63 protein-coding genes, 4 tRNA genes and 1 pseudogene (2 of these 68 running past the window's edge) are annotated in these 55,750 nt (G+C 47.9%); 29 read left to right on the top strand and 39 right to left on the bottom strand.

Features of this window, described 5'->3' with window-relative positions; translation table 11 throughout:
* Both ACHZA2_RS18375 and ACHZA2_RS18370 read right to left on the bottom strand, forming a co-directional pair.
* Window positions 1-674, bottom strand: partial view of a cation diffusion facilitator family transporter gene (locus ACHZA2_RS18375; RefSeq protein ID WP_319580921.1) — the 5' portion only. It extends 223 nt beyond the left edge of the window; only the first 674 of its 897 coding nucleotides appear in the window; the start codon lies at window positions 672-674; its stop codon lies off the left edge, out of view.
* A gap of 47 nt (window positions 675-721) precedes the next feature.
* On the bottom strand, window positions 722-1,429 hold the full coding sequence (locus tag ACHZA2_RS18370; RefSeq protein WP_319580920.1) for a tetrahydromethanopterin S-methyltransferase subunit A: 708 nt from the start codon (window positions 1,427-1,429) through the stop codon (window positions 722-724).
* Between the two features lie 44 nt (window positions 1,430-1,473).
* Between ACHZA2_RS18370 and ACHZA2_RS18365 the strand changes: the two genes are divergently transcribed.
* From ACHZA2_RS18365 to ACHZA2_RS18340, 6 genes are all read left to right on the top strand, one after another.
* Window positions 1,474-1,761 (top strand): winged helix-turn-helix transcriptional regulator, encoded by a 288-nt coding sequence (locus ACHZA2_RS18365; protein ID WP_394698651.1) that lies wholly within the window; start codon window positions 1,474-1,476, stop codon window positions 1,759-1,761.
* A gap of 89 nt (window positions 1,762-1,850) precedes the next feature.
* A complete protein-coding gene (locus ACHZA2_RS18360; protein WP_319580919.1) occupies window positions 1,851-2,414 on the top strand; it encodes a redoxin family protein in 564 nt (187 codons plus the stop codon).
* A 150-nt stretch (window positions 2,415-2,564) separates the two neighbouring features.
* Window positions 2,565-3,008, top strand: a complete 444-nt coding sequence (locus tag ACHZA2_RS18355) for a hypothetical protein (protein WP_319580918.1) — start codon at window positions 2,565-2,567, stop codon at window positions 3,006-3,008.
* Between the two features lie 79 nt (window positions 3,009-3,087).
* Window positions 3,088-3,594, top strand: coding sequence for a hypothetical protein (locus ACHZA2_RS18350; protein ID WP_319580917.1), 507 nt, complete (start codon window positions 3,088-3,090; stop codon window positions 3,592-3,594).
* Window positions 3,595-3,806: 212 nt separating this feature from the next.
* On the top strand, window positions 3,807-5,009 hold the full coding sequence (locus ACHZA2_RS18345; protein WP_319580916.1) for an aspartate aminotransferase family protein: 1,203 nt from the start codon (window positions 3,807-3,809) through the stop codon (window positions 5,007-5,009).
* Between the two features lie 307 nt (window positions 5,010-5,316).
* Complete coding sequence (locus ACHZA2_RS18340; RefSeq protein WP_319580915.1) at window positions 5,317-6,612, top strand: GntP family permease; 1,296 nt, start codon at window positions 5,317-5,319, stop codon at window positions 6,610-6,612.
* Between the two features lie 18 nt (window positions 6,613-6,630).
* Here ACHZA2_RS18340 and ACHZA2_RS18335 read toward each other — a convergent pair whose 3' ends face one another.
* From ACHZA2_RS18335 to ACHZA2_RS18310, 6 genes are all read right to left on the bottom strand, one after another.
* Window positions 6,631-6,864, bottom strand: coding sequence for a hypothetical protein (locus tag ACHZA2_RS18335; RefSeq protein ID WP_319580914.1), 234 nt, complete (start codon window positions 6,862-6,864; stop codon window positions 6,631-6,633).
* Between the two features lie 26 nt (window positions 6,865-6,890).
* Entirely contained in the window at window positions 6,891-7,109 is a 219-nt protein-coding gene (locus tag ACHZA2_RS18330; RefSeq protein ID WP_319580913.1) for a hypothetical protein, read from the bottom strand.
* A 48-nt stretch (window positions 7,110-7,157) separates the two neighbouring features.
* Window positions 7,158-7,418, bottom strand: a complete 261-nt coding sequence (locus tag ACHZA2_RS18325) for a hypothetical protein (RefSeq protein WP_319580912.1) — start codon at window positions 7,416-7,418, stop codon at window positions 7,158-7,160.
* Between the two features lie 9 nt (window positions 7,419-7,427).
* Window positions 7,428-7,646 carry a hypothetical protein gene (locus ACHZA2_RS18320; protein ID WP_319580911.1) on the bottom strand — a complete coding sequence of 73 codons (219 nt, stop codon included), beginning with the start codon at window positions 7,644-7,646 and terminating at the stop codon, window positions 7,428-7,430.
* 193 nt (window positions 7,647-7,839) lie between these two features.
* Window positions 7,840-7,989 (bottom strand): hypothetical protein, encoded by a 150-nt coding sequence (locus ACHZA2_RS18315; protein WP_319580910.1) that lies wholly within the window; start codon window positions 7,987-7,989, stop codon window positions 7,840-7,842.
* Window positions 7,990-8,105: 116 nt separating this feature from the next.
* On the bottom strand, window positions 8,106-12,215 hold the full coding sequence (locus tag ACHZA2_RS18310; protein ID WP_319580909.1) for a P-loop NTPase fold protein: 4,110 nt from the start codon (window positions 12,213-12,215) through the stop codon (window positions 8,106-8,108).
* Window positions 12,216-12,705: 490 nt separating this feature from the next.
* Here ACHZA2_RS18310 and ACHZA2_RS18305 point away from each other — a divergent pair, with 490 nt between their 5' ends.
* Together ACHZA2_RS18305 and ACHZA2_RS18300 are read left to right on the top strand one after the other, a co-directional pair.
* Entirely contained in the window at window positions 12,706-12,942 is a 237-nt protein-coding gene (locus ACHZA2_RS18305; protein WP_319580908.1) for a type II toxin-antitoxin system HicB family antitoxin, read from the top strand.
* A 40-nt stretch (window positions 12,943-12,982) separates the two neighbouring features.
* Window positions 12,983-13,168, top strand: a pseudogene (locus ACHZA2_RS18300) (type II toxin-antitoxin system HicA family toxin); the annotation flags it as partial.
* Between the two features lie 114 nt (window positions 13,169-13,282).
* Here ACHZA2_RS18300 and ACHZA2_RS18295 read toward each other — a convergent pair.
* The 3 genes from ACHZA2_RS18295 to ACHZA2_RS18285 form a co-directional block, all read right to left on the bottom strand.
* On the bottom strand, window positions 13,283-13,450 hold the full coding sequence (locus tag ACHZA2_RS18295) for a hypothetical protein (RefSeq protein ID WP_319580907.1): 168 nt from the start codon (window positions 13,448-13,450) through the stop codon (window positions 13,283-13,285).
* Entirely contained in the window at window positions 13,447-13,605 is a 159-nt protein-coding gene (locus tag ACHZA2_RS18290) for a hypothetical protein (protein WP_319580906.1), read from the bottom strand. The genes ACHZA2_RS18295 and ACHZA2_RS18290 overlap by 4 nt, the downstream gene beginning before the upstream one ends.
* Window positions 13,606-14,100: 495 nt before the next feature.
* Window positions 14,101-14,175 (bottom strand) — tRNA-Glu (locus ACHZA2_RS18285).
* A gap of 106 nt (window positions 14,176-14,281) precedes the next feature.
* On the opposite strand from ACHZA2_RS18285, the gene ACHZA2_RS18280 reads away from it, so the two are divergent.
* Window positions 14,282-15,394: a GTP-binding protein gene (locus tag ACHZA2_RS18280; RefSeq protein WP_319537470.1), complete on the top strand. Its 1,113-nt coding sequence runs from the start codon at window positions 14,282-14,284 to the stop codon at window positions 15,392-15,394.
* Here the strand turns inward: ACHZA2_RS18280 and ACHZA2_RS18275 are convergent.
* Window positions 15,381-16,496 carry a tRNA (guanine(10)-N(2))-dimethyltransferase gene (locus tag ACHZA2_RS18275; protein ID WP_319580905.1) on the bottom strand — a complete coding sequence of 372 codons (1,116 nt, stop codon included), beginning with the start codon at window positions 16,494-16,496 and terminating at the stop codon, window positions 15,381-15,383. The two genes, ACHZA2_RS18280 and ACHZA2_RS18275, sit on opposite strands and share 14 nt — an antisense overlap.
* Window positions 16,497-16,556: 60 nt before the next feature.
* Here ACHZA2_RS18275 and ACHZA2_RS18270 point away from each other — a divergent pair.
* Window positions 16,557-16,631: transfer RNA gene (locus ACHZA2_RS18270), tRNA-Arg, on the top strand.
* Between the two features lie 18 nt (window positions 16,632-16,649).
* Entirely contained in the window at window positions 16,650-17,495 is an 846-nt protein-coding gene (locus ACHZA2_RS18265; RefSeq protein ID WP_319580904.1) for a geranylgeranylglycerol-phosphate geranylgeranyltransferase, read from the top strand.
* A gap of 69 nt (window positions 17,496-17,564) precedes the next feature.
* On the opposite strand, the gene ACHZA2_RS18260 is transcribed toward ACHZA2_RS18265, so the two are convergent.
* From ACHZA2_RS18260 to ACHZA2_RS18245, 4 genes are read right to left on the bottom strand one after another with little or no spacing between them, the layout of a single operon-like run.
* Window positions 17,565-18,266, bottom strand: a complete 702-nt coding sequence (locus ACHZA2_RS18260) for a DUF116 domain-containing protein (protein ID WP_319580903.1) — start codon at window positions 18,264-18,266, stop codon at window positions 17,565-17,567.
* Between the two features lie 10 nt (window positions 18,267-18,276).
* Entirely contained in the window at window positions 18,277-19,332 is a 1,056-nt protein-coding gene (gene mtnA, locus ACHZA2_RS18255) for an S-methyl-5-thioribose-1-phosphate isomerase (RefSeq protein ID WP_319580902.1), read from the bottom strand.
* Complete coding sequence (locus ACHZA2_RS18250; protein WP_319580987.1) at window positions 19,319-20,611, bottom strand: CoB--CoM heterodisulfide reductase iron-sulfur subunit A family protein; 1,293 nt, start codon at window positions 20,609-20,611, stop codon at window positions 19,319-19,321. Before ACHZA2_RS18250 ends, mtnA begins: the two co-directional genes overlap by 14 nt.
* Window positions 20,604-21,095, bottom strand: a complete 492-nt coding sequence (locus ACHZA2_RS18245) for a gamma carbonic anhydrase family protein (RefSeq protein ID WP_319580901.1) — start codon at window positions 21,093-21,095, stop codon at window positions 20,604-20,606. The genes ACHZA2_RS18250 and ACHZA2_RS18245 overlap by 8 nt, the downstream gene beginning before the upstream one ends.
* A gap of 197 nt (window positions 21,096-21,292) precedes the next feature.
* On the opposite strand from ACHZA2_RS18245, the gene ACHZA2_RS18240 reads away from it, so the two are divergent.
* Window positions 21,293-21,766, top strand: coding sequence for a phosphopantetheine adenylyltransferase (locus ACHZA2_RS18240; RefSeq protein WP_319580900.1), 474 nt, complete (start codon window positions 21,293-21,295; stop codon window positions 21,764-21,766).
* On the opposite strand, the gene pyrI is transcribed toward ACHZA2_RS18240, so the two are convergent.
* From pyrI to ACHZA2_RS18210, 6 genes are all read right to left on the bottom strand, one after another.
* A complete protein-coding gene (pyrI, locus tag ACHZA2_RS18235; RefSeq protein ID WP_319537478.1) occupies window positions 21,767-22,234 on the bottom strand; it encodes an aspartate carbamoyltransferase regulatory subunit in 468 nt (155 codons plus the stop codon).
* Entirely contained in the window at window positions 22,231-23,127 is an 897-nt protein-coding gene (gene pyrB, locus ACHZA2_RS18230; protein ID WP_319537479.1) for an aspartate carbamoyltransferase, read from the bottom strand. Before pyrB ends, pyrI begins: the two co-directional genes overlap by 4 nt.
* Before the next feature lie 63 nt (window positions 23,128-23,190).
* Complete coding sequence (locus ACHZA2_RS18225) at window positions 23,191-26,331, bottom strand: HEAT repeat domain-containing protein (RefSeq protein ID WP_319580899.1); 3,141 nt, start codon at window positions 26,329-26,331, stop codon at window positions 23,191-23,193.
* Between the two features lie 85 nt (window positions 26,332-26,416).
* Window positions 26,417-26,605 carry a hypothetical protein gene (locus tag ACHZA2_RS18220; RefSeq protein ID WP_319537481.1) on the bottom strand — a complete coding sequence of 63 codons (189 nt, stop codon included), beginning with the start codon at window positions 26,603-26,605 and terminating at the stop codon, window positions 26,417-26,419.
* A 59-nt stretch (window positions 26,606-26,664) separates the two neighbouring features.
* Window positions 26,665-26,737, bottom strand: a tRNA-Lys gene (locus ACHZA2_RS18215).
* 140 nt (window positions 26,738-26,877) lie between these two features.
* Window positions 26,878-26,950, bottom strand: a tRNA-Lys gene (locus ACHZA2_RS18210).
* An 84-nt stretch (window positions 26,951-27,034) separates the two neighbouring features.
* Here ACHZA2_RS18210 and ACHZA2_RS18205 point away from each other — a divergent pair.
* The 3 genes from ACHZA2_RS18205 to ACHZA2_RS18195 are packed head-to-tail and all read left to right on the top strand — an operon-like array spanning window position 27,035 to window position 30,783.
* Window positions 27,035-28,501, top strand: a complete 1,467-nt coding sequence (locus ACHZA2_RS18205) for a DHH family phosphoesterase (protein WP_319580898.1) — start codon at window positions 27,035-27,037, stop codon at window positions 28,499-28,501.
* Window positions 28,491-29,117, top strand: coding sequence for a 6-hydroxymethylpterin diphosphokinase MptE-like protein (locus ACHZA2_RS18200; RefSeq protein WP_319580897.1), 627 nt, complete (start codon window positions 28,491-28,493; stop codon window positions 29,115-29,117). The genes ACHZA2_RS18205 and ACHZA2_RS18200 overlap by 11 nt, the downstream gene beginning before the upstream one ends.
* A complete protein-coding gene (locus tag ACHZA2_RS18195; RefSeq protein WP_319580896.1) occupies window positions 29,107-30,783 on the top strand; it encodes a radical SAM protein in 1,677 nt (558 codons plus the stop codon). The genes ACHZA2_RS18200 and ACHZA2_RS18195 overlap by 11 nt, the downstream gene beginning before the upstream one ends.
* Here the strand turns inward: ACHZA2_RS18195 and ACHZA2_RS18190 are convergent.
* The gene (locus tag ACHZA2_RS18190; protein WP_319580895.1) at window positions 30,755-31,888 is read right to left on the bottom strand and encodes a CBS domain-containing protein; all 1,134 of its coding nucleotides are present in this window, start codon (window positions 31,886-31,888) and stop codon (window positions 30,755-30,757) included. The two genes, ACHZA2_RS18195 and ACHZA2_RS18190, sit on opposite strands and share 29 nt — an antisense overlap.
* 185 nt (window positions 31,889-32,073) lie before the next feature.
* Between ACHZA2_RS18190 and ACHZA2_RS18185 the strand changes: the two genes are divergently transcribed.
* Window positions 32,074-32,334 carry a PRC-barrel domain-containing protein gene (locus tag ACHZA2_RS18185; RefSeq protein WP_319537486.1) on the top strand — a complete coding sequence of 87 codons (261 nt, stop codon included), beginning with the start codon at window positions 32,074-32,076 and terminating at the stop codon, window positions 32,332-32,334.
* Window positions 32,335-32,420: 86 nt separating this feature from the next.
* Window positions 32,421-33,149: a tRNA(His) guanylyltransferase Thg1 family protein gene (locus ACHZA2_RS18180; protein WP_319580894.1), complete on the top strand. Its 729-nt coding sequence runs from the start codon at window positions 32,421-32,423 to the stop codon at window positions 33,147-33,149.
* Window positions 33,150-33,197: 48 nt separating this feature from the next.
* On the opposite strand, the gene ACHZA2_RS18175 is transcribed toward ACHZA2_RS18180, so the two are convergent.
* Genes ACHZA2_RS18175 through ACHZA2_RS18160 form a run of 4 tightly spaced genes read right to left on the bottom strand, consistent with a single transcriptional unit; the run spans window position 33,198 to window position 36,437 of the window.
* A complete protein-coding gene (locus ACHZA2_RS18175; protein WP_319580893.1) occupies window positions 33,198-34,379 on the bottom strand; it encodes a M20/M25/M40 family metallo-hydrolase in 1,182 nt (393 codons plus the stop codon).
* The gene (locus ACHZA2_RS18170; RefSeq protein ID WP_319580892.1) at window positions 34,376-34,882 is read right to left on the bottom strand and encodes a hypothetical protein; all 507 of its coding nucleotides are present in this window, start codon (window positions 34,880-34,882) and stop codon (window positions 34,376-34,378) included. Before ACHZA2_RS18170 ends, ACHZA2_RS18175 begins: the two co-directional genes overlap by 4 nt.
* A 42-nt stretch (window positions 34,883-34,924) precedes the next feature.
* Entirely contained in the window at window positions 34,925-35,803 is an 879-nt protein-coding gene (gene moaA / locus ACHZA2_RS18165; RefSeq protein WP_319580891.1) for a GTP 3',8-cyclase MoaA, read from the bottom strand.
* Complete coding sequence (locus ACHZA2_RS18160) at window positions 35,787-36,437, bottom strand: RlmE family RNA methyltransferase (RefSeq protein WP_319537491.1); 651 nt, start codon at window positions 36,435-36,437, stop codon at window positions 35,787-35,789. The genes moaA and ACHZA2_RS18160 overlap by 17 nt, the downstream gene beginning before the upstream one ends.
* A 93-nt stretch (window positions 36,438-36,530) precedes the next feature.
* On the opposite strand from ACHZA2_RS18160, the gene ACHZA2_RS18155 reads away from it, so the two are divergent.
* From ACHZA2_RS18155 to ACHZA2_RS18105, 11 genes are all read left to right on the top strand, one after another.
* Window positions 36,531-37,274 (top strand): DNA polymerase sliding clamp, encoded by a 744-nt coding sequence (locus ACHZA2_RS18155; RefSeq protein ID WP_319537492.1) that lies wholly within the window; start codon window positions 36,531-36,533, stop codon window positions 37,272-37,274.
* Between the two features lie 3 nt (window positions 37,275-37,277).
* The gene (gene priL, locus ACHZA2_RS18150; protein ID WP_319580890.1) at window positions 37,278-38,465 is read left to right on the top strand and encodes a DNA primase regulatory subunit PriL; all 1,188 of its coding nucleotides are present in this window, start codon (window positions 37,278-37,280) and stop codon (window positions 38,463-38,465) included.
* A 154-nt stretch (window positions 38,466-38,619) separates the two neighbouring features.
* Window positions 38,620-39,198, top strand: a complete 579-nt coding sequence (locus tag ACHZA2_RS18145; RefSeq protein ID WP_319580889.1) for a thiamine-phosphate synthase family protein — start codon at window positions 38,620-38,622, stop codon at window positions 39,196-39,198.
* A gap of 3 nt (window positions 39,199-39,201) precedes the next feature.
* Window positions 39,202-39,393 (top strand): 30S ribosomal protein S17e, encoded by a 192-nt coding sequence (locus tag ACHZA2_RS18140; RefSeq protein ID WP_319537495.1) that lies wholly within the window; start codon window positions 39,202-39,204, stop codon window positions 39,391-39,393.
* Between the two features lie 9 nt (window positions 39,394-39,402).
* Entirely contained in the window at window positions 39,403-40,278 is an 876-nt protein-coding gene (dapA, locus tag ACHZA2_RS18135) for a 4-hydroxy-tetrahydrodipicolinate synthase (RefSeq protein ID WP_319537496.1), read from the top strand.
* On the top strand, window positions 40,271-41,032 hold the full coding sequence (gene dapB / locus ACHZA2_RS18130) for a 4-hydroxy-tetrahydrodipicolinate reductase (protein ID WP_319580888.1): 762 nt from the start codon (window positions 40,271-40,273) through the stop codon (window positions 41,030-41,032). Before dapA ends, dapB begins: the two co-directional genes overlap by 8 nt.
* Window positions 41,033-41,094: 62 nt before the next feature.
* The gene (locus ACHZA2_RS18125; RefSeq protein ID WP_109967321.1) at window positions 41,095-41,268 is read left to right on the top strand and encodes a 4Fe-4S binding protein; all 174 of its coding nucleotides are present in this window, start codon (window positions 41,095-41,097) and stop codon (window positions 41,266-41,268) included.
* Window positions 41,269-41,308: 40 nt separating this feature from the next.
* Complete coding sequence (gene asd, locus ACHZA2_RS18120; RefSeq protein WP_319580887.1) at window positions 41,309-42,325, top strand: aspartate-semialdehyde dehydrogenase; 1,017 nt, start codon at window positions 41,309-41,311, stop codon at window positions 42,323-42,325.
* 12 nt (window positions 42,326-42,337) lie between these two features.
* Entirely contained in the window at window positions 42,338-42,643 is a 306-nt protein-coding gene (gene albA / locus ACHZA2_RS18115) for a DNA-binding protein Alba (RefSeq protein ID WP_394698632.1), read from the top strand.
* Window positions 42,644-42,693: 50 nt separating this feature from the next.
* Window positions 42,694-43,137: a hypothetical protein gene (locus ACHZA2_RS18110; RefSeq protein ID WP_394698631.1), complete on the top strand. Its 444-nt coding sequence runs from the start codon at window positions 42,694-42,696 to the stop codon at window positions 43,135-43,137.
* A gap of 24 nt (window positions 43,138-43,161) precedes the next feature.
* Window positions 43,162-43,812, top strand: coding sequence for a MarC family protein (locus ACHZA2_RS18105; protein ID WP_319580885.1), 651 nt, complete (start codon window positions 43,162-43,164; stop codon window positions 43,810-43,812).
* Window positions 43,813-43,850: 38 nt separating this feature from the next.
* Here ACHZA2_RS18105 and ACHZA2_RS18100 read toward each other — a convergent pair whose 3' ends face one another.
* From ACHZA2_RS18100 to ACHZA2_RS18085, 4 genes are all read right to left on the bottom strand, one after another.
* The gene (locus ACHZA2_RS18100) at window positions 43,851-44,090 is read right to left on the bottom strand and encodes a HypC/HybG/HupF family hydrogenase formation chaperone (RefSeq protein WP_319580884.1); all 240 of its coding nucleotides are present in this window, start codon (window positions 44,088-44,090) and stop codon (window positions 43,851-43,853) included.
* Window positions 44,091-44,280: 190 nt separating this feature from the next.
* Complete coding sequence (locus ACHZA2_RS18095) at window positions 44,281-45,039, bottom strand: hypothetical protein (RefSeq protein WP_319580883.1); 759 nt, start codon at window positions 45,037-45,039, stop codon at window positions 44,281-44,283.
* A gap of 72 nt (window positions 45,040-45,111) precedes the next feature.
* Complete coding sequence (locus ACHZA2_RS18090; RefSeq protein WP_319580882.1) at window positions 45,112-46,152, bottom strand: sugar ABC transporter substrate-binding protein; 1,041 nt, start codon at window positions 46,150-46,152, stop codon at window positions 45,112-45,114.
* Between the two features lie 118 nt (window positions 46,153-46,270).
* The gene (locus ACHZA2_RS18085; RefSeq protein WP_319580881.1) at window positions 46,271-48,133 is read right to left on the bottom strand and encodes an SHOCT domain-containing protein; all 1,863 of its coding nucleotides are present in this window, start codon (window positions 48,131-48,133) and stop codon (window positions 46,271-46,273) included.
* Window positions 48,134-48,597: 464 nt separating this feature from the next.
* On the opposite strand from ACHZA2_RS18085, the gene ACHZA2_RS18080 reads away from it, so the two are divergent.
* Window positions 48,598-49,104 (top strand): hypothetical protein, encoded by a 507-nt coding sequence (locus ACHZA2_RS18080; protein WP_319580880.1) that lies wholly within the window; start codon window positions 48,598-48,600, stop codon window positions 49,102-49,104.
* A 7-nt stretch (window positions 49,105-49,111) separates the two neighbouring features.
* Here the strand turns inward: ACHZA2_RS18080 and ACHZA2_RS18075 are convergent, their stop codons facing one another.
* The 8 genes in view from ACHZA2_RS18075 to ACHZA2_RS18040 are tightly spaced (at most 7 nt apart) and all read right to left on the bottom strand, a layout consistent with a single transcriptional unit that may run on beyond the window.
* Entirely contained in the window at window positions 49,112-50,314 is a 1,203-nt protein-coding gene (locus tag ACHZA2_RS18075; RefSeq protein WP_319580879.1) for a SprT family zinc-dependent metalloprotease, read from the bottom strand.
* Between the two features lie 7 nt (window positions 50,315-50,321).
* Window positions 50,322-51,059 carry a methyltransferase domain-containing protein gene (locus ACHZA2_RS18070; protein ID WP_319580878.1) on the bottom strand — a complete coding sequence of 246 codons (738 nt, stop codon included), beginning with the start codon at window positions 51,057-51,059 and terminating at the stop codon, window positions 50,322-50,324.
* Window positions 51,056-52,057: an AAA family ATPase gene (locus ACHZA2_RS18065; protein WP_319580877.1), complete on the bottom strand. Its 1,002-nt coding sequence runs from the start codon at window positions 52,055-52,057 to the stop codon at window positions 51,056-51,058. Before ACHZA2_RS18065 ends, ACHZA2_RS18070 begins: the two co-directional genes overlap by 4 nt.
* Entirely contained in the window at window positions 52,041-52,772 is a 732-nt protein-coding gene (locus ACHZA2_RS18060) for a 4-phosphopantoate--beta-alanine ligase (RefSeq protein WP_319580876.1), read from the bottom strand. Before ACHZA2_RS18060 ends, ACHZA2_RS18065 begins: the two co-directional genes overlap by 17 nt.
* Complete coding sequence (locus ACHZA2_RS18055) at window positions 52,769-53,632, bottom strand: pantoate kinase (protein ID WP_319580875.1); 864 nt, start codon at window positions 53,630-53,632, stop codon at window positions 52,769-52,771. Before ACHZA2_RS18055 ends, ACHZA2_RS18060 begins: the two co-directional genes overlap by 4 nt.
* Window positions 53,633-53,635: 3 nt before the next feature.
* Window positions 53,636-54,805, bottom strand: a complete 1,170-nt coding sequence (gene coaBC, locus ACHZA2_RS18050; protein WP_319580874.1) for a bifunctional phosphopantothenoylcysteine decarboxylase/phosphopantothenate--cysteine ligase CoaBC — start codon at window positions 54,803-54,805, stop codon at window positions 53,636-53,638.
* The gene (locus ACHZA2_RS18045; protein ID WP_394698630.1) at window positions 54,802-55,668 is read right to left on the bottom strand and encodes a class I SAM-dependent methyltransferase; all 867 of its coding nucleotides are present in this window, start codon (window positions 55,666-55,668) and stop codon (window positions 54,802-54,804) included. Before ACHZA2_RS18045 ends, coaBC begins: the two co-directional genes overlap by 4 nt.
* On the bottom strand, window positions 55,668-55,750 hold the final stretch of the coding sequence (locus ACHZA2_RS18040; protein WP_319580872.1) for a 60S ribosomal export protein NMD3. Its footprint extends 955 nt past the window's final position; 83 of the gene's 1,038 nt are visible here — the last part of the coding sequence; the start codon falls outside the window, past its right edge; the stop codon is at window positions 55,668-55,670. The genes ACHZA2_RS18045 and ACHZA2_RS18040 overlap by 1 nt, the downstream gene beginning before the upstream one ends.

Here is a 55,750-nt window from a genome sequence, read left to right as displayed (position 1 = left end):
TCCACACCGGAAACTGATCTGATCTCTGCAATCACCTCATCGAAACTGACTGATCGGGGAGCGAACTGGAGAAGAATTGCGATCGTCTCTCTGAGTAATCCTACTGCAGTTCCGATGATGATCACTCCGATAATCACTGAGAGGATGGGATCGATGAGCACCTGACCGGTGAAATAAATCCAGACTGCTGCCCCGATGACCGCAACAGATGAGAGCGTATCTCCCAGTACATGAAGAAATGCACTCCGCATATTCAGATCATGACTCCCATGGAGCAGACGGATGATTGCAAGGTTTGCAATAAGACCGATGATAGCGACTCCCATCATGATTCCGCCCTGAATGGGAGTCGGGGAGAGAAACCGCTGGTATGCCTCCCAGATAATGATCCCACTGATGACCACCAGGAGAACCGCATTGATAAATCCTGCAAATATCTCTGTCCGGTGCAGTCCGTATGTCCGTTTTTTGGTGGCAATACTCGTTGCAAGGATCATGGCCACGAGTGAGAGGATCAGCGAGAGGAGATCGCTGAGCATATGACCGGCATCGCTCACCAGGGCAAGTGAGCCGGAAAGTAATCCTCCGATGACCTCGACGAGTAAAAAGAGAGCCGTGATCAGAATTGAGAGTTTGAGTCGGTTGATATTTGGCGAATGGGTATGCTCAGTCATAGAATGGTATGAAGACTACAGGACTGGTGAGGTCTACTCCGGTGTTCTTACATCCTCTCTTTTCGTGTTTCTTGTTCCCGTTTCTTCCTGGCAGACTCTTTTATCTTTTCCATCAGGTCGAGAGCCTTCTGCTTCGCCTCACGCTCCTTCTCATCCTTTGGTTCTGCCCAGGGCTGTGTCACTTTCCAGGTGATCTTCCCGTTTAATGGAGGATCAGGATAAGCTCCGGGATCATAAAGCGAGTATGACATAAACTCTGTCGGAGTTTCCTGGTAACAGGACCAGACGGCCTGCCTGATAACCGACTCATTCTGATGCTGGCAATCTACCAGAGTGATCTGATCTCTGAACCGGGCGATCATCTCTTTGGAAATATTATACAGGTTTGCCGTGAGGGCATCGGTCCCGATAATCTTGTTCTTTTCATCGACCCCGTTCTTGATCAGAGCTTTGATGGCATCCCCGGTCCGATGACCTTCGGTTTCAGGTCCTCCGAGAACAAGATACCGGATGTTCGGGTTCGCGACAATGTTGCATACAATCTTCTCAATGCCGATATTTGCCGTCTGCACCGTTCCTGATAATGCTGCACCGGACTCTATCCCGGTCCTGACCAGGCGTTCAAGTTCTGGTGGGATCTTATCTTCATCGGTGGTGAGGATGATCACAACCGCAACCGGGGAATAATCATTCCCTCGTAGATATCGTCCTTCCTCGGGAGGATAATCCGGATGAGAAGGTTGTTTATATGTCATATTATATGCCTTCAGACATACAGGAATGATTCTCTGACAATTTAATTATTGTTGAAATATTCGAGAGTTCATCCAAAACATCACGGATACTTCTCGCTATCAGTGAGACACCCGGTATCTCACGAGGAGAACTGGCAGACATTTTAGGTATTGCCGGTTCATCAGTAACCAAACAGGTCCAAAAACTTATCGCCGAAGGATTCGTGTCTGCTCAAAAGGACAAAAAGTTCACGAGATATTATCTCATGGATATTTCTTCCAAACTCCCACAGAACATCTCACCCCTCAACATGATACCATACCAGATGATCCGGAAGATTACCTCCGACTAAAGAACGGAGCGAATCACCTGGATAGTAATTCCCTTTATGCAATAGGGGTACATAACACAACGAGCACATTTCATACAAAATAGATTATTATGCATAATCCACGAGATCAAATCACCCTTATCCTCATCTGTTTTGCCTGCATCCTCGTCACCGGCTGTATTACAAATACCGGGGATGGTATATCGAAACAGAAACCTGCACCCACTGCCGTTTCCGAAATTGAGTGGATGACGATTCCGATCACCGACGCAGTGACTGGTAAACAGACTTCAATTGCAGAACTTGGATCGCAGGGAAAACCGATCATAGTGCATACCTTCGCAGTATGGTGTCCGGCATGTTCTATGCAGCTTCGTGAAACAAAAAAACTTAGTGAAAATAATCCTGATAAATTCATTATTCTCGGGGTAGATATCGATCCGAGAGAGAACACCGCTCAGGTTAAGAATCATATTGAAAAGAACAAGTTTGCCGGTATTTTTGTGACTGCTCCTAAAGAGTTTACTCAAAGTCTGATTCAGACCGTCGGTACTCAGGTTGTTCAGTCACTTCCCCAGACTATCATCATTTCAAATTCCTCTGCGACATACATCGGAGACGGAGTATTTCCTGAGAAAAAACTGGAGTCAATACTCTCACAACTCCCCTCATAAACAGGAAAAAAATACTATTTTTCCTGAACGATCATTCACACTCGTGCAAATCAGTGAATTAAAGGAAACTTATTATTTCAAGAAAAATAAAATTCAATGAATGTTGAAATAATTGGTCTGATTATTTCTCATCCATGGAGTACACAAATTATGAAAACCTCATCATCTATACGGTGGATCCTGGCATGCCTGCTTGTCATCGGATTATATCTCTCAGTGTTCCCGGTTTCGGCGACGATCTTTACCAAAGAGGTATCCAATCTCACTGAACCTGAACTCTATGAACTGACGAATGGTACTGCTCCGACAGAAGTGAAGGAACCGGTTTATTTCCTGTATGATCCTGAATGTGGTTCCTGTGCTCCGGCACATGAATACCTCCAGGCATACCTGGAGCAACACCCGGATGTTAACGTAGAAATGCTGAGCTTATCGGAAGGGACTGAAGGAAAAGACAAGTATGACGAGCTCAAGGCAGCATTCCACCGGGAAAAGGTGTACATACCGGTCATGTACATCGGACCGATAGCCTTGGAAACATCTCATGACATCGAGGCGAATTTTGAAGATGTATACCGGTGGTATACTCAGTAACTCGTTATTTTTCTTACCTGTCCGAATACGTTGCCCTCATGACCAATCCCAATTAATGAGAATCCAAACCTGAATGAGCATGATACGATCACATAATTTTCCTGTAGGAACCCTGATGGCAGTCTTCATCCTTATCGGAATGATTCTGTCAGTCTTCCCTGCCTCTGCAACAATCTTCTTTGAAGACGGTGCAAACCGCACTGTATCAGATGTCTATACCCTAATGAATACCACGAAGCCGGCTGATGATGGCAGGCCGATTGTATTCTTTTATGATCCCGATTGCGGATCCTGCATTCCGGCACACGAGTATCTCACCACGTATATAGCTGAGCATCCGGGTACCCCAGTTGAGATGGTAAACCTGTCATACAACCAGGAAGGAGAAGACCGGTTGAATGATCTCTTACACACCTATCACCGTGAATGGATGAACATCCCGGTGATGTTTATCGGCCCGGTGGCACTTGAAGGGACTGATGAGATCATCAACGGATTTGAAGATGTGTATTCATGGTATACCGGACGTACACCAGCTGCGATGAATATTTGGGATTCATTCCTGAAGATGCTTGGATTTGTGTGAATACAATCGAACGATAATCAATTAGGAGGTGAGTTTCTCATATAGTCTGGTGAGGGATGCGGTATACATCTCCCGGATGGTCTCTTCATGGGGAACCTGTCAGATCCCATAATCGAACGAAATTTTATTCTTCTCCTAATTATTTATCGGATTGTGCGTAAAATAATACAAGATTACCGCGGCAATAAGATTACTTTTAAAGAGGCAACGTAATGAATGAAACGAATAAAACGTTTCTCATAGAAGATTCGTATTATATCCCATTTGCAGATAAAACACACCTGTCTATTGAGAAAGGCGATGGTGTGTATGTCTGGGATGAAAACGGCAAACAGTATCTTGATTTTACTTCTGGATGGGGTGTTACCTGTATAGGTCATGCCAGTCCGATAATCACTGAAGCACTTTGCAATCAGAGCAAAAAGATCATACAAAACCCGAATTCGGGAGCAACATATTCACCAGCACGTTCCCGATTAATCCAACTCTTCCATGAGATTCTTCCAAAGCACCTAACCCGGATATTCTTTGCCAATAGTGGAGCAGAAGCGAATGATGCAGCAATCAAACTCGCCCGAAAGGTTACCGGAAAGAAAAATGTAATCTCCACTGAAATGAGTTTCCATGGGAGGACCATCAGCACCGTTTCTGCCACAGGACAGGATGTTCACCGGAATAAATTCAATCCGCTTATGCCGGGATATTTCTTTGTGCCGTTTGATGATATTTCAGCGGTAAAGGAGATCATCGACCAGGATGTGGCTGCGGTCATCGTGGAGCCAATTCAGGGTGAAGGTGGCGTAAATATCCCTTCTGAATCATATCTTCTGGAACTATCGGAAGTATGCCGGGAACATGGCGTTCTTTTTATCGCTGATGAGATCCAGACCGGGTTTTTCCGGACCGGTCCGCTTTTTTATTCCACTAGCAAGGGAGCTAAACCTGATATTATCACGATGGCAAAAGGAATTGCCGGAGGGTTCCCCTTCTCTGCATTTGCAGTTACTGATGAAGTTGTTAATGGTATCCAGAAAGGTGATCATGGAGGAACGTATAACGGAAACCCTCTTGGCTGTGCAGTTTCTGAAGCAGTTATCAGATATCTGATTGATTCGGATATCGAATCTCACGTCTGTGATCTGGGAACTGAGACGATCAAACGTCTGAATGAATGGAAAGAGAAGTACCCAAAGGCGATTACTGAAGTGAGAGGTCAGGGTCTGTTGATTGCTCTTGAACTGACCGACGACTCAAAATCTGCGGAAATCGTAAAACGATGCCAGGATAATGGTTTAATCTTAAATCTGAAACATGGTCATATTATCAGGATTTTTCCTGCTCTCACGATTACCAAATCGGAGATGCAATCAGGGCTTGATATTCTTGAAAAAGAAATTGTTACCTGTTACTCCTGACACCCTTTTTTCCATACTTCGAATGGTTCCCGCAGCCTAACCTGATATCTTTTTAAACCGACTTTAAAATCAGGACGTAAGTTTTGCATACATCCCGGTGAGGGATGCAAAGCACATCCGCTTACCGATCTCCTCAACGAATTATAATCTGGGACTAGTGCCTCTGGTCACTTTATTAATAAAACCTTTTCCGAGGATTCTACCAACAATTTACGATGACGGAGAGGACTATCGTGGTTATGAAAACATGCCGAAATTACCTAATGAGAGGATTAATATTTGTTTTTGCATACAATCACTATAGAACATGGATCCCCTCATCGCATTCGTCATTACTCTTGCACTTATCACTATCGTCAGTATATGGTACCGGATCTCTCCGTTCTTCACCCTGATCGGTGGAGCGGTCTTATTCGGTCTACTGGCAGGAATGTCGCCTGATGCGACCATGCAGGGGATCATTGCCGGAATCGGGAAGGTGTTTTCAGCATTTGGAATCATCATCCTCTGTGGGGCAGTCATCGCAAAACTTCTGCAGGAACAACATCATATCGAGGAGATCGTTGCAGATATTCGCAGATATGTAAAGAATCCACCAGTGATAGCAGGCTTGTCCGGATATCTCTTATCGGTCCCGATCACCTGTTGCATCACCGCATATATCATGTTGAATCCAATCCTTGACCAGCTTGAAAAAGACACCCGGAGGCGAAACGCCCTCTTGTATCTCGCTGCAATCGGGGGAATCATATCCTATGCCCTCGTGTACCCGACTCCGGTTATCATTCCGCTATACACCGCGTTCTCCGGAGGAATGAGTCCGATCCTCTTTGATGCTGTCTCCATTCCACTCTCACTTCTTATCCTGGCAGGAATCTTTCTGTATTTCAGGTTTGCATATCCGGATCTTATCCTTCAATCAGGAACCGGATCTCCTCCAGATATCTCCCATTCTGATCACTTTGATATGAAGAATGGGTTCCACTGGAGAGCCTGGGCACCGTTCATTGCGATCCTGGTTTCCATTCCTATCGCCCTCCTGCTCCTGAATCTCTCTCAGGGGAGTATGATTAACTTTATCATGCTGGTCGGAACAGTCACCGCCATTGGTCTCGCTCCTACATCGGTTCGTGCACATGGATTATCACAGGGAGCAAAGCATGCCGGTCTCATTATATTTGATATCTGTGGTGCTGGAGCCCTCGGTTTTGTAATCGTAAAAAGCGGGTTTGCACATGTTGCTCTGCAACAACTGACCCATCTGATTCCGATCATTTTCGTCCCATTTGTTCTTGCCGCATTGATCGAGACCGCTCAGGGATCACGGGTCGTTACAGCCGTAATTACTGCCGAGGTTCTGGCTGGTTCTGAAGTCATCACCTCGATCCATCCGATTCCTCTCATCCTTCTGATCAGTGCAGGGTCATGTATTGTTTCTTATGTAACAGATCCGTTCTTCTGGCTTGTTCAGCGGACGACCGGGGATGACATCAAAACCGTGGTAAAAGAATACACTCTTCCGATAGCATTCGCGGGAATCGGAATATTCATTGTTGCTGTTATGATGGAATATCTGTTCTTTGGTACCATATCAGCGTCGTGATAATAGAGGGGAGGAACATTATGATGTGTAATTGCAACGACGTCGAGAAAGAGGTATTGAATAGACAACAACCTCACTGGGAGGAGACGAATTCTCCTCCTCCATATGCAGAGCACCAAGCACCTCGCTTGCAAAGATGAGCGATTTATATGCCAGTTTCCGGTACATCATCCAGGTCATCAGGAGCCCGATTCCATTCAGAACGGCTGCTCCGGTTGAGACAAGAGCCAGAAAGAGACTACCATCCAGCATATTCACCTCCTCCCAGAGCAACCTCTTCAGAGACTTGAATCGGACCGGCGGCATAAGTCGGCTGTTTTAGAGGTGTAATTATTCCGGGTTTCGGTTGAGAGAGACACCTGGTCGGTTCCGTTGATCAATGTTCTGGACCGGGTTCCTTCCTCTCCGACCTGTTTGACCGAGATGATCAGTCCGTTCTGCATCAACCCGAATGTAACTAGTTCTTCGGATCTCCTCTCCTCATTCTTCACTCCCATAAAGGAGCAGAGGAACGGGGAGACATCCGGTATCCGGTAGTTTCCGGCTTACTCATCATACCCGATCGCCCCCGAGCCGTTCACCCGGATGGTGGATTCTACCGGTCCGGTGAACCGGAGATCCTGGGAGAGGACAGCCCGGTCATCAGTGAAGAGGTGCTGACTGTACGATTGGTTCAGCCCTATGAATGATCCGGACAGCAAAGCCGCTCCATCACAACTGATGGAGGTAGAGATCATATCAGCCTGAGAGAACTGCCATCCGATAAAGAGGCAGATCGCTCCGGCTATTATGTAAATCCAATTCATTCCCATACCTCAGAAAGGGAAAAAGGGGATATTGTGGTTTATATGCGAGTATTCCGACTGTGTCAGCCTAGGTTTAAACCCGGTCCTGATGGCATCAGCCTCATAGGACGAGAGGGTGACTGATTCACGGGTAAACCTGACCGAATACAGTTCACCATTTGAGTGATGAGCCTTGATGGTGCAGCTGAAGAAGCCCTGCGGGCGGTCATGGGATGGAGTTCCACCCATAGCGGTGTTCAGGGCGGTGGTTGCAACGATCGTACTGACATCAGTGATAGGCTGTAGGCGTTGGAGCCTTGATACTGATGGAACCGACGGTCTTTGCCTCGGTGTTTTCGTAGATGACCCGGCCGGAGTAGGACTCAGAAGATTTTGAGACCGCAGGGGGGGTTACTCCGGCTTTTTCATAGGACGTACAGCCTCATGGGTTGTTATCCAGGATATCCTGGACAAGAGCAGTGAAGGAGGTGAGACTGCCGATCGGAGCTGCAAGCTTCCGGACTGCAGTCTTCACCGTTGCAGTCTGTGTGAAATCTGCCTTATTTGATAGACCCCTGCCGTGATCTCTCACGGCTGAATAGAAATTGGGGTGAGTATATAAATGGATAATCCAAAATCTGAAACCGGAAGATGAAATGAGAGGGATGGATGATTGGAGCGACAGAAGCGACAATTTGGAGTGAATCATCATCCAAAATATCTTTTAAACCGGTTTTGTTTTTTCAAGTCATTATTAAAGAGATTCAATATTATCTCTTGATCATCTATTGTCAAAGAGTATTTCTTTAATATAGGTATAGTAATATTAGATCCATTATCTAAATCCATTATCCAGTTTCCAATTTGATCCTTTATCTCTCTATTTTTAGAATTAATCAACAATGTAAGCAAAAATTTCGAAAATTGACTTAATTCATGATCATTAGAAAATATTAAAGAGATATCTTTTTTATTAGAGATAATTTCCATTTGAGTTTTAATCAATCGATTATCACTAAATATCGATTCTATAATCGACATTACTTCAGAAATATTAAATAAATTTATCTTATTTATGATATTAGTCCAAATTCTTGCAGCGTTTCTATCACTATTGATTGAGTGATATATCATTGAGGTTAATATATTGGAGATTTGATCATGAGGAAGATTTTCAATCCATAAGTGAAATGCTAAATCAGGATATGAAGGATTACCAATTGGTTCTTTTTCAAGTATTATAGATGCATTATTAGTATTATCCTCAAGTGAATTTGTTGATGCGATATAAGAAAAAACTTTAGATATGTCATCAATATCTGAAGTTTCAATTGAGTCATAGGTATCTAATAGAGACTCAAATTGAGAAGTAGCAATTTTTATTTTATCACTGGTAATGATAGAAATTGCATCTTTCTGAAAGTATGGCCAAATATTAAGAATTGAATCAACAATAGATGATTCTGCCTCTTCAATTGAAATTAATTTATTTTTGTAAAAAAAACATTGAGTTTTTAGGACTGATATTACATTAGTATTATTTGGATTGTTTAGAATAGAAGAAGAACATAAATTAAAAATTTCATCATAATTAATACCTCCTAAGGCATTAATTGGCCAAACTCCTAAAAATTCGCTAAGAATCCAATGAAAAAGATCTCCTTTCGAACTCGACTTGATAAAAATCCGGTTTAACATTGTTCCAAATTCAACTGGTAAAATTGAGAAGGGAATAATTTTGAGGATTGGAAAGAGGTCTTTTACAATTTTTTCTGATTTTGAAATGTTATTCTCTATTTTTGTCATTAAATAGGTTAGATGGTTTTGAAATATTGATGATATAAATACTGTATTATCTAAGTTTTTATAGAATTGATTATATTTAGTGATAATGTTAGGAAGTATCGGTTCTGCCTTTAATTGCTCTTCAGTTGCATTAATAATTATTTTTTGATTGTTATCACCAATCGTTGAGAAATTTTGAGATAACCAAGTGATTAGAATATCATTATCAATTTCATATGACTTCTCCATCATTAACGTGACAATTTCATCAGCACATTCTTTATCAACTATTAGTAAAATCTCAACAATCCTACAACAATATTTAATTAAATCATCAATTTCTAAACAATTAGTACAAAATTTTTTTAACGATAAAATTGCATCTGCCGATAAGTAAAAAGAAGAATTCTTGATGATCGAATATTGGTTTTCTAGGATTTTTTCTAATTCACTACTAAGAACAATATTACCTTCAGATTCTTCATCGAATAAATCAGTCGGAAAAATATTATTTATGGATTCTATTATGAATAAATTAAGATTTGTAATATTTCCAGTTGTCTGATTTATTAAAGCAAAATTTGTACAAAATAATAAAACTTCATTTAATCGAATAGAACATAGACTTACTAATTGATTCCAAATATTGGAGTTAACTTCATCACTTTTATTTAATAGGAAATTGAAGACGTTATTGACATCATCTAATAAACCTTTTACAATTTCATTAGAAATATCTGGTTTCCTAATTTCATCAATTACTAATCGACTGTATGCTGTATTTAATTCTTTAATCAATAGCCCATCTGACTTATGGACCCATTGATATAATTGATCAAATGAGACATATCCATTATCAGTTCCATTACTGATATTTCGTTCAATTAGCCATTTAACGACAATTTTTAGATCTTTTGGATTAAGATCATATTCCTTCCAAAAATCTAAAACAATATCGGTTATTAATATAGAAGATTTCTTGACATCATCAATTATTAAGTTTTCTCCGTTTGGTGTTGTTAATAGAAAATGATCTTCTGAAAACGCATCCTCTATTAATTTAGAGACTAAATTTGATTTGTCAATTTGATGAAATAATGGAAAAATATGCACAATTTCCTGAATCCCGACTCTAGATCGAAATTCACGGGAGATAACAATATATGAGGATATCCGTTCGATGATTCTTTTATTATAATATTCAGGGATTTTGTCAATTATTTTAATAATTATTGAATATGCATTATTTTTTCTAATAGGAGTTTCACTGCTAATATCCTCTAATAACAAATATATAAATTCAGAATCATTTGAACTAATTTTCTTCCCATCATAAACTCCTAATTCACTAAGTAACTCATTATAATCATTACCCACCAAAGAATTTTTTATTTTATTTGCTTTATCACCATACTTACGAGTCAATGGATCCTGAGAAATCTGCAAAAATGGGAGTAGGTTTTCAGGCCAGTGATGACCTTCAAGACTTCCAATAAACCGTTTCAATGGATAATATTGTTGACTTACTTCGATACTACTTGAACTAACATGCTCTATATTCAAATTTAATTTGTTACAATACTTAAGTAGGATATGTTTAATCCTTTCAGGTAACTCAGAATATGAATTTGGTGTATCAATAAAAGTTTTTTTAAATGCTTCAATTAATCTTGGCTCTTTTTCCAAATCAGAAAAAAAAGTTGGATGGTCAACATGAAGAGCACACATAATAGCTAATGTCGTTGGATTGGATGTAACAATTCCTTCATTAAGGGAACCTGATTCATCTATACCAATAATATTTTTTTCGCGATTTAGAGCAAGCCACCATGTAAAAAAGAAGCAATTAATTAGTTGAATAACGTTTCGAGGACTTGAAACATCAATATGGATTAATCGATCGATAACATCGTCAATATTCCCTCCTTCATTTTCTATATGTGAATTTATTTCAGGAAAATTCTCTACTATTATCTTTTTCCCATATTTCCGCATATCTACTTTTGGTAAAAGCGGAATATCAATTCTATATTGAAAAATTCTGTCCAAATATCGTCTTGCGTCATTATTATTAGAAATTGCGCCTGGTAGTCCTGCATCTGTATCTCTTAATAATAATGCATGTGCAATTTTTTCTTCATCACATGATATTACAAAAATAATGCCAATATCGGGCAGATCCTTTTGAGGTATTTCCATGAATGTTCGGATAGCATCTAATCCTACAATCATTTCATGAGAAGATAGCCGATCTAGATCATCAACAAATATTACTAATCTTTTGACGTTTTTGTTTTTTTTGCAAAATTTTCGAATTTCAAATAATAATAATCGTTCATATTCCTCTGCAGTCCGTTTAGGATAATTCGTGAGTTTAAATTTACCAATTCCATGAATAGAAAATCCGTCTTTGCTATTTAGTATAATTGATACAATAAAAACTAAAACCGTAAAAATTGTGATTAAACAAATCTTAATAATTAAATCGGGGATTAATTTAGTGAAGTAATCCAATAGGAAGATAGTAAAAAAAAATATACTAAATATGATGAAAATTTGAACTATCCTAAAGAGAATTTCTTCAAGAGTGGAAAAAATTCTTATTTTAAATCTCTCAATGAAAGAATGAGAAATAGTCTTTTCAACTTCCTTTTGTTGAAATAGTTCACTATTTAAAATATCTTCATCTCCCCCTAATCCTAAAAAAACACTTCTTAATAATGCTCTTTTAATATCGGATTCTCCTCCAAATCTCCATGCGTTAAAAGTTAAACAAATAATTTCGTCTGATCTTTTAACATTTTTTGAATTCTTAGTTAAATCATCATCAAGTGATTTGAGGTAAAGGGATTTTATAGTACTTTTCCCAGATCCCCATGAACCTAACAATCCTATCGAAAAGGGAGGCTTATTACTTTTTGATTCTATTAATCCTTCCAATAATTTTGAAAGATCCTTATGACCAAATGAATCATCTTCAATTTTTTCGATTTCTCGATCTTGAACAAAAGGGATTATTGAATAATAATTCATTCACTCACTATTAAAAACGCAATAGTAAACTATTTAAAGTCTTTTAATTAAACGCCACCCCCTTTTTCTCCTTCCCTCCAGTAATCTTTTCACCCTCTGCACCGGAGCAACATACTGCTGACCCAATATCCTCATTCTTAATCCTCGTTCACTTTCAGATAGACTCATCACTCCTGCTTCTCCTCATGCCCTATCCCGGATAATCTCATCGCTGAGCCCAAGAATTACAGTAACTACATGGGCCTTCCAATCTGAAATGATCCAACCCATCCAAGTACATCACAACAGTATCGCCCTCCACCCGGAACCAGCCAACCTTCTCCAATAGATGAGACGACCGTTCACTGGTCACAATAAATCCGAACATCAGATTACTCCTGCTACTCTTCGGTTTCACATCACTGAAACCAGACTCTTCGCAAAATGGCAAAGATGTTTATTGCCTTGCAAGTAAGATACTACAAAATAAATCATAATCATCCTGACAACTATGAAACTAACAATCCTCTGTGAAAAAGATGAAGAAGGGCATTTCGTCATGGAATGCCCCGAACTTCCAGGCTGCCTTTCTGAAGGTGATACCCTCGAAGAAGCTCTTGAGTCAATCAACGAGGCTATTGCCGGATGTATCACCAGCCGGATAAAGACCGCCACTTGCACCCTCCTGAATAATACTCCAGATACATTCTCCTTCTCGCTTGAGATCCCTGAAACCTCTCATGCCTAAATAACCCCGGGCATCAGGAGATCTCCACGTCGCTGCATTCAAACGGGCCGGATGGATGGTAAACCATATCGAAGGTAGCCATTACATCCTGATCAAAGAAGGCAGTCCTGTTCATCTTTCGATACCCGTTCACTCAGGCAAAGAACTCGGACCTGAATTACTTCGTAAGTTAATCCGGACAGCCGGATTAACCCCTGAAGAATACCTTGAGTTCTTTACCCGTTGATCCCTCCTCTCTCTCCTCTTCTGTAATATCCTGGCCCGGTTACTCCGATAATACGCCCGGAAATTCTTCCGATGCTGGGAGATCTGGTGTTCTTTCCGAATCAACCGGAGAACCTCAATAAGATGTATGCTCCTCCTCAAGTGGACACACCCGGAGATACCCGATCCCTTTCCCGGATAATTCACAGATCCGATTCCTCTGGACTGAACACTTCACGAACTTGAGATATGGGCACCGTTTCGTGAAACAGGTTTCAATAGTCGGCCTCCGGGACAGTCTCATACAGTTCCTCCGTACACAAGCCTTCTGACAAGGAGGTACCGATCACACGACTGACAGTTCATCTGCCTCCGGTGGAGTGGGCACTGTCCTAGTGTATTTGGATAGTAAATCCCCCGGAAAATTGGTGTCCGGTTAACAGCCATCTGGGTGATCATGTCATCCCCTCTGACTCGCAGAGTTGGGACTAATTGGTCTACAACATCCCAACGTGATCACCCGGAACCTGCCAGGCGATCGCATCATCATTCAGAACAAGAAATAGAGATATATTTGATAATATCTCAACTCTAGGAAAACCCTGATGTAAGCGTTTTAAGTAAAAATGCCGGGGATTTCATAATTTTCCATAAAAATAACGACAAATCGCAGATTTCAACCCCTCATCATATCCTGTCGCTATTCCTGTTTTTCCATGTGAGACATATAACCGTTCATGTTACCTGACCTTGAAAATAGCGGCCTGATATAAATCGATTATTTTTCGGAATATTCTAAAATGAGAGCCTGTATGGTGCTATTTTTGAACCGGTTTATTTATCAAAATCAGGCTGATCAATTTACCCGTTAAACCCGAAAATAAGCGCACTGCACTGAGTTTAAATGTGAGAATAGTATCAAAGGAGAATAAGCGAACGGTTGGTAAAATAATATGCTGATATGGGGATTTGAACCCCAGTCGATGGAGTGAGAGTCCAACATGATTGACCGAACTACACTATATCAGCAGACGCTTTAGTACATCTGCATCTTGTCCTCATGAATTTATCGTCACGATCTCTCTACTTTACACCACAAGTATATGAGGAGATTCTTCATAATTAATAAGGATATATGGCAGGAATTGAGGATCAAATAAAAGAAATAGAGGACGAGATCCAGAAAACTGTCTATAATAAAGCTACTTCCAAGCACATCGGGCGCCTGAAAGCAAAGCTTGCTAAGATGAAAGAGGACGCCGTAAACCGGGCTATGAAAGCCGGTGGCGGTGGCGAGGGGTACGCTGTCAAGAAATCAGGAGACGCTACTGTTGTCCTCGTTGGGTTCCCATCTACCGGTAAATCCACGTTACTGAATAAACTGACCGGTACAGAGAGTGAGACCGCCGCATACGCATTCACCACCCTGACCGTTGTACCAGGTGCCCTTGAGCATAAGGGCGCAAAGATTCAGCTTCTTGATATCCCCGGACTCATTGCTGGTGCAGCGATGGGGAAAGGGCGTGGGAAAGAGGTTATTGCCGTCGTCAGAACGGCTGACATGATAGTCATTCTCGTGGATGTCTTCAACGAGAAACACGTTGATGTCCTGCTTCGTGAGCTCTACGACGCCGGTATCAGGATTAATGTGCCAGAGCCTGATATCACCATCAAGAAGACCTCGCGCGGAGGAGTTCGGCTTAATGCTGTCGGTGCTCTCGACCTTGACATCGAAGAGGTCCGGTCTATCCTGACAGAAAACCGGATAGCAAGCGCTGATATTCTTATCCGTGGTAATGCAACCCAGGATGACCTCATTGATGCTCTGATGGGAAGCAGAGTATATGTACCTGCCATCGTGGTGGTCAACAAGATCGATCTCATCGATGAAGCAGAACGTACACGGATCGAGGCTGACCTCACGGAACGGTTCGATATGGAGCCGGTGATGATATCAGCTGCTGCCGGATATCACATGGAAGAACTCAAGGATGCCATCTATGACAGCCTTGGATTCATGCGACTCTACCTGAAACCGGTAGCAGGACCTGCCGACATGGATGAACCCCTGATCATGCGTCTTGGTGCAAAAGTAGAGGATGTCTGTAGAAAACTGCACCGGGATTTTTATGATAAGTTCAGATATGCAAGAATCTGGGGAGATTCAGTCAAACATGAGGCACAACGTGTCGGCCTGACCCATACCCTTGCAGATGAGGACATTCTGCAGATCGTTATTGAGCGGTAAGACGTTCACGAAGTATCTCAAGCGGGGCATCAGTTTTGATGCAGTATCCAGAATAATGCACCCGCGAAGCAGAAAATCCCTCTTTTTGGAGTGACTCAAGCACTAAGGCTATCGGCCCGGGCGAGACCCGGTATGCCTTGGCAAGTTTGTGATAATCGTATGAGTATGAGATCGCCGGCTCGTTCCTGCAACATGTCAGGATCTTTTCAAGTTCATCAGGCTCTGCAAGACCGCTGGCAGGGAGCCGTTCTGCGAGAGTTGACAGGAAGTCTGTATCCTGGATTGCTCCGGTCCAGAGCGGGCCGATCGGACTGAGTGGTTTACCACAGTGTGGGCATTCCTGCTGTTCAGGAAAAAGTCCGGTCCCCTCGGTCCGGTACGGACATGACGGGCACTGGTAGATGTACCCAAGCCTTGCCACGGTCTGATCTGCTGCCTGGGTCCCTCGTGCCAGCCTGAGATGCAGCCTGACAAAGTGTTCGTGGGCAAAACAGAACTGGGGGAGTATCCCCCTGTCGTACCGTGCAGTCATCCGGGCTGCATACCCGAGCAGGATCCGAAGCCCGACTTCTGCATGGTAGTCGGTGTTCATTGGCCTGGCCATGTACCTCCTGATCCCTGCCTTGAGATGAGCACCGCAGAGGGGCGCCGTATCGGTAGCCGTGATCCCGATCATCCTGATCGAACTCCTGATCCCTGCATCGATAAATGGTGCGGGTGTTCCAAACGGGTCGAGATCGACAAAGTCGAACGGTTCTTCTGACATCAGAGCATTGGCATCACGACAGGTGACGGTGGCATCAAGACCGAGATGATCAGCATTTTTTCTGATAAGTGAGGCCGCGTCGGGATCGCGGTCATTAATTGTGACATGGGTCCCGGTCTCGTGCCCTACGCGGCATCCCCTGATCCCGCTTGCACCCATCGCATCAAGGTAGGTCCTTGGATCTGTACAGGCAGCAACAAGTACGGTTGCATCACGATTCAGAGCCATTCGTGGATTGTAGAAGATTGGAGCACTGCCTGGTGGAAAAACTGCGGTACTGTCATGCCTGGGAACCCACAGAGAGGTACTCCCTTCTTCTATCAATTCCAGTTCCATTCTTTCAGAAAATGGCCGTTCGATAGACTTATACCTTCCCGTATGCCACGTATTAAGGCAGGACGTGTGGCCTAGTCAGGATATGGCGTCAGCCTCCTAAGCTGAATGTCGGGGGTTCAAATCCCTCCACGTCCGTATCTTTTTTGTGATAGTATGAAACCTGCTGCATTCTTCAGGATTATTCGGCCTCTCAATGCAGTTATGGCCGGATTTGCCGGAGTTCTGGCATTTGTCATCGCTACCGGCACGCTGATACCACCGGTTCTGATCATCTTCTTCATGGTTTTCCTGATCACCGCTGCCGGGAACGTGATCAACGACTGCCACGATGCGGAGATCGATGCGATTAACAGGCCGGATCGTCCGATTCCTTCCGGAGAGATCAGCAGGAGAACAGCGTTTGTATATGCAGTGCTGCTCTTTCTTGCAGCAAATATCATCGGGTTTTGCTTTGCTCCTCTACCACTCATCATCATTGCGGTTGTAAACTCAGTTCTGCTCTGGGGGTATGCATCTCACCTGAAAGTGATGCCTCTGTTTGGAAACCTCGCAGTCTCGTATCTCTCTGCAAGCATCTTTCTCTTTGGCGGTGCCCTCCTGGGGTGGGAGGGTGTGATAGCAAATCTTCCTGTAGCAGGTGCTTCGTTCGGTGTTATCCTGGCACGGGAGCTGATCAAGGATACAGAAGATATGCCTGGTGACCGGGAACAGGGAGCACGCACCCTGCCGATCCTCTATGGGCTCCGCATTACAGTCCTGGTTGCATCAGCAGCAGCAGTGATCGGGGTTATCATATCTCTCATGCTCTTCTTCAGATGGGGAAATTTCTATCTTACCGGAATAGTTCCTGTCGATCTGGTTATCCTCTTCGGTGCATTTCGCGCATTACGATGCAACACTCCTGATGAGATAAAAAAGTCCAAAAGTTCCCTTCTCATTAAGGTCGGGATGTTTGCATCGCTTCTGATATTCCTGGTATCTGCAGTGCTCTTTAGGTGAGAAAAAACCCCAATGGTGCCCATTGGGGGCCCCAGGGAAGATCGCTCTAATGTTTTTCACACAAAAAGATTACGTGGTATATTGCTGGAGTTCTGTCGGGATGTTCTTCGGGTCAATGCCGAGCAGGGCTACCTGGTATACCTCATCCCAGTTAACAGCGGTCTCAACACACCCGTCGCGGCTGGTAACAATTCCCATGGAGATGAGATTGAGTTGTCCTGCCATCTCTGTGCCCTCCTTGATCTCAATCAGACATCCGATTCCGATGATGCCTTTAGGTCTGTACCGTTTCACCATCCTTTTGATGAATGAAGAGCCAGGCACGATGAAGAAATTGTATCCCATCTGCTCAAGCAGTGGTCTGGCTACTCCTATCTGGCACAACCCGCAGGAGCGACACTTGAGTCCTTCCTCATGCAGATGGGCAGGGCAGGCTCCCGAACGAAGACACTGGGGAACAAAGATAGCCCGCTGTGAAACAGGGATGTCAGTGAATGCCTTTCGATTCAGGGTGTTCTGCAGCGTGACCATGATGCGCAGAAACTCCTGATCCTCAACTCCGAAGAGTTTGAAGAGACCACGCATCATCCCCTCCAGAAATATGAGGCCTGCACGCATGAACTTCGGGAAGAGCAGGTTTCCTGAACGGATTGCGTGTATCGTCAGGAAGAGCAAAATGAATCCGCAGATCAGGCACCCGAGTACAAAGAGGACGGTAAGTTCTCCGATGATGGTGATAAAATGGGGATATAACTCAAATACAGAGGTCATAATCCTATAGTCAGCTCCTCTGTCTGATAGCCCTGATATCAGAAAGATCTTCAGGCAGCCTGAATATTCCGTGTTCTGTGATGATTCCGGTTACCAGTGAGACAGGTGTTGCATCAAACGCCGGATTGTATACTTTCACTCCATCTGGTATCGTTTTTCTTCCTCCAAAGCATGCGATCTCATCCCGGCTTCGTTCTTCAACGATGATATCTGCTTCGGCAGACTCCTCGTCAAAAGTTGAGAACGGGGCTGCCACATAAAACGGGATATGATGTGCATCCGCACAAACGGCGTGCATGTATGTTCCGATCTTGTTGAAGACAGCATCTTTTGTGATCCGGTCAGCCCCGACGATCACAACGTCAATCATCCCTTTCCTCATGAGCGATGCAGCCATTGAGTCGGTGATAACAGTGACATCGATCCCGTCCTGTGCCAGCTCCCATGATGTAAGCCTTGCACCCTGCAGAAGCGGGCGGGTCTCGCAGGCATAGACCTGGATTTTTACTCCTGCCTGAACTCCGGATCTGATCACCCCGAGTGCTGTTCCCCACTCCCTGCAGGCAAGTGCTCCTGCATTACAATGGGTGAGAATCCTGCACGAAGGTGGAAGAATGTTCCGGCCATGTTCTCCGATGGCATGACAGGTTCTGCTGTCATCATCTGCAACCGCTTCTGCCTCACTGACCGCCCGTTCACGGGCCGACGATACTGTCTGCTCTGCCAGCACAGCATTCAGAACGCGATCAATCCCATAAAAGAGGTTGACTGCCGTGGGACGAGTTGACCTGAGCAGGTCTGCTGCATTTGACACCTCCTGCCTGAACTTCCCTGGTTCTGTTGCGGTGGATGTCAGGGCTGCGAGAGCAATACCATATGCACCGGCAACACCAAGTGCCGGAGCTCCCCTGATGTCCAGACATCGTATCGCTTCAGCCAGCCTTTTGATGTCATGTGCGGTCTCTTCATGATATTCTTCGGGGAGCCGTGTCTGTGCAATGAACTTTATTGCAGGAATATCCGGGTAAAAAATTACTGGTCTGAGCGGGGTATCAGAGGGTTGCATGCTCCCCCTTCATACTGGTGATGACTGCCCGCATTGCTGCAGCCCCGCCCTCTGCGACCGTGTCAGGAATATCCATCGGTTCCCGACAGGTGCCTGCGAGGAATATGCCGGGTCTGATCGATGTGATATGTTCTGACTTCTGATCGAGACCGGCAAAGAATCCGGTCTCGTCAAGGGTGATTCCGTACCGTTCAGCAATTGCTGCTGCATCGGTTTGTGGCCGTATTCCGACCGAGAGTACAACCAGGTCAGCATCGATCTTTACCAGTTCCCGGTTTTCTGTATTCTCCACATGCACCCTTACATGAGCATTATTCTGGTAAAGATCTCCTGGGAGTCCCCTGACAAATCTGACCCCTGCATTCTTTGCCCGCTCATAAAACTCCTCATATCCCTTCCCATATGCCCTGATGTCCATGTACAGGATTGTCACCTCGGTCTCCGGTGACTTCTCTCTGATGAGGAGTGCATTTTTTACAGCATACATACAGCAGACTGCAGAGCAAGACGGGGATCCTGCTGTACAGTCACGCGAGCCCACACACTGGACGAAGACGATCTTCTTCGGCTTTGTACCGTCAGAAAGCCTCTTCAGGGCACCCTGGGTTGGTCCGCTGGCGTTGATCATCCGTTCGAACTCGATACTGCTGATTACATCAGGGATCTGTCGATAGCGGTACGAAGGCTTCTTTGTGGCATCAAACACCTCATATCCTGTCGCAATAACCACTGCAGCAGCCTTAATGTATGCCTGCTCCTCTCCATCCTCATTATCCCTGAGGATAGCCCTCTTCCCACAGATACTATAGCAGAGGCCACAGTTGATACAGTGTTCTGCGTCACGGATCACGATATTGGGGACTACCTGCGGATGTGCCTTGTAGATCGCCTTGCGAACGCCAAGACCAGCATCGAACCGGTTGTACACCTCAACCGGACATATCGCAACGCAGTCATCACACCCGGTACATTCAGACTCTTTGATGTACCTGGGGTGTCTAGTAACATGTACCGTGAAGTCACCGGATTCTCCCTCAATGCTGGTGACCTCTGTGCAGGTGTGAAGTGATATCTTTGGATGCCGTGCAGCGTCAACCATCTTCGGGCTGAGAATACACATCGAACAGTCGTTGGTCGGGAAGGTCTTGTCCAGCATTGCCATATGTCCGCCGATGGTCGGCTCCCGCTCGATCAGATGGACGTGAATCCCATGATTTGCCAGATCGAGAGCAGCCGTGATCCCGGCAATACCGCCGCCAATGACAACAACTTCACTCAATAGCATGCTCCCGTGCGAGCTGTACGTATGATGAGGCGTTCTTGAGAGTAGCGGCAACCTCCTCGTCAGTCACCTGCCTGACCACCTTTCCGGGCACGCCGAGTACCAGTGAACGGGCTGGAATCTCCTTGCCTTCTGAGACCAGGGCCCCTGCCCCGATGATACTCTCCTCTCCGACAACCGCACCGTTCAGCACGATTGCCCCCATGCCGACAAGTACCCGGTCCCTGATCGTACATCCATGCAGAATTGCCCCGTGTCCTACCGAGACATCATCACCTACGATAACCGGATGACCTGCTGATGTGTGTACAACACAATTATCCTGAATATTTGAGCGTGCACCGATTGATATCCGATCCTTGTCTGCCCGTACAACCGCTCCGTACCAGACCCCGAGGTCAGGGCCTGAAACGACCTCTCCGATCACGGTGGCGTTTGGTGCAACAAATGCAGCCTTTGGAATATGCTGATGGATATTCATACGTTGGTACGGTATCTCCCTGTGGTCCAGACATACCACGGGAACACATCCGTTCACTCCTGTGTACATATCTGTAAGAAAGGCATAAAAGGATCAACCACCTCTCTGCTTCCCTGCGAATGACCCGGTAATTCTAAAACTGAACATCCTCTGCGATGAATATCCATAAACGTATGTGAACATAACCATGTTCAGACATGAAGGTGATGGTTGGGGGAACCTTTGACCCTCTGCATGACGGGCACAGGTTTCTTATCAGTCGTGCCTTTGAGCTCGCCGGGCCTGAAGGGACTGTAACCATCGGCCTGACCAGTGATCAGTTCGCGGATCGCAAATCTCATCCTATCCACCCGTATAAAGAACGGGAGGCAGCCCTTCTTATTTTTCTTGAAGAGAAGGGATTTCCCCGGATCTGGATCATCGAAGAACTTCATGACCGGTTCGGGTCAACACTTGATTCAGAGTTCGACGCACTTATCGTGAGTGAAGAGACATTTCCGGTTGCAAAAGAGATAAACCAGTTACGCAGAGACAAAAAGCGTCCCTGCGTTGAGATTCACCAGATCAGGTGCGTGCTCGCAGAAGACGGGAAGTGGATATCCAGCACAAGGATCTGGCGTGGTGAGATCGATGTGCATGGTCACCTGATCGATCACCAGTCCCAGATCTGATCAGATGATGTGCGACGAGATATCAGACCCGATGACTGTGTCACAGTAGGTACAGATAAGCCGTCTTCCCTGAACTGAGAACCTGCTGTTTACCGGCTCATTGGTATTGGTGATGCAGCACGGGTTTGGACATTTGAGCACTCCTATCAGGGTATCAGGAATATCAACACCCTTCTTTTCTACGACCCGCCGTTCCCTGATGATATTTATCGTCGCCCTTGGCGCGATGAGGGCTATCCGGTCCACCTCCTCGTCCTTGAGTTCCCTGTTCTCGATCTTGACTACATCTTTCCTACCAAGGGCACTGCTCACGACATTGGTAGCGACGCTTACACATTCATCTGTACTTCCTGTGATCCCAAGGATACGGAGCACGATCAGGGCCTCTCCACCGGTGATATGATCGATCACAGTTCCGTTCTGGATCGCATTTATCAACAGCCCTTCCTGGTACTTGTCGCTGTTCATTGCATCACCTCGAGAAGCATCGCCATCCTGACGGGCACACCGTTGCGTGCCTGCTGAAAGTATCGTGCATATGGAAGTGCATCCACTGCAGGATCGATCTCGTCAACGCGTGGGAGCGGGTGAAGGAGGACCAGGTGATCCTTCACGCCGTTCAGGAGAGATGGTGTGATCCGGTACCCTGCTGCAACGTCAAAGAATGAGGCCGGGTCCGGGAACCTCTCACGCTGGAACCTGGTTACATACAGCACATCAAGTTCGCGGATGATCTCTTCTATTGAGTCATGCTCTATGACTGCGCACCCTGTCTCCCTGAGATCATGCTTGAGTGACTCTGGCAGGCCAAGTCCTTTCGGAGAGATTGCATGGATCTCGGCGTTGTATCTGGTCAGTGCGTAGGCAAGAGAGTGGGTGGTCCTCCCGTACATGAGATCACCGATGAGACCGATTTTGATTCCATCAAGGGGCATTGACTGATGAATGGTATAGAGATCGATGAGAGTCTGTGACGGGTGCTGACCTGCACCATCGCCCCCGTTAATGACCGGAACATCTGCAAACTCACTTGCGAGCCTTGCTGCCCCGACCTTCGGGTGCCTGAGTACGATGGTATCTGCGTACCCGCTGACAACCCTGATGGTATCGGCGAGTGTCTCCCCTTTGGCCATTGAACTGACCTCGACACCGCCAAGGTTCATGCATGAACCCCCGAGTCGCAGCATTGCAGACTCAAATGACATTCGTGTCCGGGTACTGGGTTCAAAAAAGAGAAGTCCGAGAATTTTTCCTTTCAGCGGCTGTGCATCAGCACCGTGTTCAGCGATCCTGGCTGCCCTCTCTATCAGGTGATCAATCTGACTGCGATCCAGATCTCTGATTGAAATATAATGTCTCATGTGAGATGCCCTGCCGATTGTCATAAACCGGTACGGTGCGATCTCACATCAATCTGATCAAGTTCAGACAGTTGGCAGTCTGCTCTTGATCTGTTTCAGGGCCTCACGGCAGGCATTACTCACTTCAGGATCAGAATCCTTTAGCCCGCGGGCAAGAATATCCATGCTCGGTGGGCCTATTTTCACGAGAGTATCCCAGTCCTCGCGTGCAAAGAGGTAACTCAAACGATCCGTGGTGTACTTTGGTTTCCAGCCAAATCCCTGGAGCAGCCGCACCACATCCTGCCGCACCCTCCGGTCAGAATCTGTCAGGGCCTGGATCAGCATGAACATGGCAGGCTCGCCGATCTTTCCTATCCCGTTGATGGCTGCTGCCCTGATCTCTCCATCCTCATCTTTCAGAGCACCAAGCAACTGGTCAAGAACCGGAAGCCCGATATCTCCCATCGATTCGATGGCCGCGACCCTGACCTCCCGGTCCTCATCCTGTAATGCACTGGTGAGCGGGTCGAGTGCCTCCCTTCCGAACTTTCCGAGTTCACGAACCGCAGCGATCCTGATCCTGCGATCAGAATCTTCCAGTGCCTTGAAGATGATCGATGCAGATGAGGGATCCATGAGATCGCCGAGCAGGTGAATCAGTGGAATTCTTCTGAGGTCACGATCCGGGAGCTGCTCCATCACCTGGTGGACCCGGGTGATAACCTGTCCTTTCATGCTTGCAAATGTCTGCAGCACCAGTGTTGGTGTCGGCCTGGTCCAGCTCAGCAGGGCACCGATCAGGGGATCGATGACGGCGGTACCTTTGCTCACCAGGATGCCGGTGAGCATCCTCTGCATCTCGGGATCATTCAGGCTGAAAAGATGGTGCATCTGTGGCGCATCATTCATCGAGATGTCCAGGATCATTGACATCAGTGAGATTCCACGTTCACTACCCTGCTCACCTGTAGTCTCAAGTGCCTTGAACTCATCAAGGAGCCGCGGTAGCGCCACTCCACCCATATTGGCAAAGATGCTGCTGATCAGAGGCACCATTGATTTGTCCTCGTTGAAGAGGCTGAAGAGTGCAGGTATTGCTGGTTGTCCTATTCTAGCCAGGGAGAGGCCTGCATAGTTGACAACCTCCTGATCCTGATCACGCAGCAGGTTCATCAGTGTGGGGACCGCAGGCTCACCGATTGATCCGAGTGCTGCCACTGCATATACCACGAGCATCGGATCTCTCAGTTCCTCAATAAGGGCAGGCACTGCTGCCGGTCCCATCTTTACCAGAAACGACGTGAGCACTAGTTTCTGCTCTTCATCTTCTTCCTGGCGCAGGCTGTTGATCAACGGCTTGATTGCTGCATCTCCGAACTTTTCGAGAAGGTCGCCTGCAAACTGGATCTGATCGGTATCACCGGTGTTTATCAGTTCGATGAGATGGGGAATGACCTGTTCAGGAGAGGCCCTGATGATCTCGCTGACCGCATCCATGCTTGCGCCTGATCCCTGCTTCATCATCTGTTCGATAAAGACTCCCGGGTCCTGTTCAAACGAGATCGCCAGAAGTTCTTTGATCCCTCTTGTAAGATCAGGCCCTGCTGAGCCGAGTGCATCGAGGAGTTCAGGAACAGCCTTTGCTCCCTGGTTCTTGATGATCGCGTATGCCTGAATCTGCCCCTGGCTTCCCGGCACGATCATAGGGATGAGGTATGGCACAGCGTCAGTCCCGATATCAGAAAGGATAGAACTTATCTTTGAGGGATCTGCAGAGAGGGGGTCACCAAGCGCATCTGCAAGGTCAGGTGCAGCATCAGATCCCATCTGCCTGAGCGCCGTGTCTGCGAGCATTGCAGCGTTCTCATTTCCTGAAGAGAGAACATGAATGAATCTGGGTGTGACCATGTCACCCATCTGCATCAGTTCATCCATCGCTGCTTCCCGAACTCTGTTGTCGTGGTTGGAGAGTGAATCGATCAACGGATCTATTGCCCGTACCGGATCGATCTCTCTGAGCATCCTGATAGCAAAAGTGGCAGTCTTCCCTCCCCGCGTTGGTATCGCCTCTTCAAGGATTGGAAATGCCAGTCTTCCCATCTCCCTGAACACGCGTGCCACCGGGCCGGTGGCTTCATCACCTTTCTCTTCAACTGCCAGGAGTAGCCAGGGAGCCGAAAGCGAGCCCAGTCTTGGAAGAATTCCTGATACTGTCCTGGCGATATCTGCCGAGGGATTAAAGAGTGCCTGGGTCAGTTTGGGAAGTCCCGGCTCTCCTATCCTGATCAGAACAGAACTGATCTGCTCTCTGTCGCTCTCTTTATGCAGTGGAATCTCCCTGATCAGGTGCTCTACAACGGGCTCTCCGATTCGTATCAGGGCGTTCTCCGAGACGGCGCGGATCTCAGGATCTTCGTCATATATTCCCCTGATGAGCGGCACGATGGCAGCGTCCCCGATCTCCATGAAGACTTTGAGTGCCATTGAGGAGGTGACCGGGTTGGGATCCTTGAGTGAATCATATAATGGCTCAAGGGCTGGTCTGCCGATCTCCTGTATGATATAGAACTTGAGGTCACGGGTTTCGTCCCGATCCTGAGCACATGAGGAAAGCAGATCGACAACCACCTGATCTCCGAGGAGGATAAGAAGTGCTGCTGATCGCGCCCGGACTTCATCATCCGGACTGTCGAGGGCCTGAATGAGATAGGGAACCGCATCCCGCCCGGCAGTCTCGACCATGGCTTCTGCCATTCGTGCAGTCCGCCGCTCTTCTGATCCCAGAGCACTGACTATGATCGGAAGTACCGGTTTGCCATAACTGAGAAGAGTATATGCAGCCCGTTCTTCACCTGCCTCATTCAGGATGGGGGTACACGCGAGGATCTCCGGAACAACCGAGGGGCCGAGCCTGAGCAGTGTCCGATGCAGCCAGCGTGTGACTGTTTCATCAGCGCTGTTGAACGTCTCAATCAGGGGACGAACTGCTGGTTTTCCGATGAACTCAAGAGCTTCAGAGGCTGCATCCACAACCCTGGGATCCGGATCTCCAAGGAGTGCGATGAGTTCAGGTACTGCACGTGGTGTCTGCATCCTCCCGAGGGCCAGGGCAGATTCTACCCGCATGGGCGTATCAGGAGATGTTCTGACAATTTTTATCAGCCCGTCAAGATCCCCTTTCAGTCGCATCCGTTCAGGATCAGGTCTGAATAATGTGATCATACTCCTATACCCCCCATACTGGCATCATCTGTATAAGGATTGATGTTTCAGGAAATTATTAATAGATTCTTAAATCAGATCCCGGTTAATCATATTTTCCGCGGAGACCCGACCATCCGGTGTATCCGCAGTACAGGCATCCGATCCCGTTGCAGTGCCTGCACATACGTTCAGGAGTTGTAACCTCAACGGTACCTTTCTTGTCACAGAAGCAACATCCTTCACCTGCGCAATGCTGACAGGTCACCCGGACATATTCTGTAGTATCTGTCATACGGACTCAGACGAGGTATAATCAGATAAATGCAACGAATTAAAAAGTTAACAAAAGAGCGGGCCTGAAGGGACTCGAACCCCTGACCTACAGATTAAGAGTCTGTCGCTCTACCGACTAAGCTACAAGCCCTTGTGCCTTATCATATAGGATCGTCCGGCATATGAATATTTCGTATATCCATCTTCGATCAAGGTGTACTGCTATATCCGGTTTAAATGATCTATCCGAAAAGAACTATGTAAGAAAAATTAGAGCAAAAATAAAAAAAACGGGCCTGAAGGGACTCGAACCCCTGACCTACAGATTAAGAGTCTGTCGCTCTACCGACTAAGCTACAAGCCCTTGTGCCATAACATGTTGGTATATCTGCAATAAATATATTTCGTGGCCTGATTTAAACGTATAAACGCTTAATATATTATCGTTATGCAGGATTATCGCCTCCCGGGAGTTCCCGGCAACAGAACCTATCTGATCTGCGGGTGCGGGAGTGTCGGGTATCTCATTCTGGAAGAGCTTAAGAAGGAAGGTGGAAGGCTCCTCTGCATGGATAATAATCCCGAACGGGTTCAGGAACTGAGGGAACAGAAGATAGAGGCATTCCTGCGTGATATGCTTGATGCTGAAATGCTCCATGGGATCGCTGATTTTAATATTGCATTCGTAGTCAGCGACAGTCACGAAGCAAATAGTGCGGCAATGCGGACGATCAGGGAGAAGTACCCCCGGGTCCATGTGGTTGCACGTGCGGTTGATCCGATCAGTGAGAAGGATCTCATCCAGGAAGGTGCCGACCTGGTTCTGTATCCACAGCAGGTTGTAGCAACCGCTGCAATCGATCATCTTCAGAAATTTCAGAAGCATCACCTCTCAAAGCAGCTTTTTGATATCCTGAGATCCTGGACCGGGATTCTGGGAATCATCACTCACACAAATCCGGATCCTGATGCAATATCCAGTGCCATGGCCCTTGCTGCAATAGCAAAAAAAGCTAATCCGGATCTTGAGACCCGCATTCTGTATGACGGGATCATCGGTCACCAGGAGAACCGCACCCTGGTGAACCTGCTTGATATCAAGATGGAGAAGGTTCGTCCTGAAACGCTGGCAGAGTGCTCGCACCTTGCTCTTGTTGACAGTAAAGGACCGGGCATCAACAACGGTCTGCTTCCTACCACCCCGGTTGACATCATCATCGATCACCATTACGAGCCCCAGTCCGGCAGTATCATCAGGGCACCGTTTGTGGATGTCAGGCAGAGTGCCGGTGCATGTGCAACTATCCTGACCGAATATCTGATAGAACTTGAGATCGAGCCAGATCAGATGGTTGCTACCGCCCTGCTCTATGGCATCAGGGCTGACACCAAGCAGTTCAGAAGAAATGTAACACCACGGGATCTTGAGTACTCAGCATTTCTGCTCAAGTACAGTGACGAGGATCTGCTTGAGAAGATCATGTCACCCCAGTATGCCCATGAGACGATCGATATCATCGGCGATGCAATCAACAACCGTAAGACCAAGAACGGGTACCTCTTTTCAAACGTCGGATATGTCCGTAACCGTGATGCCCTCCCTCAGGCTGCAGATCTCCTCATCAATCTGGAAGGGATCAGCACGGCACTCGTGTATGGAATAACTGACGATGCGATCATCATGTCAGGCCGTAATCGTGACCTCAGGTTGAATCTTGGCAACGTGATGAGCGAGGCCTTCTCTGATCTCGGGGATGCCGGTGGCCATGCAACGATGGCTGCAGCGAGTATTCCGCTCCATGTCTTCTCGTCAGTGAGGGAGAAGAAAGGGCTTTTAGAGATGGTTATCGAGCCCATCCTGCAGAACTTCTACCGGCTTGTCGGGCTTCTGGAGGACGAGTCCGGTGAGGTATGAGGAGTGGGAACCCCTCTACCACGAGATATGTGAGTACTTCTCTTTTGATCCTGCCGAAGATGAACGGGCAGCAGTGATAGCAGCCAAACTCTCATCTGCTGATTCAACGGTTGAACTTGTGAGCCTGATATCTGGCAAACCTGTTACTGTGTGCGGGAATGCCCCATGTCTGAAGAGCCAGGTCCAGACCGGAGGGGTATCCGGAGTTGTCATCGCTGCTGATGCGGCAGCAGGTGTACTGCTGACCTGTGGGGTCAGACCTGATGTCATTGTCACCGATCTCGACGGGATCGATGAGTACGCCTGTGATCTGAACAAGAGCGGGACTGTAATGGTAGTTCATGCTCACGGTGATAACATTCCCCGGGTTCAGGCCTGGGTTCCCAGGCTTTGCGGTCCCCTGATCCTCACCACTCAGGCCAGACCTTTTCAGAATGTTCATAATTTTGGTGGCTTTTCTGATGGGGATCGTGCGGTGTATATGGCACAGGAGTGCGGAGCATCATCAATTCATCTTCTCGGGTTTGACTGTGATGATCAGACCGTCACTCCTGTCAAGAAAGGCAAACTGATCTGGGCACGCAGACTTCTCTCTGAGATCGGATATGACTGCTGAATCCTGGATCATCGACGGGTATGTAGACGAACCAGCCTGCCTTGGTGTACCTCCATATATATCACCATACATTAGGACCGTAGCCGGTGTCCTCACCTCTCGCGGGTTCTCGGTCAGGTACTGTACCATCGATCAGATCAGGGCTGATTATACATTTCTCAAAAAAGCAGGTGGATCTGACCTCGTTGTGATGATTGCCGGGGTGACTGTTCCAGGGAAATATCTCGGCGGAACTCCCGCAGGGTATGGCGACATCAGGCAGATCGGATCGTCACTCAAAGGACCGGACAGTCCCGACACATTTCTGGGAGGACCGGTTCTCTTCGGCTCATCTCAGGGAGGAGGGATGAAAGCCATACGCCAGGAGGAGTTCGGTTTTGATCACCTCCTGTATGGCTCACCTGCCCAGGCACTCGATTCGTTCCTGGATGGATCTGATAAGGTTAGTTCGCACTCGTATTCTGCCGAGGACGAATGGGCCACAGCCGGAGCCGGTATCGTCAGGGATCATCCTCTTTATCCACATGTGCTCTGCGAAATGGAGACCTCTCGGGGTTGCTCGCACGCTGAGTCAGGCGGATGTTCGTTCTGTACTGAACCGTTCTACGGCAAACCTGAGTATCGGGATGTATCAGGCATCGTAGCAGAAGTGAAGGCACTTTCTGATCAGGGAATTCTTCATTTCAGACTCGGTCGCCAGCCTGATCTCCTCACGTACCATGCAGGACCCGGGGAATATCCTGCTCCAAGACCCGAGATCCTTGAACGGCTCTTTACCGGGATCAGGGCTGCTGCACCTGATCTTGAGACCCTCCATATCGACAACATCAACCCCGGAACGATTGCACGACATCCGGATGCATCACGGGATGCACTTTCAGTCATCGTGAACGGCCATACTCCCGGAGACGTTGCAGCGTTCGGGATGGAGACCGCTGATCCTGCGGTGGTCAGGGCGAACAATCTCAAGGCAGATCCTGATATGGTGATGGAGGCTGTGCGGATTGTCAATGAAGCCGGAGGACACCGTGATCGTGGCATCCCCCATCTGCTTCCCGGTCTGAACTTTATCTGTGGACTAGCAGGTGAGACCGCTGACACCTATCGTCTGAACAGAGAGTTCCTCAACCAGATCATGAATGAGCATCTCCTGGTAAGACGGGTGAACATCAGGCAACTGATGCCGTTCGAAGGGACCCGGGCCTGGTCAGAAAATGCTCTCCCGGTGAATGATCATCTCTTTCATCAGTTCAAGGAGGAGGTTCGTAAACACTTTGACCTGCCGATGCTCCGCCAGGTCTATCCGGTGATGACTGTGCTCCGGAATGTTATCATTGAAGAGTCGGCCGATACCTCGTTTGGAAGACAGTTCGGTTCGTATCCGATCCTGGTGGGCATTCCCATGAACCTTCCGCTCCGAACAATTCTGGATGTTGTCATCGTGGATCATGGGATGCGATCGGTAACCGGTCTGCCATGGCCGATTCCGATCAACGACCTTCCTGCAAAAGTTATCAGATGGATACCCGGCCTTCCTAAATCTGCACAGGGCCGTGTTCTTACAAAACGTCCGTTCAGGGATCTGGCATCATTTGAGCAGGCAGCAGGAGTATCCTTTCCTCCCGGCCTCTTCTCGTTTACATCTCACGCAGTTCCATCACGGTGAAGATATCTGACTTGGTGATGATACCGGTAACAGTCCCATTTTCTATCACTGGAATTCTGCCGATATTATACTGGGTCATGATCCTGAGTGCATCAAACACCGGAGCTTCAGGTGGAAGGGTTATTACATCGGTGGTCATTGAGTCTTTCACCTGCATTGCATCACGGTCAATTGATGAGACACGCGTAATATCATCAAGGGTGATGATACCAACCAGATAACCCCGGTCGATGACCGGGAATCCAAGATGCTTGGTCTGGTACATCATGGCAATCACTTCTGTGAGCGGCATCCCGGGCTGGACTGACATAACCGGCTGTGACATGATCTCCCTTGTTGTAACATCCTTGAGCAGGAACTTGTACCTGGTGACATTTGATTCCTGTCCTGCGCCGATATAGATGAAGAAGGCTATCAGGATGAGGATGGGTGAGAAGATAACCAGACCAATGAGACCGAAGATGACTGCAAACGCTTTTCCTATGGTTGATGCGATGCCGGTTGCCTTATGAAGTGGCATCCTGAGTGCAAGGTACGCTCTGAGCACCCTCCCGCCGTCCATCGGAAAGGCAGGGAGCAGGTTGAAGATAAAGAGCAGAATATTCAGGATTGCCAGGTATCCCCAGACGTACGTGACCATACCGGCGAGAGCAGGATCTGCTATAACCAGGGGTGTTCCATAGAGCAGTGCGATGCATACAAGGCCGAGAGCCAGGCTCATGGCCGGGCCAGCCAGGGCCATCCAGAATTCGACCCTTGGATCAGTATCCCGATCCTCAATAGATGCAACACCCCCAAAAAACAGGAGTGTGATACTGCCGATAGCAATACCTGCCCGTCTGGCGATGAGTGAATGGGCTAGTTCATGAACAAATACGCCCAGGAACAACCCAATGGCGATCACAAATCCGAGAAGGTACGGGATGTACCCCTGCGTGATCAACTCGTCATTGAGCTGAACATGGAAAAGATCTGATACCATGGAGACCGTGAATGTGATGTCGGTCCCGATCAGCCAGGCAAATATTGGGATTATCAGAAGGAAGGTAAAATGTATCATGATCGGAATACCAAACAGTCGTCCGATTCTGAATGATCCATCCATAATACAGTATTCACTGAGATCAATAAACAGATGGTGATGGCTGAGGATCCGGAGATCTCTTCATCAGGTCTGGCTGCTGTCCTGCAGGTATACCATGAGCAGGCATAGATCCGGTCAGTGTGGCCCGTTCCTGATGAGGATAAATACCTACTTTTTTATGGATATGATATAAATGTCAATGGAGTATGAAGAATCAGATTACTGACCTTATCGGCCTTAAGATATACTCTGAGAACGGTATGTTCATCGGTGAGGTGGAAGACCTCGTTCTTGACATTGATTCAAAGCGAATAGACTCAATAGCGGCAGGAAAACTGAATCCTGATGTTATCGAAGTCAAGACCCATAAGGGTATCAAGATTCCGTTCAGGTTGGTCAAGAGCATCTCTGATGTGGTTGTGATACGCCATATTCAGAATATGTTCAAGGATGATGCTGACCTCTGATCACTCCAATATTGAGCATTTAATCAGATTCTTAATCAACCTCTCCCGAAACATAAGATCATGTATGGTCCAGGGCAGGATTATCAGTGAAAGAGCGGGAGATATACACTGGGATAAAAGCCCTTGCGCCCGTTATCGTCAGGCTTGATGGTCGAGCCTTTCACCAGTTTCTTGCACGTCAATCTCTTAAACGTCCCTTTGATGACGGATTTTCTCTGGCGATGGTGAATGTCTGCTCTTCTCTTCTTATTGAAAGCGGGTTCGCACCTCTCTTTGCATACACCTTTTCAGATGAGATAAGTATCTATCTTGATGAACTCCCGTTTGAGGGGCGCGTTGAGAAACTTGCCTCGGTGATCGCCTCACTGGCTTCAAGTTCTCTGACTATTGCTATGAAACCTCCATCACCGATCTCATTTGATGCACGAATCATTCCTGTTGAAAAGGGCATGGTTACAGAGTACCTGAACTGGCGACAGAAAGAGGCATGGCGCAACCATATCAACGGGTATAGCCAGGCACTTCTCCTGCAGGACGGAGTTGGCAGGACTGAGGTTCAGCGCCGGCTGAATGGCATCAGTGCACGTGAACTTCATGAGATCTGTTTTCAGCACGGTGTTAATCTTGCACAGACTCCCGCATGGGAACGCCGGGGGATTATGGTGTACCACACTCAGTATACAAAGGAAGGATACAACCCGGTGACACAAGAGAAGACCGAGGCGATCAGGAGAAGGGTGTATGTTGATCGGGATATCCCAATTTTTTCATCAGAAGAAGGGCAGGCGTTTGTAGAGAGGATACTTGGTCATTGACCTGTTTTGATTTAACTCTAAAAAATTATTGCAGTTTCCGTGTGATGGTCAGATCTCTGATACCCGGTTCAGCACGTACTCGTACACCTGCTGACAGTTCTCAAGCATAGACACCGGAACCCGTTCATTCACCGAATGGAGAAGGTTCAGATCACCGGGACCATACATCACCACTTCTGCCCCAAGTATCCGCAGGTACCGTGCATCAGATCCAGCCTGGCTTACTCCCGGTTCTGCCTGTGTCTGGAGTACCGACCCAATCCCTTCACACAAAAGTTTTGTAAGATTTCCTGGTCTGCTGAACGATGGTTCTGAAGACTCCAGCACCGTGATAGCAGCATCGGGTGCTGCAGCCTTCATCAGTGGGATCACTTCGTCTACTCTGCATCCCCATGGAATGCGCATGTCCAGTGAGAGATCGCAATGCTGGGCAACCACGTTCATCCGTTCACCACCCTCAATGAACCCTGGATTGTACATGATTCTGGAGAGGACCCGATCTGCGTCAGAAGCAGAAAGTCCGGTCAGGCTCTCCAATGCTTTCCCGGTAACTCTGATAGCATCGGCAACTTCAGATTCGATCGGCCATTCCCGTTCATGAAGTCTCTGGCAGAAATGGAGGTACCTACATGCCTGGACGATCGCTGAGTTCCCGATCACCGGGTGTAGGGATGCATGACCGGATTCTCCTGAGAATGTAACACGTGTTCTGAGTACTCCTTTCTCCCCGATGATCGGTGATGCAGGGGGTGTGGGTTCAGCAATGATCGCGTCGCATGGCTTCAGGATCCCTTCCCCTACAAGCTGTTCCATCCCGAACTCGCCTTTCCCTTCTTCATCTGCAACAAAGGCGACATCAACCCCGGGATCACCCTCGGTGTCTATTGTATTTCTGAGTGCAACAAGCAGGGCTGCACACCCGCCTTTCATATCGGTGGACCCACGCCCGTGTACAAACCCGCCTTCTATCAGCCCGGCATACGGTGGATGTATCCATCCCTCATCACGTGCAGGAACAACATCGACATGACCACAGAGGAGAAGTTTTCCTTTTGGTTCTGCAGAGAGCAGGTTATGTCTTCTGCCTCTTGTGACAGTCCGGGTCTTCAATCCGATATCGTCACAGAACTCCCTGATGTATGCGATCACCTCGTCTGTGTACCCGGGAGGGTTTTCAGATCTGATCTGTACCAGGTCTGAACATATCTCTGTGACATCAGCGCTGCTCATCTGCAGGTCCCGATATACTCGTTTAGTTTCGTTGCAACTGGAGAATTATTGTAAAGGGCAGAGAGGTAGGATCGTTCAAACATCTCATCAATCATGATCTGAAAGGTTTCAGGAGGCATCGGTCTGCGATCATCAGGGTTTAGAATAATTCTGAATGACCTGTACGAAGCAGGATCAGATGATGAGTATATCTTCTGAACAAATAGTGGAAACTTCTGATACTCATCCGGATGGTTGGCTTCAAGCCATACCATAAACTTTGGAAATATTCCCAGTTGATCTGTCTGTGCCTCGTCTGTCCTGTGTTTGAGGTACTCACGGCTCATCTGATTACGGGGCGAATCAGCATTGTACGCGAGAACCGATATTGAGTAGTCAAGATGAGCCATTGCGTCAAAATACCAGAACCTGAGAACCGGATGAAAGTCAGATGTGTCTTCAAGAATGAGAGATTTGTTGTAGAGTGCCTGGAGTACCCGTGCATACTCGTTGACTTCCAGCATACACAAAAGTAGGTGGCAGAAGATTAAAAGCGTCTCTGCCGGTCAGGAATTATATGGTTCGCGAAGGCCTATTGCCTGCCTGAAGAGGGCGTCGAGTTCTTCCCCTTTCTTCCCCCTGATATCAACAAGATTATCAGACCTGAGCAGGCAGGGTTTCAGTTTTCCGTCAGACGTAACCCTGAGCCTGTTGCAGTGTTTGCAGAACTCTGAGTTATGAAATGGCCTGACAAACTCGATCTCGGCCCCGCCGTAACAGTATTTTTTCCGGTGGTGCATCCTTCTGGTGATCACCCGTTTGGACGAGGCAGCGATATGATCCTCGAGCTCTGACAGATCTGCGTGGTACGGACAGTCACCAAGATCCATCAGTTCGATGATCTGCAGGATCATATGCCGTTCATCTGCTACCAGTCTGATGAAATCATCGATCTCGTTCTCGTTGATCCCTTTCAGAAGGACCATGTTGATCTTTATCGGTACAAGCCCGGCAGCCTTGGATGCTTCTATTCCTGCGAGGGCATCATCAAGCATGTCAACGCCCGTGACCATCTTGTATGTTTCCGGGCGGAGACTGTCAAGGCTGATATTTACCCTGGAGAGGCCGGCATTGTGAAGGTCCATTGCCATCGGACCGAGCAGCGTACCGTTGGTAGTCATGGAGGACTCGATACCTGCAGGTACGCTCCTGATGATCTCAAGGATATCTTTTCTGAGCAGTGGTTCTCCCCCGGTGAACTTCACCGACCTGATCCCAAGCCGCTCAGATGCAAGCAGGACCTCCCTGATATCCTCAAGTGACATCGGGTTCTCAGGCTTGCACTCACCTTCCCGATGACAGTATATACATCTGAGATTACACCCTGCATTCAGACTGATACGGATGTTACTGACCGGGCGCTGGTGATTATCCCGAACTGCCATCGGTCACCTGGTCCGTCTCTTCCTGATTGATCTCATCATAGAGATCATCCCGGCCTGCGATGAAGTTGCGTGCTATGATGTAGACCTCAGCACTTCCTTTCCTGCTTGAATGGGTCTTGTGCGTAGTGACCCTGAAGAACTCCTCTTTCACCTTCCGGTAGATCCACTGGAAGTCTTCACCCTGGAACGACTTCATCACGAGGTTTCCGCCTGGACAGAGCACCTGTATGGCAAAGTCGAGTGCCATTTTGTTGAGATCTATTGCTCGTGCCTGGTCGTACGACTTGTGCCCTGATAGTTTCGGTGATGCATCACAGACCACCAGGTTTACTTCAGGCAGGAGATCGAGAACCCGTGCAACTATTTTGGGTGTTGAAAAGTCCCCGACCAGGGTCGTAACACCTTCAAGAGGCTGTATCGGATTCAGGTCAATTCCGACGATCAGTCCAGAAGTGTTCTCTTTCAGAACCTGAAGCCAGCTCCCTGGGGCTGCACCAAGATCAACTACGTTGTCCTGAGATCGCAACACAGCATTTTTTTGTAAAATTTCTTTTAACTTAAATGAAGCACGGGAACGATATCCCTGTTTCATTGCTTGCTGGTATACCTTGTCCCTACCCCATTGAGAACCCATAAGTCGCTCGTATCCACCTTATTCGTAAATATTGCTCAGACCAGCACTTATATGTGCGTCAAACTAATATTGTTAGAATAGTAGGGAGCGCAGATGCTGAAAGGAACAATAAACGCCGATACTTTTCGTGATTCTATCGACGCCGTCGCTGCTCTGGTGACCGAGTGCAGAATGCATTACTCTGAGCAGGAGGTATGGATCAGATCTGTCGATACCGCAAATGTTGCAATGGTTATCCTCACCCTCCAGCGCGAAGCGTTCAACACATATGAGGCTACACCGGGCGAACTTGGTCTTGACATCACAAAGATGAAGAACATCTTCACCATGATGGGAAAGGCAAGCGAAGTAAGCCTGGATTACCCTGACGGGGCTAACAAGATAGAAGTCAGGTTTGAAGGATATCACTACGCCATCACGTTGCTTGACACTAGCACCATCAAGAAAGACCCAAACTCTCCGGGTATTGAGCTCCCCGGTGTGGTTACTGTGGCGGGTGCTGACCTCTATAATACCATCAAGTCGGCTGCAGTTGTTTCAGACAAGATGTGGCTTGGAATAAACCCTGACAAGAAGGTCTTCTATATCATAGCCGAAGGCGACAGCGATCATATCGAACGTGAGTTCACAGCCGATGAGATGATCTCCTGTAACTTTTCACAGGCACGCTCCCTCTTCTCCATCGATTACCTCAAGGATATGGGAAAAGTGATGTCTCATGCAGCAGAGGTCACGATTCATCTGGGCTCTGATCACCCGGTTAAGTTCTCCTTTGATATCGCTGGCGGAAAGGGCCATGTTGAGTATCTGCTCGCACCCCGTATCGAAGCAGACTGATGCATGGTAGCACTTGACCTCAGAGATCTTGCAAAATATTCTTTTTTAAAAGAAGCTCAGTCGTTCATCAGCGCGAATACGTCTTCTCTTGATCAATACCTTGATTCACCTGCAGGGCGTCTTGCAGTTAAAGAGGCATATGAAATTGTATCAGCGTCACTCAGGTTCAATCCACGTCAGCCTCCAGAAACTCTTCCTGATGTCCCTTCAGAGGCTGCTGCGGTCAGGATAATTATCTCTGCATATCCGGTTAGCAGGCTGCTTGTATCCTGTTCAGGTGACCGGATGCTTGTCGACAGGCTCTGTCGGTATCAGTCCTGGAAAGTATACCGGTACCTCCAGGAAGAGGATCCCAGGAAGAAGGAGGTGATAGCAGCCAGTCTCGGCCTCTCCGGGAGTTCAACAGAGATCCCGGTGATTCAATACGTCGAGATCGCTTCCCGGCTCACTGATGATAGATGGAGGCTTGTGAACCGTGTCGTGGAGAAAGGGATTGTCAAAATCCATAAGGATGAGATTGATGAGATCCTGAGAGAACGCCTGAGGGTTATCATGAGCCAGAACCTGCCGCTCAAAGTCCCTCCCTCTCTCTGTATCTCTCTCCAGCCGGTGCTTGACCGGATAAAAGTCACGATACAGGAGCGGATGCTTGAAGAGTTCGGGTCTGTGGAAGAGTCAGCATTCCCTCCATGTATTCAGGCAATTATAGCCGCACTCGTGCAGAGGACGCATCTGACTCACATGGGCAGATTTGCAGTGACCGCTTTTATGCATAACATCGGGATGCAAAACACCCAAATTGTTGAACTGTACGGTCATGTTCCTGATTTTGATCTCTCAAAGACCATGTACCAGGTGGATCACATATCAGGACAAGGAGGGAGCGGTACAGAATATACTTCTCCGCTCTGTTCAACCATGAAGACACATGCACTCTGTGTTCATCCCGATGCCCTCTGCAGCAAGGTAACCCATCCGCTCTCGTACTACAAACAGAAGAAATGGATGATCACCAATCCCAAAAAGAAGAATAGTTCAGCCGGATCGCAATCAGGGGGTGACGTTCCGGATCAGGTACCCGCCACCGCTGATAACGGCGATAAACATGAACAACGCAATGAGGTACGAAGTACTGCCCTGCAGGAAGATCGGAAGCACGATGAGGACCGCAAGGAAGATAATAAGGCTTAAGACACCAACCACGGCATCAAGCATCCACCGTTTCATAATCTGACCATACTATCTGCTCATGACCATAAGTAAATGCCTGATCCGATGAAGTTCGTAACACGTTACCTGTGTCCGGTTCAGGTGGGAGATCACAGAGTCCGAAAGAGAAAGAGCCATGAACTATACTCATGAATCAGGGGAGAAGGAGATGCATCCTTCGGGTGATAACTCTTGTGGCAATACGCTAATAATCCGTGAACTGGAAGCAGTACTGCCTGTCCTGAATGAAATCTCACATCCGTTGATCGGGCCTGCCAGGGGAATATCAATGGCATATGCCAGGCAGGGTGCCCGGACAACCGGTGACACTGCTGCCATATCAGAAGGTACTGTTATCATTGCAGCAGATCTGCCGGTCTGCAGGATGACTCTCACTGCCATACGGTTTGACCCTGCCATACGGTGTGCAGCTGTCCTTCCGTATGATCCCCAGATCATAACTGCTGCTGAGGCTATGCTCATGGAAGTCACCACTTTCAACCGGGCACAGGAACCACCCGGGGACCCCACTCATGACTGGGGGGTTGCCTTCTGTTGTGAGAAGAGTGAAGGTGTTCCTGATGTCATCTATGACCTTGGTTATGCAGAAAAAGATCCTCTGATCCGAATCTTTGGTGAGAATCCGACCCGGGTTTTAGCAAATATTAATAGGATCTTATCGCGCATAATAAATACAAAATTTACAGAGGAATAATCAATGGGTGTTAAACCAAGTTATATCAAGAGCATCGGTACCGAACTTCTGGAAAACCACCGCGAAAAGTTCTCAGGCGACTTTGATGAGAACAAGAAGGCCGTAAGTGCATCAACTGATATCCCTACCAAGGGTGTCCGTAACCGTGTCGCCGGATACATCACAAGAAAGGTAAATACCGGAAGAACCGCATAAATAACCCTCATGTTTGAGGGCGTTTTCCCTGCGCTCATTACTCCTTTTCAAAGGAACGCCGGGAAAGATCTTGATGTGGATGGACTCAGGTCCAACATAGCTTTTCTTCTGAAATCAGGAGTTCACGGGCTGGTGCCATGCGGCTCAACCGGAGAATCAGCCACACTCAGTAGTGCAGAGCACGAGAAGGTTGTGGAGGTTACCCTGGAAGAGGCCGGAGGCAAGGTTCCTGTCCTTGCAGGTACTGGTTCAAACAACACTTCTGAAGCTATCAGATTTACTAAGGCTGCAAAGGATGCCGGAGCAGATGGTGTCCTTGTCATCAGTCCTTACTACAATAAGCCCAACCGGTCCGGTCTCGTCAAGCACTACCACGCCCTGGCTGACCTGGACATACCTGTTGTCATCTATAATATTCCGGGACGTACTGGTCAGAACCTTGCACCTGATCTGATTGCAGAACTTGCAGATCATCCAAGCATTGTGGGTGTTAAAGAGGCAAGCGGAGATATCAATCAGATCTCAACCATCATTGAACTGACCCTTGACAAAGATTTTACCGTGATATCAGGTGATGATGGGATGACTCTTCCGATCCTCGGTCTTGGAGGTGACGGAGTGATATCAGTTGCAGCAAACATTGTGCCAAAGCCGATGATTGAGATGTATAACGCTGCAAAGAAAGGGGACTATGAGACTGCTCGCAGCATCCATTACAACCTTGCACCCTTAATCAGGGCACTCTTTGTCGAGACCAACCCGGTGCCGATCAAGAAGGCATCTGAAATAAGAGGCATGGCAGCTGGTCCGGTAAGGCTTCCGCTTGACGAAGCTGGTGAGGCAACGGTTCAGAGATTACAGGAGGTGCTTGCACACTATGATTAAAATCGCTATTTGTGGTGCATTCGGTCGCATGGGAACGACGATCGGTAATATTGTCACAAATGATCCAGAGATGAAACTGGTCGGAGGAGTGGATGTCCAGGAAGGAGAGGTCTTCGGCGTTCCGGTAGTCTCTGCCGAAAAGTTTGCAGCTTTTCTTGTAGAAAAGAAACCTGATGTTGTCATCGACTTCACTGTGGCTGCAGCCTCGGCCCAGAATATTCCGGTTGCAGCTGCAGCGGGATGCGCCATCATTCTCGGAACGACGGGCCTGAATGCTGATCAGCGCAACCTCATCAACGAAGCTATCGTAAAGGGAGGAGTTCCTGCAGTAATCTCCACGAACTACTCTATCGGGATGAACATTCTCTGGCTCCTTGTCAGGGAGGCTGCACAGCGGCTTGGTGACTATGATATCGAGGTCACCGAAGCACACCACCGGTACAAGAAGGATGCACCGAGTGGCACTGCCAGGACAATCCTTGAGATCCTTCAGGAAGAGGTCGGTCCCAGGGAAGAGGTATACGGCCGTGAGGGTATGACAGAGCGTGGGAACGAGATCGGTGTCCATGTCATCAGGGGCGGAGACATCGTCGGGGATCACGCAGTGATGTTTACCAGCAACTTTGAGACCGTGACCCTCTCACACCGGGCATATGATCGTGGCGTCTTTGCCCAGGGAGCCGTCAGGGCGACGAAGTGGATTGTCGGAAAGAAACCTGGTATTTATGGCATGAAAGATGTTCTCGGCCTCTGATCAACGTAAAAACCAGGTCGAAAATTTTTTTATATTAATGAACAGAGTCTTTAGAGATTTTCATGACTGCAATAATAAACAAGGATACCTGCACCGGCTGTGAGACCTGTGTCGACGAATGCCCTGCCGTTGCCATCTCCATGAAGGATGACAAGGCCGATGTAAACGCCGACCTCTGCGTAGATTGTGGTTCCTGTGTGGATGTCTGTCCTGCAGAAGCCATCTCAATGGATTAAATCATCCATTTTTAATTACTATTCTCTCCAATGTACCGGTATGATCAGTGTAGGGGTTCTTGGTGCAACCGGAGCCGTCGGGCAGCGGTTTGTGCAACTCCTTGCAGGTCACCCGAATTTTGAACTCTCAGTTCTGACCGCATCCAAACGGAGTGCTGGAAAAAAATACCGTGACGCCTGTTCATGGCGTCTGGAGGTTCCGTTTCCTGAGGATGTCGGCGACATCATCGTGTCTGATACCACGGTTGAGAGTCTGAAGAAGGTTGACCTCGTCTTTTCTGCGCTTCCTGCCGACCTTGCCGGAGATGTGGAGATGCAGTGTGCAAAGGCGGGAATTGGAGTCTGCAGTAATGCAAGTACGTACCGGATGGAACCTGATGTTCCACTGGTAGTCCCTGAAGTCAACGCCGATCATCTCGGTATGATCGATCTTCAGAGGGACAAGGGGACAGACGGGTTTATCGTCACAAACCCGAACTGTTCAACCATCATGCTCACCTGTTCACTGGCACCCCTTCGCAGGTTCTCATTCTCTGATCTCAGGGTAGCTACGATGCAGGCAATATCCGGAGCAGGGTTTGAAGGAATACCGGGTATGGCCATCTTCGACAACCTGATCCCCTATATCGGTGGGGAAGAAGAGAAGATGGAACGTGAGACCCTGAAGATCATGGGCACCTTTGACGGAGCCGAGGTTCAGAAGGCTCCGTTCTCTGTAAGTGCCTGCTGTAACCGTGTCCCGGTCATTGACGGACACTCGATGTCTATATGGATCGACATCAAAGATCCGGTCGAGAAGGTCGAGCAGGCTTTCAGGACATGGAAGTCCACGCTCCCTGATCTGCCCACTCTCCCGGCAAAATCCGTTGATTTCATCGATCTCCCTGACCGGCCGCAGCCACGGCTTGACCGGATGAAAGGTAAGGGAATGACGGTATCAGTCGGCAGGGTCAGGCCGGGAATCCGGTACCAGGCGATGGGTCACAACACCATCAGGGGAGCTGCAGGTGCCTCGATTCTGAATGCAGAAGTGATCTGTGATCGTGACTACCTGTAATCCAGTAGCCAAATGACATACGTGCAGGACGATAACATCATCTTCGTGGGTAACAAGCCGGTCATGAATTATGTTCTGGCTGTTGTTACCCAGTTTACCAATGGTGCCCAGGAGGTATCTGTCAAGGCAAGAGGCAAGGCAATCTCCCGGGCTGTTGATACGACAGAGATCGCACTTGGCAGATTCCTGCAGAATGTTGAGAAGAGATCCATCACGACCTCGACAGACCTTGTTGATACTGAGAACGGGAAGACCAATGTTTCAAGCATTGAGATCGTACTTGGATTAAGGCCGGATACAACCCGGACACCGGTCTGAATCCCGGTTTTCCCGAAGGTTTTTAAGGATCCGAGCCGTACCATATGAGAATGATCAGGAACTGGCGGGCGTTCCTCCTTATATTTTTTGTTCTTGCCGGGGCCACCCATACGCTTGCTGCAGAACCTGAAACACATGGATACATTGATATTCACAACGTCACGATAACTCTGAAGCCGGGATATGCGGATGTACATGTCGCATATACCCTTGATGATGCATTCAGGTTTCTCATCCTTATGTTTGGAGAGAACGATGTGAAGACCAAGCTCTTTTCGTTGCTCAACTTTGAGAATGCAACACTTGAGCGGATGGATTATGACTCTGCGGATCTCAAAGTCTATGAGACCAAACCTGTCTACGGAGATGGTCTGTACTGGTTCCCTGCCCATCAGTTCGGAACAACGATTCGGAATCTGACCATCATCTCAAATCAATCGACCCAGCATCTGCAGAACGTGTCAAAGATACCAAGCGGGATCGTCTATTACTAATATTAAATCAGGGTGGAGATTCTCATGGCAGATGATCTGATCAGCCTCACACTTTTTACCCTCTCTTCGATCCTCATCGTGGTAGACCCGATCGGAGCCATGCTCGTTTATAACTCCCTGACCGGGCATATGGATCAGGCTAACCGGAGAAGAGTGGCAGTATCCGCCTGCAGACTCTCAACTGTTGTGCTGCTCTTCTTCACGATCTTTGGTTCCAGCCTGCTGTCGTTGTTCGGGATCACCATTGAAGCATTCACGATCGCCGGTGGTGTTCTGCTCTTTGGGATCGGTATGGAGATCGTCTATGCCAAAACTTCACGAGCCAGGATGACTGAAGCCGAAAAACACGAGAGCAGCGATGCAGACGAGATCTCATCAATGCCACTCGCTTTCCCGATGATTGCAGGACCGGGCACTATCACCACCGTGATAGTCCTCTCAAAAAATGCCCCCCTGATGTCAGAGCCTGTACACCTCGGGATTATTCTTGGATCAATCCTGGTTACCATGGTCCTTACATGGCTTCTGCTCGTCTCTTCGGATAAGTTCACCAATCGGATTGGGCAGCGTGAGTACCGGGTAGTAAGCAGGCTTATGGGGATCCTGCTGATGGCTATTGCTGTTCAGTTCCTGATAAACGGGATATCCCACGCATTCCCCTCTCTTGTCGGGTGAATACTGCTGAATGTATAAATGACTTACTAAAAAAGAGTTCAGGCAGGAAATGCTTCTTCGCCAATGGCTTCATAGCACTGTTTGAACAGTTCACGTGTCTCAAGTGCTTCGTCCCGATCAATCTTCTGGATTGCAAAGCCGACATGCACCAGAACAAAGTCCCCGATGTTGGCATCGATAAGATCGACCCGTATCTCCTGCTTTAAGTTACCAAAGTCAACAACTGCAACGTTTCCTTCTTTTATTTCAATTATTTCAGCGGGCACGGCAATACACATGGATGAACCTCTGGTCAGATATACAGGAAAATTATTCCTGATACAGTCTTCAGATTTTTGCTCTGTTATGATATATATCTGATTATCCGGTGTTCCCTGTTTAAAAGTCCGGATTTATTTTTCCTTGTGAGCATGAATACTGGAACTGCGGTAGATGAATACCAGATGAATAATAAAGAGAGGGGTCTGGTTATTCTTTCAGGTACTGATCCAGATCAAAGAGCAGGAAGAGATCCACATCAGCACTTGATCCCACTCCCACCTCAAATGGATCGTCCATGTCCTTGATCAGGGAGAAGAGACCGGTGATCATCGCCGTGATAGCGGCGATAAGGAGTACGCTCTCCACGAGTGAGTCACTCTTGATGAACAGGAGAATAAGAATTACAAATGAGATTGCCATCTCTGATATTGCATACGCTGCAGGAATGAAGTCGGTGTCCTTGATCTGCTTGATTCGGTTGAATGTTTTATCGATGATAGTCAGTTCATTGCGCATTTTCACAAGGATCGGCGGTGCCACATTCTCTATAGAGAGAGCTGAAATATCCTGATTTATCTGATCTGTTGCCTGGTTCAGAGAAATAAGGTCCCAGTTGTTTGACCTGAAATTATCAACTACCTCTCTGTGAAGATCTCTGATATGAGATCTGAACCGGTCGGTCAGTTCTGGTTTCACAGTTGGAAACATGCAGATATCATGGTACAGGGATTTTATTGAAGCAGCGAGTTCACCTGGTATTTTTTCACTCTCTTTGTAATCAGTAAGCGTTCCGGTGAATATTACCGCGATGGTAAATATTACGCCGGTCACCAGGGCAGAGGTTACTGAGTTTATTGTGATGATATCAAGGCTGTAATAATCAATGATGATCCTGGCAATGATCAGAATCACGATGAGACAGAAACTCTTGAGCATGAGTTGCCATTTTCTCTTCAGCATTGTCATGTCTTCTCAGTTCTGAGTCAGTTCTTGTAAAAGAACCTCCCGGGATCGAGATGAAAAAAATGGGGACCGTTTTTATGTGATCTCTTTTTCCGGTACTGAATCGACAGGATCAGTCCAGGTGGAACCGTTCAGGTATGCATTGAGGTTATGCGCATCAACGACAGTCGACGGGGTCTCCAGGTACATGGGAACCTGTTCTCCCTTCAGAATCTTTACAGCCTGCTGTACAACCGTGCTGCCCATCCTGTCCGGGTATACTCCGAGCGTTGCTGTCATGGTACCATTTTTGATCATCTCCAGGGTAGGGGTATTCCCGTCAACACCAAGGCAGAAGACTGCTGAGTTCACCTTCTTTCCCCGCTCCGAGGCTGCCATTGCCGATCCGATCGCCATCTCATCACTATTTCCATAAAAGATACTGATGTCTGGATGATCCTTGAGAGCCTGAACAGCGATCGTTTTTGCAGTCTCCCTATCCCATCCTGCCACTTTTTCGTCTGCTATTGTTATACCCGGACTCTGGGAGAGGCCGGTTTTGAATCCTGAGGTTCTGTGATCTGCATGAAAGCCTGGCAGTCCGCGAAGAATGAAAACTTTCCCCTGGACGGTGTCAGGTGCTTCATTCTTCTTCTCAGCTAGGATTCGGGATGCATATGATCCGAGCTCGGCTGCCCCGGTGAACTGGTTGTACCCGATATACTCCGCTACATTCAGATTCTGGGCAGGAGTCAGGGTGTTGTAAAGCAATACCGGAATACCGGCATCTGATGCTTCCTGTACCTCGGGAGCGAGGGCAGATGTGTTCAGTGTGTTTAAACCAATTACCCTGACGTGCCTGCCGATGAGATCCCTCATGGCCTGTTTCTGTGCTGTTATGTTCTCTTCAGAATCCGGTGGAAGGACAATGACAGTCCAGTTGTGGTTTGCTGCTTCTTTGGTAACTCCTTTTATCAGTTCCATATGAAACGGACTGGTGTTCCCCGATGGGATCAGACCGAGAATTATTGGTTCTGATGAATTCTCTACCTGGTCTGCAGCCAGGCCACAAACCGGTACAAAGATCAGAATGAGAATGGAAACAAGCAGGACATATGCAGGATCTCTATCTGGCATAGATTATGATCAGACAACGGGAAAGAAAAAAATATGGTTTTTGATCTGATCGATGATCCGGATTGTTCGCACCTTCCCATCAATCATACAATCACGGATTTGTGAACACGGTCGTGAGTTATTTTTTCAGTTTTGCAGCTCTGATCAGAATGTCTTTCATAAATTGATTTGAGACATCATTTTGATCGTTGATGGAGAGAGACTCCTGAAAATGTTTTTTTGCTTGGCTGTAATCTTTCAACTGGTACATGACAAACCCCATTGCAGCATGGATATCGTCCACAGATTCTGCCTGGAGTCGTTGTTTTGAAAGACCAGCGCAGTGATCGATGAACTCTCTGAGGACCTGTTCTGCCTCTTTAAACTCTCGGGCATCGATAAGGGTTTGTGCCTTTTTACCAAGTGCATCAAGGATTGCAGAGACGTTGTCATCGCCAGGCTTCGCAGCTTTTCCTTCAGCAGGCTGCTCCTCGTCATGTTCTGATGCAAGTTCCTCAGTCAGCAGTGCCGGGTCAGGACATTTTTCAGAATCAGCGCCTGCATTTTTTTTACACAGGATATGTGATCTGATCGTCTCGATCTTTTTGATCTCATTCTTATTTTTGCAGAGTGTGTGTGCCTGATTCAGGTCTTCGAGTGCCTGATCATGGAGACCCAGATAATACCGCGACATACCCCTTAAGAAGAGGGCCCTGTAATCACCAGCATTTTTCTCGGTCATGGTGGTGGAAAGGAGAATTGCTTCCTCGTACTTTCCCTTCACGATGAGGAGTTTTACTTCCCTGTTCAGATCACTGCCGTTCTGTTCTTCTGTTCCAACAACCGGAAGAGGTGAAATTGTTGATATAACTGATGGGATAGGTTCTGGAATTGCCTGTGGGGAGGACTCTGCTGTGACATGTGAAGTTACCGTCTCATAGGTGTTTTTTACTCCCCCAGAGGATGAGACCGGGCTTATCGAATAATTTATCTGTAGTTCTGACTCTACTCCGACATCACCGGTATCTTCCTCACTGCCCATCATATTCCCGCCGCCTGAATACAGAAAACTGGATCGTCCTGACTCCGGAACTGCTATTGGTGGAATTGGTGGAGCCAGAAGATCTGATATGATTGATGACGAACCGGACTGGCCCGTATCTGTTGCAGTGAGAGTCTGCCTGCCTGCAATTGGGGGAAGTTCGGGGAGATCACGGATAGTGTGCAGAGCTGATGATGAAATCTCTAAAGCCGGCGTTTGAATGGCTATGTTTTCAACAGGAGTATCTGGTTCATTTTTTTGCCCGGTCTGTTGACTGGTCTCTTTAATTGGAGTTGATATTTCCGGTTTTTCAGGTTGTATCTCTGTACCTGCATTCTTCAGATCAGGTACTGACTCAATGGTCTTTACTGAGCTCTCTTTCTCGGGTTCTGATGTACGTGGTGAGAAGGCTGCAGGAGCCTGAGCCTGGACCGGGTCAGCCCCTCCTGGAGACTGGTTCATTGCCTCCTGCTGGAGGGAACTGGTATAGTCTGTACACAAGGATACGATCTCTTCGTACTGTTCTGTAGAAAGATCTCCCTGTGCATACCTGTTGTTGATTATCCAGAGCGGTGTAGACTGATCATATACAAACTGTTCTTTTGTCAGGTTCGCATACATCTCCTCATACTGGGCAGTTGTGATCTCGCCTTCTGCGTACCGTGTGTGAAGAATATGAAGTGGAGGAGACCAGGGATGAAGATAAAGTTTCTTCATCAGGTTTGCCATCTGTTCGTGATATTGCTCTGCGGTCAGTTCGCTCTTTGCATATCTCATCTGAAGAACATTGATCGACGAAGTCTGCTGGAACGAAGAGACATTCCTCATTATACGCGAGATAATCTCCCTGTACTGAGCAGTAGTTATCTCACCTTTTGCAAGCCGAATCTGAACAGCAACAACCGGCCCGTCATGCTCCATAAATCCCCATCCTACCATGTCGTCTTCTGATGTTTCCATATATTTGTATGCAAGGCAATTCTATGACCCATCCATAATCCTTCGTCCATTTGTGTGATCTGAATAACGGGCCTCGCATCTCTGAAATTAATTAAATTTTTACGCGCTAATATTACCCGTCCTCTCATTGTAGCAGGAATTCTTCATTAAGGGTTTTTTTCAGGTGATCAATGTCAGGTCTGCTGAAAGGGAAGAAACCTCTTCAATTCCCTCTGTCAAACCAGATAGTGTAGATGATACAGAATAGTAACGCAACTTCTATGAGTAATCTTTTTGTTCAGGCCGGTTTTGCGATTCATGCTTTTTGCTCAAACCTGAAGGACCTGCCATCTGGTTTCGGGGCAAGGGTCATTGGGTCTGGAATCTGATCTACCTCCGGGAAATTATTCCATAATTACTAAAAGCAGTTTGCTTTCTGTCGTCAGTATGAGAACAATACCAGAATTACGCATTTTATCACATTCATGAAAACAATCACCATATCATGGCTTTGCATAGAGGCCATAACATTCATCACTTTGCTAGGAATTGCCAGTGTCTCTGCCGGAGTGACCTCTGATACCGGGTGGACTCTCACGCTTTCAGGTGATCACGCCTCATCGGTAACTCAGGGCGAGTATGAAAAAGGGATCAATGTAGAACAATCATCAAATTATTTTGCATCTGTGGTTGATGCTACAGGCCAGGTCTGGGACGGTATGCCACTCTGGCGTCTTGTCAGCCGGGTGAACGATGCCGGGAGTCAGGATTATTCGGTAACTGTCACCGGTACAGGTGGAGAAACGGTAACTCTTCCGGGTTCAGATATTGCCGGGAATGATGCCTTCATCCTTGCGAATACAAAGAACGGTGTTCCGCTCGGACAGTCCGATCCGTCGTACCCACTGGTGCTTGCAGGGAAAGGCCTTCCTATTGATGAGATGATTCCCGGGGTCTCATCGATAACCCTGAAATTATCAGACTCTCACTAACAATGTATCAGGGCCTGAAGAGATTGCCATCCTGTTTAAGGCGGGCTCTGGTTAGCTTATAATCAGGAAGCATATCTTCGACTAGTTTCCAGAATCTGGCTGAATGGTTCGGATGTCTGATATGACAGAGTTCGTGGACCACCACGTACTCAATCAGGTCTTCCGGTGCCATTGCCAGTCTGATATTCAGGGTAATTCCCCGCGGTGTGCAGACACCCCAGTGGGTTTTCTGCTCACCATATCTGATCCTCGGTGGCTGAATGCCAAGTCTTGATGACAACCCGGGAACGATCTCATGGACGTTCTTTTCAAGGGTCTGCGTGAGGATCTTTTTGTACTCTTTCTTTACCAGCTCGCGGGCTGTAAGGGGATCAAGCCCATCAGGAATCTTGACCGTTAAAATCAGGTCTGTGAGATCTGCAACGGGTTTGGATGCCCCGGTCTGCACAGAGAGACAGACTTCCTTTCCGAGTAGAGGAAGTATCTCTCCGTCTTTGTACTCCCTTGCCTGCAGAATCGGTCTGCTACCTGAAGTTTTCTTCAGGATCCAGTCTGCCTTCTCAGTGACAAATCTGTGAATCAGGGTTGGATCGGTTTTGGGTGGGGCAACCACCTCAACTGATCCATCTGTCAGTACCTTCAGAACAATGCGTTTTGCCCGTCTGCTGGTCCGGATTTTATACGGGATAGTCCGGTCTCCAGCCATAACGGTGGCAGATGGTTCCTCATTTCTTCTGAGGAGATCTGTTCTGCCGGTCTTATCAGCGATCCACTCTTTGCTGGATTCCAGAAATGTGAGGAGATCGGATGTGGAATAGCCGGGAGGAACAACCACCGTGATCTGAAGTAAGGGACTTATCTTCAGAGTCATTCCTTTGGCACGTACACTGATGCGGATATGGTATGGGATCTCCTCGTCTCCTATGAGAAGAGATCTGCATTCTGATTCGTCACAACTGGTTGGTCTATCTTCCCGGATTCTGAAGAGTTTCTTCCCGTCGCGACGGACGATCCTGCATATCTCTTCTGATGAGAGAGAGGGAGGAGCAATAATCCTGAGTTCACCTGATTCAGAGATATCCGGTGTAAGACGGGAGATCTCCCGATCATAGATTACTCTGTACCTGTACTGGATATCACCAGCAGGAAAGTGGTCAGAATAATTTTCAGGAAGAGGGGGGAGTAAAAAACCAGGTAGAGGGGTCTGCATATATTATTTACAGGGGTTTCTGCCCGCTGGCGATGAGATTGTATGCAAGATATGGGATATTTTCTTCGATGAACGGTTCCACTTTTTTGGCTATCCAGAAGAGTGGGTCAGACAGTGTAAAGTGTGCGAATGAGCACCGGTAGATCGAGATATCGGTAAATCCTGCTGCTTCAAAGAGTTCACGCATCTCTTTAGCGGTGTAATAATGCTCAGTGAACTTCCCGACACCGACTCTGCGGATCTTCATCTTTTCTCCAATCGTGAACATGACCGGCAGGCTGGATGTAAAGACATTCTTCCCAAGTGTGCAGACTGCGACCCTGCCACCAGGTTTTAGTATTCTGAGGCAGTCTTCAAGAGTCCTCTCCGGTTTTGTGAGATAGGAGAAGGCGAGCAGACTTGAGATAGAGTCAAATGAATTTTCACTGAAGGGCAGATACTCGGCATTTCCCACGAGGAACTGAACTGATGGAAAGATCGTGGTGGCACGTTTGATCATTCCTGAACTGATGTCGATACCGATGACGTCACCGCCATGTTTCAGGAATCTTCTGATAAAAAGACCGGTTCCGCATCCTATATCGAGGAGTTGCCCCCCGGTGCCGATCTGATCCAGCACTCCCTGGGCGATATGATCGTAATACTGCTTCCCTCTGTCCCTATGGTCATACCGCTGGTCATAGACGTCAGCGATCTCATCGTAATGTGATTGAACCTTCTGTTCGCTTGGTAATGCTGACTTCACAAAAAGACCTCTCCGACAATTCGTGCGGCAAGTGCGTTCATCTGCAGGTATTCATTTCCTGCATGGGTCATGATGTAATCTGTATCAGCGATGCTTGAGATAATATCTGGATGATAATATTCTCTTCTGACAATCAGCATCAACTCCTGAAGAACCTCTCGTGCTGAAAGCCCATACTCGATCATCAGCCCTTCAAGCCGTCTCTGTGCGGTGCCTATGTCCTTTGCCTGCATCGCCATAAACGCTGCCGCTGCAATCTTCCTCGTCTCTCCCTCGTCAAAGGATGCCGGGGTGATCTCTGTTCCGGTGGCGACCCGTACCTGCAGGTACATGATAGCCTTACGCAGATCCCCTCCGGCAGCTGCCACAAGAAGACCAAGTTCATCCTCACTTACGGTGCCTGCAGGAACGTTCATTGAGATAAGGATCTCATGGAGCCTGGCAAGAATCTGGTCTCTTGTGAGAGGGGTGAAGAAGAGTGGCAGACATCGCGAACTGATTGGCGGGATCACCGATGATGCCTGTGTTGTGCAGAAGATAAACCTGCAGGTAGCACTGTATCGCTCCATGATCCTGCGGAGGGCATGCTGGACCTCATGAGAAAGGGTGTGGGCATCTTCGAACCAGAGTACTTTGAACTCGGCATTTATCGGCCTGATGGAGGCATACGAGTTGATCGCATGTTTCAGGTTAGAGAGAAAGGATTCATCAGATTTGTAGAGATGCATGAACCTCTCATCAGTCTCCAGGTATGATCTCCCCCGCTCCATCAGGTCTGCAGTCTGGAAGATGGTGACGTTGTCCTGCCATGTGTCACCATAGAGTGATTTCAGGGTTGATTCCACTGCAACACTCTTTCCCGTTCCGTGTGGCCCGGTGACGAGAAGGTGCGGGAGCATGTGGCTCTGTGCAAACATCCTGAGGACCTCAACGACCCGCTCCTGCCCGATGATCTGGTCAAGATCCGAGGGCCTGAACTTCTCAATCCAGAAGGCCATCAAGTCTGCTCCGTATCGTCATGATCGCATCACGAAGGTATTTTTTCCCATCAGGATTTTCTGCCAGCCGTTCTGCTTCACCGGGTTTCAGATTCCTGAGGGCATCAGTGATCGCCGGAACTGCCCTGGTAACCTCATCGATGATCGGAAGAGTTGCAGTCTGTGCAGTCCGTGAGAGTGGATTGAGATCTATCGCGATCACTTTCTTTCCCATTGCAACCAGTGCTTCAGCCCTGTCCCCATCCTCGAGGGGGACAAGGATAACGTCAGCAGAGGCCATCCCGTCAGCATGGCAGAGCCCGCGGTCGTGATCGAGTGGAATAAACCTCTCCACCGGACCATTGATCACCTTGCATCCTGCATCTTCCAGGATCCTGGTGATGGCAGCAACCCGCTCTTCTGTCCTGTGAAATAGATTCACCTCAACAACTGCTCCTGATGCCTGTTGCAGTGCTGCTATCGTCTCGGCACATAGGGCTGCCGTGTTGCCGTTTACTGAAATAACCGGATGAGTGGCAGTCTTCAGGAGTGCTGCTGTCACCTGTTCTGCCTCTGAGGCACTGGCACTGGTCTTCTCACCAAGAAGATAATCAAAAGCCTCTCCTCTCCCGTGAGCTGTGAGTCCCTCAAGTGCAACAACCCCTGAACGTGCAGCCTCGGCCATTCGTTCGCGGGTAACCAGGGAACGATATCTCGGGTGACTCTCCGGAATCAAGATTTCTCCTCCAGAATCCTGGGCCCGGTCTGTGCTATCTGCAGGGAATAAACCTCCCCGTATTGGCTGAGAAGGTCTTTCGCATGGTTTCCCAGTGCAAATATTCCATTTCCGAGCATTGTCATACTAGCTGGGATATCATTGGCGTCACAGGCGATTAGGACTTTCCATATGTCAGGTGAGATGAGCCCGGATGCTTCGGCAAAACTTCGCGAGCAGGCAAAAAAATCTGAAAGATTACCTGGTTGATCAGCTGGAAATGCAGCAGTTATCCTGGTCAGCATTTCAGGAGATGAGAGAACAGATGAGGTCTTTAATGGCCCGAGGGTAAGGGCATGAATTGTCTGGTTATTTAGGAACCTGATAATCCCGGCCTTTACGCCCGGCCCTTTTCGCACAACCCATCCGCCTCCCTGGCATGCGGCTATGTCACCAAGCCCGGTCCGGCATGATACCTCTACCTTGTGAGCCTGCAATGCACACTCATCAGGAGAAAGCCCGAGATCAAAGAGCCGGTTGACAGCATGCACAGTCCCGAGCAGGGCTGCAGCTGAAAGCCCGTATCCTGCTGAGAGCGGTAGTGTACAACAGGTTCTGACCGATGCTGTTACGTTCAGTTCTTCGAGAAGTTGTCTGATCACCGGAGAGTCATTGGACACAGCATGTGGTGAACCATCCCGATCCGATCGCATCACACATACCGACGACTTCTCTGCCGGGCGTGCGATGACAGTAACACCTGAATCAATTACAATACCCCCACCACAACTCCCTGATGTAACCGGATCTCCTGTTATCACGGGTCTGAAATATCCAGATATATGGCCGGGACAGAAGGCAGTGACTTTTGAAAGAGTCATGATTCAAGAGTTGGAAGGTACTGGTGGAAGGGATTGGATATGGCGGAAGATGACCAGTTCCAACATCCGGTGTGCAATCTCTTCTTTCGAACCTGACACCGATATTGCCCCTGATTGATCGATCAGTTCGTATGTTCCCCCGGTCGAGCCCATGGTTTCAGGTCTGTTTGCTGCAACAAGGACGACACCCCGCTTTAGAAGGGCGTATGCATCATCACTACTCTCTTCACCAAGTTTGAAGCCAATTGTAAGTCCGGCTTTGGTGATTGCGTGGTCAAGGATCTTTGGGAGGGGATGCAGATGGAGTACCGGGCTTTGCCCTGATGGAATCTTCCCCTCGCACCGGGCCGGGGCATAATCAGAGATTGCTGCAGCACTGATATAGATATCAACCTGATGGGTGTCCAGTTCCAGCATGACAGCATTCAGCATCGATTCTGCAGTGTCTGTCCTGATATTTCTGATTCCGGGCAGATGATCGTGATGAATGATCGTCACCTCAGCTCCCAGACGGTATGCAGCCTTTGCAAGTTCCTGTCCCATACGTCCTGATGACCGCGTCGTGAGTATCCTGACATCATCAACAGGCTCTTCGCATCTGCCACTTGTGATTAAAACATGCTGGCCGGCAAGCGGTCTACCGCAGAGTTCACGCTCACATGAGAGAACGATCTCATCAGTTTGTGCGATCTTTGCTTTTCCTTCTTCTATCCTGGGGCCGATAACCTGAACGCCCCACGATTTGAGGCGTTCAAGATTCTCCATCACCGCGATGTGGCGAAACATGGCCTGATGCATGGCTGGGACGACGATGATCGACATCCTGCTTCCAAGTGCTGTTGTTGCGCAGGTTGTGACAGGGGTGTCGTCTATCCCGCATGCTATCTTTGATATCGTGTTTGCAGTGCAGGGTGCGATGAGTAGCAGGTCTGCCTCCCGTTCATCACCGCAGTACTGTACGTGCTCAACCATCCCGCTGATCCTGGTGATTGCCTCACGGTTACAGGCGTAGGTGAGGGCATCTGGATGAATTATTCCTGTGGCGGCCTCGCTCATCACTGCCTGGACAGTAGCACCCCGGCGCCTGAGAGCATGGGCCAGTTTTACTGTCTCAACCGCGGCGATACTCCCGGTTACTGCGAGCAGAATGACCTTATCCTGAAGAAGATTCATGCGATCACCACATCGGCCACCATGTGCCAGGTCCGGGGCCCTGCCTTCTTGACTTTGTGCATAGTAATTGAGGCATCCATTTCAGAATTACAGAGGATACTTCTTATCTCTTCTGACCGATCGCCGAGCATATGAACATGAAGCACCGTTCCAAGATGTACATGATCGAGGGCGACTTTGAAGAATGTGACTGCATCGAAGTGACCCATATGAATCCGATCATAGAGTCCTGATATACAATCACGACAATCCCCTCTCTCAGCCCGGATCACTCCGTCCAGCCTGTTAAGTGAGATGTTCTCCTCCAGAAAACCGTATGAGACTGGATTTATCTCTATGGCATGAACCTCTGCACCAGCCCGGGCCATCCCGAGGGTGAAGTACCCGATACCAGCGAAGATGTCAGCAACGAGCTCCCCTTGTCGGATCATTTTGGAAACTCGTGACTTTTCTTCTCTGTTTCCCTGCGAAAACATGACCTGTTCCACGTCCAGGCGATAGATGATCCCTGACTCCCGATGGGTGACCACTCCGCCGGGGCCTTCAAGCCTGATGATATTCGGTCTCCTGATCACCCCTTCATGACCGGTGATCCAGTATATCGTCTCCGGGTTTTCACGCCTTCTGACTTCGTCCAGATCTTCCCTTGTTGGACGTTCCCCGTGAAAGATCAGTGCATCACCGAGTTTCTGATACCCTCTTCCTGATCGTCTGCGTGAAGGGAGGAGATGTGTTGAGGGGTATCCTTTCCGTACCGGAATGTATACTCCGTCAGTCGAGACAAATGGGCGCCTGCTCTGATCCACCCAGGGTTCACATATGATATCAGGTATATCCGTGAGTGAAACCAGGCGGGCTCGCATTATACCACGATGGTACGCTCGTTATCGCGAAGGATCTTTACCGAGTCCCCAACTTCCGGATGGCGCCAGGAGACCCTGCTGA

The sequence above is a fragment of the uncultured Methanospirillum sp. genome, from assembly GCF_963668415.2.
Lineage (GTDB): Archaea > Halobacteriota > Methanomicrobia > Methanomicrobiales > Methanospirillaceae > Methanospirillum.
The sequence above is the reverse complement of the archived record's forward strand: the minus strand, read 5'-3'. Positions and strand labels throughout refer to the sequence as shown.

Coding starts and splice junctions, on each gene's coding strand:
- ACHZA2_RS18370 (WP_319580920.1), bottom strand. CDS start 1,429: ATGACATATAAACAACCTTCTCATCCGGATTATCCTCCCGAGGAAGGA.
- ACHZA2_RS18360 (WP_319580919.1), top strand. CDS start 1,851: ATGCATAATCCACGAGATCAAATCACCCTTATCCTCATCTGTTTTGCC.
- ACHZA2_RS18355 (WP_319580918.1), top strand. CDS start 2,565: ATGAAAACCTCATCATCTATACGGTGGATCCTGGCATGCCTGCTTGTC.
- ACHZA2_RS18350 (WP_319580917.1), top strand. CDS start 3,088: ATGATACGATCACATAATTTTCCTGTAGGAACCCTGATGGCAGTCTTC.
- ACHZA2_RS18345 (WP_319580916.1), top strand. CDS start 3,807: ATGAATGAAACGAATAAAACGTTTCTCATAGAAGATTCGTATTATATC.
- ACHZA2_RS18340 (WP_319580915.1), top strand. CDS start 5,317: ATGGATCCCCTCATCGCATTCGTCATTACTCTTGCACTTATCACTATC.
- ACHZA2_RS18335 (WP_319580914.1), bottom strand. CDS start 6,864: ATGCTGGATGGTAGTCTCTTTCTGGCTCTTGTCTCAACCGGAGCAGCC.
- ACHZA2_RS18330 (WP_319580913.1), bottom strand. CDS start 7,109: ATGGGAGTGAAGAATGAGGAGAGGAGATCCGAAGAACTAGTTACATTC.
- ACHZA2_RS18325 (WP_319580912.1), bottom strand. CDS start 7,418: ATGAATTGGATTTACATAATAGCCGGAGCGATCTGCCTCTTTATCGGA.
- ACHZA2_RS18320 (WP_319580911.1), bottom strand. CDS start 7,646: ATGGGTGGAACTCCATCCCATGACCGCCCGCAGGGCTTCTTCAGCTGC.
- ACHZA2_RS18310 (WP_319580909.1), bottom strand. CDS start 12,215: ATGAATTATTATTCAATAATCCCTTTTGTTCAAGATCGAGAAATCGAA.
- ACHZA2_RS18305 (WP_319580908.1), top strand. CDS start 12,706: ATGAAACTAACAATCCTCTGTGAAAAAGATGAAGAAGGGCATTTCGTC.
- ACHZA2_RS18295 (WP_319580907.1), bottom strand. CDS start 13,450: ATGAGACTGTCCCGGAGGCCGACTATTGAAACCTGTTTCACGAAACGG.
- ACHZA2_RS18290 (WP_319580906.1), bottom strand. CDS start 13,605: ATGATCACCCAGATGGCTGTTAACCGGACACCAATTTTCCGGGGGATT.
- ACHZA2_RS18280 (WP_319537470.1), top strand. CDS start 14,282: ATGGCAGGAATTGAGGATCAAATAAAAGAAATAGAGGACGAGATCCAG.
- ACHZA2_RS18275 (WP_319580905.1), bottom strand. CDS start 16,496: ATGGAACTGGAATTGATAGAAGAAGGGAGTACCTCTCTGTGGGTTCCC.
- ACHZA2_RS18265 (WP_319580904.1), top strand. CDS start 16,650: ATGAAACCTGCTGCATTCTTCAGGATTATTCGGCCTCTCAATGCAGTT.
- ACHZA2_RS18260 (WP_319580903.1), bottom strand. CDS start 18,266: ATGACCTCTGTATTTGAGTTATATCCCCATTTTATCACCATCATCGGA.
- mtnA (WP_319580902.1), bottom strand. CDS start 19,332: ATGCAACCCTCTGATACCCCGCTCAGACCAGTAATTTTTTACCCGGAT.
- ACHZA2_RS18245 (WP_319580901.1), bottom strand. CDS start 21,095: ATGAATATCCATCAGCATATTCCAAAGGCTGCATTTGTTGCACCAAAC.
- ACHZA2_RS18240 (WP_319580900.1), top strand. CDS start 21,293: ATGAAGGTGATGGTTGGGGGAACCTTTGACCCTCTGCATGACGGGCAC.
- pyrI (WP_319537478.1), bottom strand. CDS start 22,234: ATGAACAGCGACAAGTACCAGGAAGGGCTGTTGATAAATGCGATCCAG.
- pyrB (WP_319537479.1), bottom strand. CDS start 23,127: ATGAGACATTATATTTCAATCAGAGATCTGGATCGCAGTCAGATTGAT.
- ACHZA2_RS18225 (WP_319580899.1), bottom strand. CDS start 26,331: ATGATCACATTATTCAGACCTGATCCTGAACGGATGCGACTGAAAGGG.
- ACHZA2_RS18220 (WP_319537481.1), bottom strand. CDS start 26,605: ATGACAGATACTACAGAATATGTCCGGGTGACCTGTCAGCATTGCGCA.
- ACHZA2_RS18205 (WP_319580898.1), top strand. CDS start 27,035: ATGCAGGATTATCGCCTCCCGGGAGTTCCCGGCAACAGAACCTATCTG.
- ACHZA2_RS18195 (WP_319580896.1), top strand. CDS start 29,107: ATGACTGCTGAATCCTGGATCATCGACGGGTATGTAGACGAACCAGCC.
- ACHZA2_RS18190 (WP_319580895.1), bottom strand. CDS start 31,888: ATGGATGGATCATTCAGAATCGGACGACTGTTTGGTATTCCGATCATG.
- ACHZA2_RS18185 (WP_319537486.1), top strand. CDS start 32,074: ATGAAGAATCAGATTACTGACCTTATCGGCCTTAAGATATACTCTGAG.
- ACHZA2_RS18175 (WP_319580893.1), bottom strand. CDS start 34,379: ATGAGCAGCGCTGATGTCACAGAGATATGTTCAGACCTGGTACAGATC.
- ACHZA2_RS18170 (WP_319580892.1), bottom strand. CDS start 34,882: ATGCTGGAAGTCAACGAGTATGCACGGGTACTCCAGGCACTCTACAAC.
- moaA (WP_319580891.1), bottom strand. CDS start 35,803: ATGGCAGTTCGGGATAATCACCAGCGCCCGGTCAGTAACATCCGTATC.
- ACHZA2_RS18160 (WP_319537491.1), bottom strand. CDS start 36,437: ATGGGTTCTCAATGGGGTAGGGACAAGGTATACCAGCAAGCAATGAAA.
- ACHZA2_RS18155 (WP_319537492.1), top strand. CDS start 36,531: ATGCTGAAAGGAACAATAAACGCCGATACTTTTCGTGATTCTATCGAC.
- priL (WP_319580890.1), top strand. CDS start 37,278: ATGGTAGCACTTGACCTCAGAGATCTTGCAAAATATTCTTTTTTAAAA.
- ACHZA2_RS18145 (WP_319580889.1), top strand. CDS start 38,620: ATGAACTATACTCATGAATCAGGGGAGAAGGAGATGCATCCTTCGGGT.
- ACHZA2_RS18140 (WP_319537495.1), top strand. CDS start 39,202: ATGGGTGTTAAACCAAGTTATATCAAGAGCATCGGTACCGAACTTCTG.
- dapA (WP_319537496.1), top strand. CDS start 39,403: ATGTTTGAGGGCGTTTTCCCTGCGCTCATTACTCCTTTTCAAAGGAAC.
- dapB (WP_319580888.1), top strand. CDS start 40,271: ATGATTAAAATCGCTATTTGTGGTGCATTCGGTCGCATGGGAACGACG.
- ACHZA2_RS18125 (WP_109967321.1), top strand. CDS start 41,095: ATGACTGCAATAATAAACAAGGATACCTGCACCGGCTGTGAGACCTGT.
- asd (WP_319580887.1), top strand. CDS start 41,309: ATGATCAGTGTAGGGGTTCTTGGTGCAACCGGAGCCGTCGGGCAGCGG.
- albA (WP_394698632.1), top strand. CDS start 42,338: ATGACATACGTGCAGGACGATAACATCATCTTCGTGGGTAACAAGCCG.
- ACHZA2_RS18110 (WP_394698631.1), top strand. CDS start 42,694: ATGATCAGGAACTGGCGGGCGTTCCTCCTTATATTTTTTGTTCTTGCC.
- ACHZA2_RS18105 (WP_319580885.1), top strand. CDS start 43,162: ATGGCAGATGATCTGATCAGCCTCACACTTTTTACCCTCTCTTCGATC.
- ACHZA2_RS18100 (WP_319580884.1), bottom strand. CDS start 44,090: ATGTGTATTGCCGTGCCCGCTGAAATAATTGAAATAAAAGAAGGAAAC.
- ACHZA2_RS18095 (WP_319580883.1), bottom strand. CDS start 45,039: ATGACAATGCTGAAGAGAAAATGGCAACTCATGCTCAAGAGTTTCTGT.
- ACHZA2_RS18090 (WP_319580882.1), bottom strand. CDS start 46,152: ATGCCAGATAGAGATCCTGCATATGTCCTGCTTGTTTCCATTCTCATT.
- ACHZA2_RS18085 (WP_319580881.1), bottom strand. CDS start 48,133: ATGGAAACATCAGAAGACGACATGGTAGGATGGGGATTTATGGAGCAT.
- ACHZA2_RS18080 (WP_319580880.1), top strand. CDS start 48,598: ATGAAAACAATCACCATATCATGGCTTTGCATAGAGGCCATAACATTC.
- ACHZA2_RS18075 (WP_319580879.1), bottom strand. CDS start 50,314: ATGCAGACCCCTCTACCTGGTTTTTTACTCCCCCCTCTTCCTGAAAAT.
- ACHZA2_RS18065 (WP_319580877.1), bottom strand. CDS start 52,057: ATGGCCTTCTGGATTGAGAAGTTCAGGCCCTCGGATCTTGACCAGATC.
- ACHZA2_RS18055 (WP_319580875.1), bottom strand. CDS start 53,632: ATGACTCTTTCAAAAGTCACTGCCTTCTGTCCCGGCCATATATCTGGA.
- coaBC (WP_319580874.1), bottom strand. CDS start 54,805: ATGAATCTTCTTCAGGATAAGGTCATTCTGCTCGCAGTAACCGGGAGT.
- ACHZA2_RS18045 (WP_394698630.1), bottom strand. CDS start 55,668: ATGCGAGCCCGCCTGGTTTCACTCACGGATATACCTGATATCATATGT.